Raw genomic sequence first — 57,671 nt, 5'->3', positions numbered from 1 at the left:
GACGTCGAAGCGCACATAAGGCGTATCGACGTTGGTCAGGCTTTGCAGGCTGACGCTGTAGGTGGCCGAGTCGCCGGGCTCGATGTTGCGCGGGCCGCCGACGCCGATGGCCGCGTCCACCTCGATCATGCGTTCGACCAGGTAGCGGTAGGGCTCGACGACGCGCGAGCCGTCGGGGTTGGTGACCATGACGTCGTAGATGCCCAGCGGCACATGGCGCAGGTCGAAGACGGCACGGATGTGGGTCGCGTCCAGCACCTGCCAGCGCTCGGGTTCGATCTCGAACTCACCCGGGCGGGCCAGCTTGACCAGCGCGCCCGCCGCGAAGCGGGCACCTTCAATGTCCATCGTCACCCAGCGGTGGTCGTCGTCGCCGACGCCGCCCTGGTCGGGCGTGACCTTGGTGATGGACAGCGGCAGCAGGTCGGCGCGCAGCGTCACCGGCGTGGCGTTGCCGCCCTGGCGGGAGCGCACGAGGATGTAGTAGTCGCCGGCCTTGGTGGTGGGCACCAGCAGCGTCTGGTCGGGCGAGACCGGGTTGCTGTAGGCCACGTCGAAGGCGCTGCCGGTGGGCACGTCGTTCCAGCGCACATAGACCTCGTTGGCGCCGGTGGCGGCCGTCGAGTCGAGCAGCACGCGCAGCGTCTCGCCAGCGCCGACGCTGACCTTGTAGACCTGCGTCTGACCGTTGGACAGCGTGGTGGACAGCGTCTGCGCCACGGTCAGCACCGGCACGGTGACGTTCAGCGTCGCGCCCGAGGCGGCACGGTTATTGGCCTCGCCGGGCGGCAGGTTCAGCCCGGTGTCGGTGTAGGTGATGCGGCCTTCAAAGACCTCGTTGTAGAGGTCGGGCCGCACGATGACGCGCCAGCCACCGTCCTTCAGTGCCGGCAGCTTGGCCGTCAGCTTGGCGGTGTACGTGCCGTTCTCACCGAGGTCGCCGACATGGGCGACCTTGCCGATCTGGATGTCGTTCAGGTCCCAGGCGTTGTCGGCGGACAGGTAGAGCGCATCGGTCCAGCGGCCATAGGCCGGGTTGATGGACGTGTTCTGGATCGTGAAGGTGATCTCGACCTCGTCACCCACCTTGGCGCTGGGCGGCACGATGACGTTGGTGACGACCAGATCCGCCGGCGGCGGCGTCTCGATGCGCATGGGCTGCACCGCCGCCCCGTTGTTGTTGTCGTCCTTGCCGAACTCCAGCACCTGGCCGGTCTCGCCACTGCCCCAGATGCGGGCCGGGTCGGTCACGACGAAGACGTAGTAGGGCCCTTCAAGGTCGCGCGGCGCGGTGTAGGTCAGGCTGCCCGTGTAGCTGCCGCCAGCGGCCAGGCCGCCGCCATGCTGCACATAGCCGAGGTAGCGGTCCTTGTTCAGGTCCAGAAAACGGTCCTTGGACAGGTAGACCATGTCGTACCAGTTGCCCTGGTCCGTCGGCGTCTTGCCGCCGAGGTTGTCGACCTTGTAGGCGACCGTGAAGTTCTGGCCGGCGATGACGGCGTCGGGCGCGGTGACGCTGGTGACCTGCAGGTCGGGCGGCGCGGCCAGCGTGATTGGCAGCGCGATCTGCGCGGTGTTGTTAGCCTCGTCCTTGAACTCCAGCACGCTGTTGGCGCCGCTCTCGGCGATGACCAGCAGGCCGCTGCGGATGGTGCTCGGCACCTGCGCGTAGAAGTCCTTGAAGACGCCGGTGTCGGCCTTGACGATGAGCTTGAAGTCGCCGCTGATGGACGTCGGGATCGCGAACGTGGCCGTCTGCGTGTAGCTCTCACCGGGCTTCAGGAAGCGCGGCTTGCCCACTGCGTCGGTCAGGTAGACCTGGCGGGCGCGCAGCAGCGTCTCGGCATAAGTGCTGCGGTCGACGAGGGGGTAGTCGCTCGGGTCCAGCGTCGCGTCGCGCGACAGGTAGACGCCGTCGAACCAGCCCGCCACGCGGGTGTCGCGCGTGCCGCGGTTGGTGACCGTCCAGGTCGCCGTGATGGTGTCGCCCGAGCCCGGGTTGGGGTTGTCGACCGTGATCGTGTCGATCTGCAGATCGGGCTCGCGATAGATGATGTCCAGCGTGCCCTGACCGAGGTTGTTGTCGCGCCGGGCGCCCTCGAAGACCGAGGTGGTGTAGTAGATGTCGCGGGTGTAGGCGTTGAAGTCGCTGTGCGGCGTGGTCGGCGCGAGGATCTCGTCCTGCGACTGGTAGCGCGGGTCGGCGCTTTCACCGCGCCCGATCTCGGGGGCCAGCGACTCGGGGTAGTGCTTGCCGTCCGCCATCACGTAGATGTAGTACTTGCCGTCGGTGCCCGGCGGCAGCGTGACGACGGCGCTGGCGGTGTAGCTCTCGCCGGCACCCAACGTCGTCGTGTTGCTGTGCACGACCGAGCCGATCTGCGTGGCGCGTGACGGGATGAAGGTCGGGTCCGGGCTGACCCAGATGTGGTCCAGCCAACCCTTGGTGCCGCTCCAGACGGCGGCGCCGAAGTTCTGCACCGTCCAGGTGACGGTGGTGTCCTCGCCGGAGTAGTTGGTCGGCAGCGTGGTGACGTTGGTGACGCGCAGGTCGGCCGGCGCGTTGGTCACGTTGGACGCGGCGCGGTTGACGTTGTTGTCCTCCGCGACCTCGGTCACGTCGTTGCGGCCGGTGTAGCCGTAGTTGGCATCGGTCTGCACGACCAGGTAGGCGCCGCTGACCGAGGGGCCGAGGTCGACCGTCTGGCTGACGCTGTAGGACTCGCCGTTGCCCAGCGCGCGCTGCTGCTTGAACTCGCCGAGCAGCCAGTAGACCTTGGCCTGCGTCGGATCGGGGTTGTCCATCAGCCAGACCTTGTCGGTCCAGGCGCCTTCGAAGGCGTCGGCGCGGTTCTTCACCGTGTAGCTGAAGGTGTAGCTGCCGGCGGCGGCCGCAGTGGTGGGTGCGATGACGCTGGTGACCTGCAGGTCGGGCGGCGTGATGCCCAGCACCTTCATCGGGCCGATGCCGTCCGCATCGCGGGACTTGTAGTTGTTGTTGTCGATCTGGGTCGGATCGTCGGGGTTGATGTTGCTGGAGAGCGTGTCCTCCAGCATCGCGTCGTAGGTGTCGCTCCAGACAGTGACGTAGTAGCGCGCCGACTGGATGTTGTCGGGGATCTGCACGTTGACCAGGCCGAGGTAGTCCTCGCCGATGGCCAGATGGCCGGTGTGCGTGACCTGGCCGATCTTGATGTCGCCCTTGCCCGGGTTGGGGCGGGTCTTGTCGACGGTCAGCCAGATGGTGTCGGTCCAGCTGTTGGTCGTCGCGGCGTCGCCGCGCGTCGTGGCCGAGCCCTTGTTCGTGACCTTGTAGCGCACCTCGATGTTGGCGCCGTGCACGGCCTGGTCGGGCGCGACGACGTCGCTGGTGACGAGGTCGGCGAACGGGATGGGATCGATGTGGATGCGCTCGGCACGCGTGTTGTTGCTGTCGCTGGGGTACTCGTCGATGCGGTTGCCGCCGTCGGCCGCGACGATGATGTAGACGTCGCCGCGGTAGCGGATGGGGATGTCGACGCCGTTGACGGTGGTCGTGTAGGGTTCGCCGCCCGGGCTCAGGGCCGAGCCGCTGTCGACGCGCGCCAGCAGCACGTCGTCGCCGCTGACGATGCCGTCCAGCGACAGGTAGACGTAGTCCTGCCACTGGCCCGAGGTGGCCTCAGGGCCGAAGTTGCCGACCGTGAACTTCAGGCCCAGGCTGGTGCCGGCCGTCACGCTGGCGGGCAGGTCGATGTCGGTGACGCGCAGGTCGGGTCTGTCGTTCAGGCTGACGACGATGGCGTCGGTGTCTGTCGTCGTGTTGTTGCTGCGGGCGTCGCCGTACTCGTAGACCTGCGGGCTGCCGCCGCTGCCGACCAGGCTGTTGGTGACGACGCGCAGGCGGTAGCCGCCTTCGATCTTGCTGGGCAGGCGGACCTGCTCGGTGCGCGCGTAGTTCTTGCCGGCGTCCAGGCCGCGGTCGTAGACGAAGTTGCCCAGCACGACGGTGGAGCCGTTGGGCGCCAGCAGCAGCACGGTGTCCTGCCACTGGCCGGCGGCGCGGGCGAGGCCTTGGTTCAGCACCGTCCAGCTGACGTCGACGAGGGCGCCTTCCTGCGCGGTGGCCGGCGCGTCCAGGCTCTCAACGATGAGGTCGGGTGAGTCGCTCAGCGTGACAGGCACGGCCAGCGAGTGGCCGGTGTTGTTGTCGCCGTAGATGAACTCGTAGGGGCCGCTGGTGGAGACGTTCAGGAACCAGTCGCCCGAGATGCCCTCGGGCAGGCGCACATTGATGCTGCGGTTGTAGGTGTCGCCCACGGCCATCTGGCCGAGGTGGCCGGCGTTGCCGAGATTGAAGGTCTGGCCGCTGCCGTCGGCGTTCTTGCTCAGCCAGACGCTGTCGCTCCAGCTCGTCGTATTGGTGATGCCGATGCCGCGGTTGGCGACGGTCCATTGCACCGTCAGGTCACGGCCGCTGTAGGCGGTGCTGGGCGTGCTGACGGCCTCGACGCGCATGTCCGCGTAGGCGATGGGCATCACGTCGGTGGCGTGGCCGGCGTCCTTGGTGTTGTTGGTCTCGCTGCCGTTTTCCCAGACGGCGCCGGTGGCATCCGACTTCACGAAGATGGTGCCGTGGCGGCTGAAGGCGGGGCCGAAGGCGTAGTTCAGATGCCCGTCGTAGCTGGCGCCCGAGGCCAGCGCGCCGTCGTGCTGGACGTTGGCCAGCACGATGTCGTCGCCGTCGCCGAGGATGGCGTTGGTGCTGTAGATGACGCGGTCGGTCCAGCTCGTCGCGCGGCCGGCGCCGGGGCCTTCGTTCTTGACGGTCCACTCCACGGTGATGCTGGCCGGGTCGTCGATGACCTGCGTGGGCGCGCTGACGCTGAGCACGGCCAGGTCGGCATAGGCGTCCTGGGCCACGTTGATGGCCAGGCTGTCCTGGTTGTTGCCCTCGTTCGTGGACTCGTTGTTGGCGGCGCCGGTGTCGGTCACGACGATGAGGCGCCATGAGCCCGACAGGTCGACCGGCAGCGTGAAGCTCCAGCTACCGTTGCTGCTGGCGCCTGCGGCCAGGCTGTCGATGAGCGGGCGCTCGCCAAGCAAGGTGTCGCCGGCGTCGATGCTGCCGTCCTTGGACAGGTAGACCTTCTCGCGGATGTTGGCGGCCGGCGCGCTGCCGATGTTGCGGGTGACCCAGTTCAGCGTGATGGCTTCGCCGCCCTTCAGCAGGCCGGTGGTGGCCAGGCTGCCGACGACGAGGTCGGGCGCGATGACGGCGATGGCGACCGGGGTGACGTTGTCGGCCTCGTTGGATTCGACGACGTAGTTGCCCTTGTCGGCCGCGATCTCCAGGCGCCAGTTGCCCGGCGGGATGGCGGGCACGGCGAGGTTCAAGTTCTGCACCAGCGTGCCGCCGGCGCCCAGGGTCTGGAAGGCCCAGGTGCTGGTGAGCACCTGCGTGGGCGCGAGGCCCAGCGTGTCGACGAGGCGGATCTCCTCACCGAAGAAGCCGCTGACGGCATCGTTGCCGGCGTTGCGCACCGTGTAGCTGAGCTGCACGGTCTGGCCGACGCGCCAGTTCGCGGGCACGCTGACGCCTTCGACCAACAGGTTGGGCTTGGGCTCGGCCTTGACCAAGGTCGCGTCGGTGGCAACGACGACGTTGTTGTCGGTGCGGCCCAGTTCATAGACCGCTGTGAAGGCGTCCGTCTTGACGATGAAGTAGCGCTGGCCGGCCGCGTCGCGCGGCACGGTGAAGTCCAGGCCGGCGGCGTAGCTGTCGTCCTTGGCCAGCGTGCCCACGCGGGTGACGGACCCGAGCAGCGTGGACTGCGCCGTCAGGGTGGGCGTGCTGCTGAGGTAGACCTGGTCGACCCAGCGGTTCACGTCGGTGCCGACGGTGCCCGAATTGCGGACGGACCACTCCACGCGCGCACTGCGGCCCGCAAAGACTTCGGCCGGCACGAGGGTCAGCGTCGGCACGAGGTCGGCGTAGGTCTGCGTGATGGTGATCGCCGCCGAGAGCTTGGCGTTGTCGGCGCGCGTGTCGGGCTCGTTGACCTTGGCGGTCGCGTCGCTGATGACGGCGATGCGGTAGGCGCCGTCGATGCGCGAGGGGATGCGCACGGTGGCGGTCTGGCTGTAGTCGCTGCCGGCCGCCAGGGCGCTGCCGCGCGGGATCTCGGCGAGCACCACGTCATCGCCGTTGCCGACGATGCTGTCGCGGCTCAGCACGATGCGGTCGACCCAGCCACCCGTCGCGGTGGCAGCGGCGCCGCCGTTGTTCTTGACGGTCCAGGCGACGCTGATGTCGGTGCCCGAGCTGGCGCTGGCGGGCACGTCGACCGCCGTGACGGCGAGGTCGGCATAGGTGCGCAGCGCGGCTGTGAAGCTCCAGGCCGCGTCGTTGTTGCTCTCGGCCGTGCCGTCGGCATTGGCCTCGAACAGGATGCCCGCGCCGGTGCTGCTGCGGTCGACGCTGACGGTCACGTCGAAGGTGCCGGCGCCCTTCAGGCCTTGCGGCAGCGCGAAGCCATAGCTGCGCTGGCGCACCTCGCCCGCAGCCAGCGGCAGGCTTGCTGCGCCGGTGAAGCTGACGAGGGTGTCCACGAGGATGGGCCCGGCGCTGCCGTCGGCGTTGCGCTGGCGGATGACGACGCGGTCCTGGTGCGTCAGGTTGGTGGCGACATGGCCCTGGTTGACGTCCTCCCAGCGCAGCGTCAGCACGTCACCGGACGTGGGTGTGCCCGAGTCCAGGCTGAGGTTGCGGGCGATCAGGTCGCTGCCGACGTTGACGTTGCGTTCCAGCTGGTTGTCGTTCTCCAGCGTGCCGGTGCTGTTGAACTCGGCGATCTCGTTGCCGGCGTCGACGATGACGCGCAGGCGGATGGCGCCGGCCGCGTTGGCGCCGCCGGGCCAGTTGAACGTGGCCGTACGGTTGACGCTGGCGCCGGGTGCGGCTTCAGCCGGCGTGCCGGTGCGCGTGACGCTGGCGATGACGACGCCGGTGGTCTGGTTCAGCACCTCGACGCGCTCGGTCCAGTTGCGGCCCGGCGGGACGGTGCCGGCGTTGCTGGTCGTCCAGCCGACGGTGACGGCGTCGCCGTTCTGCCAGTCGCCTGCGGGCGTGATGCTGAGGTTGCTGGCCGCCAGGTTGACGTAGTTGACGTACTCGGCCAGCGTGCTCGTGAAGGCGATCTGGCCGCGGTTGTTGGTCTCGGTAACGCCGCCTTCCTTCTGCGTGTTGCCGAAGTCGCTTTCGATGACGGCCAGCAGGCTGCCGGCGCCGGTCGGGCCGTCGGGCAGCTTGAGCGTGGCGGTGCGGGTGACAAAGGCGCCGGACGCGAGCGCACCCGATGTGGCCTCGACATAGGGCAGGAAGAACTCGGCCAGCACGTCGCCGCCGGCGGTGCGCAGCGTGACGCGGTCGGCAAAGTCGCCGATGGTGGCGGTGGGGCCCTGGTTGCGCGTCGTCCAGGTGACGGTGACCAGGCCGCCGGACAGGAACTGGCTGGCGCCGCCGGCCGGTGCGACCGACACACCCTGCACGACGAGGTCCATGCCGACGGCCTTGCCGACCTCGGCGACGAGGGCGTTCAGGTCCCAGGTCGTGCCGTCGTCGAACCTGACCTGCTGCAGCGGGTTGTAGCCGTTCTTCGGGTCGTTGCCGTAGAAGAAGTAGGAGACGGTGACCTTGTCGTCGCTGTTGGCCAGGCTGAGGCTGATGGCCGTGTACTGGGCCGTGCGGTAGTCGAAGACGCGGCGCACGATGACGTCCGCCGCAGCGATGCCGGCCTTGAACTGCAGCGTGTTGACCTTGCTGGTGTTGTGCGGGCTCTCCAGCAGCGTGTCCTGCCCATCACCGCGACCGAACAAATAGGTGTTGTTGCCGTTGCCGGGGTTGAGGGTGTCGTTGCCGGTGCCGCCGTCGAAGACGTCATTGCCGTCCTCACCGGTGAGGCTGTCGTCGCCCGCGCCGCCGTTGACGGCGTCGTTGCCCGAGCGCGCGCTGATGCTGTCGTTGCCGGCGCCGCCGTCCAGCGTTTCCGACGCGATGGTGCCGATGATGGTGTCGTTGGCCGGCGTGCCGGCCAGGGTGCGCGCGACGATGTCGGCCAGCGTCCAGACGGTGCCGTCGGCGAACTGGATCTTCTGCAGCGGGTTGTAGCCGCGGTTGGGGTCGTCGCTCTCGAAGAAGGCGTTGACGATGAGCTTGTCGCCGCCGTTGCCGTAGGCCACTTCCAGCGCGCGGTAAGTGCGGGCGCCCTCTTCCAGCGCGCGGCTGAGCTTCACGTCAGCCGGCGCGATGCCGGCCTTGAACAGCAGCGTGTTGGTCTTGCTGGTGTCGTAGTCGGTGTAGGCCAGCGTGTCGACGCCGTCGCCCAGGCCCAGCAGGATGGTGTTGCTGCCGTTGCCGAGGCTGAAGTAGTCGTTGCCGGTGCCGCCGTCCAGCGTGTCGGCACCGTCGCCGCCGTAGAGCAGGTCGTCGCCGTCGCCGCCTTCCAGCGTGTCGTTGCCGGTCTCGCCGGACAGGGTGTCGATGCCGGTGCCGCCGCGCAGCGTGTCGTTGCCGCTGCGGCCGGCAAGGGTGTCGCCGCCGGCGCCGCCGTCCAGCGTCTCGCCCGTGACCGTGCCGGTGAGGTAGTCGGCGCCATCCGTGCCGGCGTTCACGCGCGCAACGATGTCGGCCAGGCTCCAGACGGTGCCGTCGGCGAACTCGATGCGTTGCAGCGGGTTGTAGCCGCGGTTGGGGTCGTCACTCTCGAAGAAGGCGTTGACGATGAGGCGGTCGCCGCCGGCACCGTAGGCCACTTCAAGCGCGCGATAGACGCGGGCACCCTCTTCCAGAACACGGCTGAGCTTGACGTCGGCGGGCGCGATGCCGACCTTGAACAGCAAAGTGTTGGTCTTGCTGGTGTCGTAGTCGGTGTAGGCCAGCGTGTCGCTGCCGTCGCCCAGGCCCAGCGTGATGATGTTGTTGCCGGTGCCGACGCTGAAGTAGTCGTTGCCGGTGCCGCCGTCCAGCGTGTCGTTGCCGGTGCCGCCGTAGAGCAGGTCGTCACCGCCGCCGCCCTTGAGCGTGTCGTTGCCGGCGCCGCCGCTGAGGGTGTCGTTGCCGTCACCGCCGTCGATGGTCTCGGCCCAGGCGGTACCGCTGATCGTGTCGGCGCCAGCGGTGCTGGCCAGCACCATGGCCTGGATGTCGGTGATGCTCCAGACGGTGCCGTCGGCAAACTGGATCTTCTGCAGCGGGTTGTAGCCGCGGTTGGGGTCTTCGTTCTCGAAGAAGGCGTTGACGATGAGCTTGTCGCCGCCAGCACCGTAGGCCACTTCCAGCGCGCGGTAGCTGCGCGCGGCCTCTTCCAGCACGCGGCTGAGCTTGACGTCAGAGGGCGCGATGCCGGCCTTGAACAGCAGCGTGTTGGTCTTGCTGGTGTCGTAGTCGGTGTAGGCCAGCGTGTCGACGCCGTCGCCCAGGCCCAGCGTGATGGTGTTGTTGCCGGCGCCGACGCTGAAGTAGTCGTTGCCGGTGCCGCCGTCCAGCGTGTCGTTGCCGATCTCGCCGTAGAGCAGGTCGTCGCCCGCGCCGCCAAGAAGCGTGTCGTTGCCGCCGCGCGCACTGAGGTTGTCGTTGCCGTCGCCGCCGTCCAGCGTCTCGCCGAGGGTGGAGCCGGTCAGCGAGTCGTCGCCCACCGTGGGCAGGTTCATGCGGGCGAAGATCTGGCTGGCCGTCCAGATCGTGCCGTCGTCGAACTGCAGCTGCTGGACCGGGTTGTAGGCGGTGGTGGGGTTGTCGCTTTCCAGGAAGTAGTTGATGACCAGCTTGTCGGCCGTGCCCTGGATGCCGATCTGCAGGGCGCTGTAGCGGTTGGTCTGGCTGTCGACGAGGCGCTTGAGGACGAGGTCGGTCGTCAGGATGCCCGGCCCTAGGCGCACGACGTTGAGCCGGCTGCCGTTGGTGTCGCCGCTGTAGAGGATGGTGTCGACACCGTCACCGCGGTTGAACAGATAGGTGTTGTTGCCGGTGCCGCCGGCCAGGAAGTCGGTGCCGCCGCCGCCGGCGATCGTGTCGTTGCCGGCCAGGCCGTTGATGGTTTCGTTGGCGGCCGTGCCGGTCAGCGTGTCGGCCAGGTTGGTGCCGTTGATGGTCGTCGTCGCGGGCGGCGTCTCGATGCGCGCCGCGATGGCGGCCAGGTCCCAGGCCGTGCCATCGTCGAAGCGCAGCTGCTGGACGGGGTTGTAGACGCTGGCGCTGGTGCCGCCCTGGTAGAAGTAGTTGACGATCAGGCGGTCGTCGCTGCCGACGAGAGTGATCTCCAGCGATTCGTTGGCGCCGCCCTGGGTGCCGGTCACGCGGCGCAGCACGACATCGGCCGTCGTGATGCCGGCGCGGAACTGCACGGTGTTGAGCTTGCCCGCGGCCGCGTCGTACTGGGAGACGATGAGGTCCAGCCCGTCACCGCGGCCAAACAGATAGGTGTTGTTGCCGTAGCTGCCGTCCAGCGTGTCGTTGCCGGCGCCGCCGTCCAGCGTGTCGTTGCCGTTGCCGCCGTACAGCGCATCGGCGCCGTCGCCGCCGAGCAGTGTGTCGTTGCCGTCCAGGCCCTCGAGGCTGTCGTTGCCGCGTCCGCCGGTCAGCGTCTCGCCACCGGTGGTGCCGCGCAGCACGTCGTCGCCCGCCGTGCCCTGGCCCAGCGCCGCCAGGATGGCACCGATGTTCCAGATCGTGCCGTCGTCGAAGCGGATCTGCTGGACGGGGTTGTAGACGCTGGCCGGGTTGTCGCCCTGGAAGAAGTAGTTGATCAGCAGCCGGTCGGTCGTGCCGGCAATGACCAGTTCGATGCATTCGTTGCCATTGCCCTGGGTGCCGCCCACGCGGCGCAGCAGCACGTCACTGACCGCCACACCGGCCTTGAGCTGCACGGTGTTGAGCTTGCCGGCCGCCGCGTCGTATTGCGAGACGATGGTGTCCTGGCCGTCACCACGACCGAACAGATAGGTGTTGTTGCCGTAGCTGGCGTCCAGGTAGTCGTTGCCGGCGCCGCCGTCCAGCGTGTCGTTGCCGTTGCCGCCGTAGAGCGCGTCGTTGCCGTCGCCGCCGACCAGCGTGTCGTTGCCGTCAAGGCCTTCGAGACTGTCGTTGCCGCGCCCGCCGGTCAGCGTCTCGCCGCCGGTGGTGCCGCGCAGCACGTCGTCGCCCGCCGTGCCCTGGCCCAGCGCCGCCAGGATGGCGGCGATGTTCCAGGTCGTGCCGTCGTCGAAGCGGATCTGCTGGACGGGGTTGTAGACGCTGGCCGGGTTGTCGCCCTGGAAGAAGTAGTTGATCAGCAGCCGGTCCGTCGTGCCGGCAATGACCAATTCGATGCATTCGTTGGCATTGCCCTGCGTGCCGGTCACGCGGCGCACAAGCACGTCGCCCACGGCCACGCCGGCCTTGAACTGCACGGTGTTGAGCTTGCCGGCCGCCGCGTCGTACTGCGAAACGATGGTGTCCTGGCCGTCACCGCGGCCGAACAGGTAGGTGTTGTTGCCGTAGCTGGCGTCGAGATAGTCGTTGCCGGCGCCGCCGTCCAGCGTGTCGTTGCCGTTGCCGCCGTAGAGCGCGTCGTTGCCGTCGCCGCCGATCAGCGTGTCGTTGCCGTCCAGGCCCTCCAGGCTGTCGTTGCCACGGCCGCCGCTCAGCGTCTCGCCGCCAGTAGTGCCGCGCAGCACGTCATCGCCCGACGTGCCCTGGCCCAGGGCCGCCAGGATGGCGGCGATGTTCCAGGTCGTGCCGTCGTCGAAGCGGATCTGCTGGACGGGGTTGTAGACGCTGGCCGGGTTGTCGCCCTGGAAGAAGTAGTTGATCAGCAGCCGGTCGGTCGTGCCGGCAATGACCAGTTCGATGCATTCGTTGCCATTGCCCTGCGTGCCGGTCACGCGGCGCACAAGCACGTCGCCCACCGCCACGCCGGCCTTGAACTGCACGGTGTTGAGCTTGCCCGCCGCCGCGTCGTACTGCGAGACGATGGTGTCCTGGCCGTCACCGCGACCGAAGAGGTAGGTGTTGTTGCCGTAGCTGGCGTCCAGGTAGTCGCTGCCGGCGCCGCCGTCCAGCGTGTCGTTGCCGTTGCCGCCGTAGAGCGCGTCGTTGCCGTCGCCGCCCAGCAGGCGGTCGTTGCCGTCGTAGCCGCTGAGGAGGTCGTCGCCGCGCCCGCCGGTGAGGACGTCGACACCGGTGGTGCCGTGCAGGTTGTCGTTGGCCTCGGTGCCGGCGCTCATCAGCTCCAGCAGGCGGGCGATGTTCCAGACCGTGCCGTCGGCGAAGACGGCCTGCTGCAGCGAGTTGTAGACGTTGGCCGGGTCGTCGCCGTAGAAGAAGTAGTTGGCCGTGATGCGGTCGTTGCTGCCGACGATGGCCAGCTCCAAACCGTTCACGCCGCCGCTCTGGCTCTCGTAGACACGGCGCACCGTCACGTCGCCCGGCAGCACGTCGGCGCGGAACTGCAGGGTGTTGAGCTTGCCGGCTGCAGGGTCGTAGCGGCCGGTGATGCTGTCCTGGCCGTCACCGCGGCCGAAGACGTAGATGTTGTTGCCCGGGCCGCCGTCGAGGCTGTCGTTGCCGGCGCCGCCGACCAGCGTGTCGACGCCGTCCTCGCCGTACAGCGCGTCGTTGCCCTCGTCGCCGTAGATGACGTCGTTGCCGCCGCGGCCGGCCAGCGTGTCGTTGCCGGCGCCGCCGTGCATCTCGTTGGCCACGCTGGTGCCGGCGACGTTGTCATCCCCCGGGGTGCCGGCCAGCAGCGTGGCCAGGATGTAGGCGATGTCCCATTCGGTGCCGTCGTCGAAGCGGACCTTCTGCAGACCGTTGTAGTTGTTCGCCGGGTTGTCGGTGTAGAAGAAGCCGTTGACGGTGACCTTGTCCGTCGTGCCGGCGATGCTCAGCTCCAGCGCGTTGTTGTTGCCGCCGAAGTAGTTGTCGTAGGCCTGCCTGATGACGACATCGGCGGGCGCGACGCCGGCCTTGAACTGCAGCGTATTGACGCGCGTGGTGACGCCACCGTTGTGGTTGTAGTACAGCCGGTCCTGCCCGTCGCCGCGACCGAACAGCAAGGTGTTGCTGCCGGTGCCGGCACTGATCGTGTCGTTGCCGGCGCCGCCTTCCATGAGGTCGTCACCGTCGCCGCCATCCAGGCTGTCGTCGCCCGCGCCGCCATAGATTTGGTCGTTGCCTGCGCCGCCGCTGACCGAATCATTGCCGTCGCCGCCCTGCAGCAGGTCGACGCCGTTGCCACCGCCGACGCTGTCGTTGCCCGTGCCACCGGTGACGGTGTCGTCGCCGTCATCGCCGGAGAGGTTGTCGTTGCCGGGGCCGCCGTCGATGACGTCGTTGCCGGCCGCACCGGCTATTGCGTCGTTGCCCAGGCCGCCGTTGAAGACCTCGTCGGCAATCGTGCCGCGCACGTTGTCGTCACCATCGGTGAAGGTCTGTACCTTGGCCAGCAGCGCCGCGATGTCCCACTCGGTGCCGTCGTCGAAACGCACCTTCTGCAGGCCGTTGTAGCTGTTAGCCGGGTTGTCGGAGTAGAAGAAGGCGTTGACGCTGACCTTGTCGGTGGTGCCGGCGATGCTCAGCTCCAGCGCGTTGTTGTTGCCGCCGAAGTAGTTGTCGTAGGCCTGCCTGACGATCACGTCTGCCGGCAACACGCCGGCCTTGAACTGCAGCGTGTTGATGCGCGCCTGGCCGCCGTTGTGGTTGTAATAGAGCCGGTCCTGGCCGTCGCCGCGGCCGAACAGGAAGGTGTTGCTGCCGGTGCCGGCGTTGAAGCCGTCGTTGCCGGCCCCGCCGTCCAGCGTGTCGTCGCCGTCACCGCCGTCGAGGCTGTCGTCGCCTTCACCGCCCTGCAGCAAGTCCTTGCCGGCACCGCCGCTCAGGCTGTCGTTGCCCGTGCCACCGGTGATCGTGTCTTCGCCGTCTTCGCCCGCCAGGCTGTCATTGCCGGGGCCACCGTCGATGACGTCGTTGCCGCCCGCGCCGGAGATGCTGTCATTGCCCAGGCCGCCGCTGAAGGTCTCGTCGGCGTTGGTGCCGCGCCAGACGTCGTCGCCGTCGGTGCCGACGTAGAGCCGGGCCAGCATGGCCGTGATGTCCCATTCGGTGCCGTCGTCGAAGCGCACCTTCTGCAGGCCGTTGTAGGCGTTGGCCGGGTCGTCGTTGAGGAAGAAGGCGTTGACGCTGACCTTGTCGGTGGTGCCGGCGATGCTCAGCTCCAGCGCGCGGTTGCCGCCGAAGTAGTTGTCGTAGACCTGCCTGACGATCACGTCCGCCGGCAGCACGCCGGCCTTGAACTGCAGCGTGTTGATGCGCGCCTGGCCGCCGTTGTGGTTGTAGTACAGCCGGTCCTGGCCGTCGCCACGGCCGAACAGGAAGGTGTTGCTGCCAGCGCCGGCGTTCAGCGTGTCGTTGCCGGCACCGCCGTCCAGTGTGTCGTCACCGTCGCCGCCGTCCAGGCTGTCGTCGCCCTCGTTGCCGAAGAGCTGGTCGGCGCCGGCCTCGCCCACCAGGCTGTCGTTGCCGGTGCCGCCCGAGATGACGTCGTCGCCCGCAGCGCCATTGAGCGTGTCGTTGCCCGCGCCGCCGTTGAGCATGTCGGCGTCGCTGGTGCCGCGCAGGTTGTCGTCGCCGCTGGTGCCGGCGAACAGCATGTTGACGATGGCCGCCGCATCCCACTCGGTGCCGTCGGCAAAGCGCACACGCTGAGCGCCGTTGTAGGCGTTGGCCGGGTCGTCGTTGAGGAAGAAGGCGTTGACGGTGACCTTGTCGGCCGTGCCGGCGATGCTCAGCTCCAGCGCCCGGTTGCCGCCGAAGTAGTTGTCGTAGGCCTGCCGGATGACGATGTCGCCCGGCGCGATGCCGGCCTTGAAGACGATGACGTTGGTGCGCGACTGGCCGCCGTTGTGGTTGTAGTAGAGGCGGTCCTGGCCATCGCCACGGCCGAACACGAAGATGTTGCTGCCGGCACCGGCGTTCAGCGTGTCATTGCCCGCGCCGCCTTCGAGCGTGTCGTTGCCGTCGCCGCCGTCCAGGCTGTCGTCACCCTCGTTGCCGAAGAGCTGGTCGGCGCCGGCCTCACCGATCAGGCTGTCGTTGCCGATGCCACCCAAGATGACGTCGTCACCTGCAGCACCATTGAGCGTGTCGTTGCCGGCGCCGCCGGTCAGGGTGTCGGCCGCAGCGGTGCCGCGCAGGTTGTCATCGCCGGACGTGCCGGCCAGCAGCATCGTGACGATCTGGTTGGCCGTCCACTCGGTGCCGTCGGCGAAGCGCACCTTCTGGATGCCGGCGTAGGCGTTGGCCGGGTCATCGTTCAGGAAGAACGCATTGATCGTGACCTTGTCGGTCGTGCCGGCAATGCTGAGCTCCAGCGCGCGGTTGCCGCCGAAGTAGTTGTCGTAAGCCTGCTTGACGACGATGTCGCCCGGTGCGACGCCGGCCTTGAACTGAAGTGTGTTGGTGCGAACCTGGCCGCCGTTGTGGTTGTAGTACAGCCGGTCCGAGCCGTCGCCACGGCCGAACAGGAACGTGTTGCTGCCCAGGCCGCCATTGGTGGTGTCGTCGCCGCTGCCGCCGTCGAGGATGTCGTCGCCGTCGCTGCCTTCCAGGGTGTCGTTGCCCGCGCCGCCGTACAGCGTGTCCGTGCCACCGGCGCCGTTCAGGCTGTCGTTGCCGGCCGCGCCGTTCAACAGGTCGGCGCCCGCGCCACCGCTGAAGTTGTCATTGCCTGCCGTGCCCATGCCGAGCAGGAAGAGCAGCTGCGAGATGTCCCAGACCGTGCCGTCGGCGAAGGTGACCTTCTGCAGGCCGTTGAACTCGTTGGCCGGCGTGCCGCCGTACAGGAAGCCGTTGAATGAGATGACGTCGGCGGTGCCGTTGATGGTCAGCGCCAGCGCGACGGTGCCACCGGCCTGGGCGTCGACCGCGCGCGCGACGCTGACGTCGGMGGGCAGCACGCCGCTCTTGAACTGCAGCGTGTTGACCTTGCCAAGGTTGGGGTCCGAATAGGACTGCACCGTCGTCGGGCCGTCGCCGCGGCCGAAGAGGTAGAGGTTGTTGCCGACGCTGGGATAGAGGGTGCTGCCGGCGGAGGGCGAGACGACGGCAACGCTTTCGACGACGACCGACAGGGGCGTGTTGCCGCTGTAGAAGCTGCCGTTGTTGCCCACCACGAAGTCCAGGGTGGCTCCGCTCGCCATTTGCACCGGTGCGAACGAGAACACCGAGGCGTCGCTGGTGCTGGCGAACTGCTGCAGCGGCTGGAACAGATTGCCGTTGAGCACGACGCTGCCGCTCATGGAGCCGCTGTCGCCGGCGAAGAACTGGCCTGTCACCTTGTACAGCCCGTCGGCTGGCGCCGTGAAGCGCAGGATGGCGTAGTCGCCGTTGGCGGCCGGGCCCGGATGCAGGGAGATCTGACCGGGAGCGACACCGTATTGGGCGGCGCCGCCGGTGTTCTTCCACGCAGCAGGCGTGCCCGAGGGGACGTAGCCGGACTTGTTCCAGGCCGAGCCCGAGGTCACGTCGAAGGGCGTCAGGGCATAGGCGGCGCCGCCCACCGGGGAATAGCCATAGCGCCACACGCCGGCGGGATTGCTCGAGGTGCTGAACTCCGCAGTGGCGTTGTACGTGGCCCCAATGTCAGCCGCATCGGCCGCGTTCGCGCCCGCTGCCAGCGCCCGGCGCTGCGGGCCGGTCTCGATGAGGTCGGGCAGCTCGTCGGCGCTCCAGCGCGTGCCGTCGGCAAAGGCGACGGCCTGCACCGGATTGGCGGCGGTGAAGAAGCCGCGGATCTGCACGCGGTCGGCCGTGCCGCGCAGCGCCAGTTCCAGCGCGTCGGCCTGGCCGCTGGCGTCGTCCATGACGCGGCGCACCGCCACGTCGCTCGGCGCGATGCCGGCGCCCAACTGCAGCAGGCCGCTAGCGTCGTCGCCCGCCGCGCGCGCATCCACCCAGGCCGCGCCCTCGCCGCGCTCGAAGCCGTAGACCTTGGGCGCCGTCGCCTCGCTCTGGCTGGCCAGCAGGTGCACGGCCGGCAGCGCGTCCGCCGACAGCAGCAGCTTGGGCTCCAGCGTCTCGATCTTCCAGGGCTCGCTGCGGGGGGCCTCAACGCGTGCGGATGCGTTCTTGGAGGCGCGGCGCAGAGCGGCCGCAGCGCGAGCGCGCAGGGACTTGATCGACATGTCTGAAACCCTCGGGGAAAGTTGGCTCACCAACCCCGTTGTTTCATGCAGTTACAGGCAGCGGCACGCGCGCCTGATCCGGGGAAGGCCGGCGCGATTCTGGTCTTACAGGTGTGACGGATTTACGTTTCTTGACCTGCAAACGGGGGACTCAGCGCACCAAAAGCGACCGCACCCCCCTAGGTCTTGGGAGAGGCGCCTCCGCATGACAGCGCCGTCAGGCGCTGCCTAGATGCCGCGCGCCCGATCCGCCGCAAACTGCGCCCGCCAGGCCTCGAAGCGGCCCGCGTCCAGCGCGTCGCGCATCTCCTGCATCAGGTTCAGGTAGTAGTGCAGGTTGTGCACGCTGGTCAGCATGGGGCCCAGCATCTCGCCGCAGCGGTCCAGGTGGTGCAGGTAGGCGCGGCTGAAGCCCTTGCAGCATTCGCAACCGCAGGTTTCATCCACCGGCCTTTCGTCAGCCTTGTAACGCGCGTTGCGCAACCGCAGGTCGCCAAAGCGGGTGAACAGATGGCCGTTGCGCGCGTTGCGGGTGGGCATCACGCAATCGAACATGTCGATGCCCTGGGACACACCCTCGACCAGATCCTCCGGCGTGCCAACGCCCATCAGGTAGCGCGGCTTGTTGGCCGGCAGCTGGTGGCCGATGTGGCCCAGGATGCGCTGCATCTCGGCCTTGGGCTCGCCGACCGACAGGCCACCGATGGCATAGCCCGGCAAGTCCAGCTCGGCCAGGCCGGCCAGCGAAGCGTCGCGCAGGTTGGTGAACATGCCGCCCTGCACGATGCCGAACAGCGCGTTGGGGTTCTCCAGCCGGCCGAACTCGGTGATGCAGCGCTTGGCCCAGCGCAGGCTCAGCTCCATGGACTGCCTGGCCTCGCGCTCGGTCGTCAGCACGCCCTTGCTCTCGTAGGGCGTGCATTCGTCGAACTGCATGACGATGTCGCTGTTGAGCACCGTCTGGATCTGCATGCTGACCTCGGGGGTCAGGAAGAGCTTGTCGCCGTTGACGGGCGAGGCGAACTTGACGCCCTCCTCGCTGATCTTGCGCATGGCGCCCAGGCTCCAGACCTGGAAGCCGCCGCTGTCCGTCAGGATGGGCTTGTTCCAGCTCTCGAAGCGATGCAGGCCGCCGAACTGCGTGACGACGTCCAGGCCCGGCCGCATCCACAGGTGGAAGGTGTTGCCCAGGATGATCTGCGCACCCATCTCCTCCAGCGAGCGGGGCGTGACGCCCTTGACCGTGCCGTAGGTGCCCACGGGCATGAAGATGGGCGTCTGCACGACGCCGTGGTTGAGCGTGAGCGTGCCGCGACGGGCGCGGCCTTCGGTGGTGAGGAGATCGAACTTCAGCATGGGGGCGTGATTGTCGCAGCCGGGCCTAGACTCGACTGCATGCACTGGCGCATGTGGCTGACGGGTCTGCTGCTGGTCTGCACGGAAGTGTCGGCCTGCGGGCGCTATCGCGTGGCCTTCTACGAGTACGCCGCCCTCTACTACCGCGACAGCGACGGCCACTACCAGGGCATAGACAAGGACTTGATCGACGAGCTGGCCCGCCGCACCGGCTGCCGCTTCGACGCCGTGACCGAGTCGCGCGTGCGCATCTGGGCGCTGCTGGACCAGGGGCAGCTGGACCTGACCACCTCGGCCCTGCCGACCGCCGACCGCGAGCGCAGCTTCGAGATGCTGCCCTACGTGCAGTCGCGGCAGCTCACTGTCTTCCATCCCGGGGTGGAGCAGGTGCCGGCGACGCCCGCGGCCTTCAACGCCGACCCGCGCCTGCGGCTGCTGGTGGTGCGCAGCTATCGCTTCGTGCCGCCGCTGGAGGCCTGGATCGCCCAGCTGCGGGCCGACAAGCGCGTGGTGGAAGCGCCCGACCAGCCCAGCGCCTTGCGGGCGCTCAAGGCCGGGCGGGCCGAGGCCATGCTGATTGGCAGCAATTCGCTCGCGCTGGCACGCCGGCAGGACCCGGAGTTCGAACGCTTCGTGACCGCGTCCTATGCACCTAACGAGCCCTCGGTCGGGACACTGGCCCTGTCACGACAGCGCATCAGCCCGGCCGACCGCGGGCTGATCCGCCAGGCCCTGGCAGACATGCACCAGGACGGCAGCCTGGCCGCCATCCTGCGCCGGCACCTGGGGTCGGCGTCGCCTTAGCGCTGTCAAGCGCGCATTGCGCAGATGGCGGCGCGGATTCCGCGCAAGCAGGCTTGGCATTGATCTGCTGCTGACCCTATCCTCGCGCGCCCCCCGGCGCATCCAGTCAACCACCGCTCGCAGCCCATGCCCCGATACAACCTTCGCATCAATCAGCAGCGGCAAGCCGTCGAGGTGGCCGCCGACACGCCCTTGCTCTGGGTGCTTCGCGACCAGCTGAACCTCGTCGGCACGAAGTACGGCTGCGGCGTCGGCCAGTGCGGTGCCTGCACGGTCCACGTCAACGGCACGCCGCAGCGCAGTTGCCTGCTGCCCGTATCGGGCGCGGCGGGGCTGGACATCACCACCATCGAAGGCCTTGACGCCAAGGACCAGCACCCCTTGCAACGCGCCTGGCAAGAGCTGGACGTGCCGCAGTGCGGCTACTGCCAGGCCGGCCAGATCATGACGGCGGCGGCCCTGCTCAAGCAGACGCCCAAGCCCACCGACGCCGACATCGACGCGGCGCTGAACGGCCACCTGTGCCGCTGCGCCACCTATGTGCGCATCCGCGCCGGCGTGCACCGCGCCGCCGAGATCGCCCAGCAGGACCGCAAGGGGAAGAAGGCATGAGCCCGGTCACTTCACGTCGACAGCTTTTGCAGGGCGGCGGCGGCCTGCTGCTCGGCCTGTGGCTGCCCGGCACCTCAACAGCGGCGGGCGAAGCCGTCGGCAAGCCGGCGAGCCTGGCGAGCACGACGGAGTTCAAGCCCAACGCCTTCATCCGCATCGCTGGCACGGGCGCGGTGACGCTGATCTCCAAGCAACCCGAGATCGGCCAGGGCATCAAGACCTCCCTGCCCATGGTGCTGGCCGAGGAGCTGGACGTGCGCTGGCAGGACGTGCGCATCGAGCAGGGCGACCTCGACCCCGCCTACGGCAACCAGAGCGCCGGCGGCTCCACGTCCACGCCCAACAACTACACCGACTTCCAGCGCCTGGGCGCCACCGCGCGCCTGCTGCTGCTGCGCGCCGCCGCCGCGCAATGGAACGTGCCCGAGGCCGAACTGAGCACCGACGGCGGCCAGGTCGTGCATGCGGCGTCCAAGCGACGTGTGGGTTATGGCGCGCTGGTGCCGGCCGTGGCGCAGCTGCCCATGCCGAAGGCCGACGAGGTCAAGCTGAAGGACCCGAGCAAGTACAAGCTGCTCGGCACCCGCATCGGCGGCGTCGACAACCCGGCCGTCGTCACCGGCAAGCCGCTGTTCGGCATCGACGTGCGCCAGCCGGGGCAGCTCACCGCCGTGTTCGTCAAGTCGCCGGTCTTCGCCGGCAAGGTGCGAAGCGCCAACCTGGACGCCATCAAGGCGCTGCCCGGCGTGCGTGATGCCTTTGTCATCGAGGGCGGCACGGGTGACCTGCGCGGCCTGCTACCGGGCGTGGCCATCGTGGCCGACCACACCTGGGCCGCTTTCAGCGCCCGCAAGCAGTTGCGCGTGGAGTGGGACGAAGGCAAGTACGCCAAGGACAGCTGGCGCCAGTTCGTGCAGCAAGCCGATGCGCTGGGGACCCAGCCCGGCGCCGCCGCGCTGCGCCGCGATGGCGATGTGACGGCCGCGCTGCAAGGCGCCGCCAAGACCGTGACGGCGCGCTATGAATACCCGTTCATCTCCCACGCCAGCATCGAGCCGCAGAACTGCACCGCCTGGTGGCACGACGGCATCATGGAGATCTGGGCGCCGACGCAGAACCCGGGCGCCGGGGCGAACCTGGTGGCCAGCACGCTGGGCATTCCCAAAGAGCAGATCAAGCTGCACATCACGCGCAGCGGCGGCGGCTTCGGGCGGCGCCTGAGTTCCGACTACGTTGTCGAGGCGGCGGCCATCGCCAAGCGCGTGGCCGCGCCCGTGCAACTGGTGTGGACGCGCGAGGACGACCTGCAGCACGACCACTTCCGTGCCGGCGGCTTCCACTTCCTGCGCGGCGGCGTGGATGCGAATGGCCGCGTCACGGCCTGGCACGACCACTTCGTCACCTTCGCCAACCGCGTGGAGCGCGACGGCCGCAGCCAGCTGCAGCCCGGCAGCGGCGCGGCCCTGAGCGGCGACGAGTTCCCGGCCCGCTGGGTGCCCAACTGCCTGCTGGAGCAGACGCCCATCGAGTGCAACATCCCGATGGGCCCGTGGCGCGCGCCGGGCAGCAATGTGTTCGCCTGGGTCATCCACAGCTTCATCGACGAGCTGGCCCACGCAGCAGGGCGCGACCCGCTGCAGTTCCGCCTCGACCTGCTCGGCCAGGAAGACCTGAAAGCCCCCACCGAAGGGCGCGGCCAGCCGTATCACGTGGGCCGCATGCGCCGCGTGCTGCAGGAGGCCGCCAAGCGTGCGGGTTGGGGCGGCACGCCCTTGCCTAACCAAGTAAAAGGCCGCGGCCGCGGCATCGCCTTCCACTTCAGCCACCGCGGCTACATCGCCCAGGTGGCCGAGGTGACGGTCTCGCGCGACGGCGAACTCAAGGTGGACCGCGTCACGGTGGTCAGCGACATCGGCGGCCAGGTCGTCAACCTGAGCGGCGCCGAGAACCAGGTGCAGGGCTCGGTCATCGACGCCCTCGGCACGCTGCTGCACGCCCGGCTCGACATCGAGGACGGCCGCATCGTGCAGAGCAACTTCGGCGATTACCCGCTGATCCGCCTCGCCGAGTCGCCCACGCGCATCGACGTGCACTTCCTGAAGACCGAGTTCCCCGTCACCGGCCTGGGCGAACCGGCTTTCCCGCCGCTGGCGCCGGCCGTGTGCAACGCCATCTTCGCGGCGACGGGGCATCGGGTGAGGAAGCTGCCGTTGTCGGGGATGGATTTGCGTTGGGGGTGATGAGTCAGCTCGAAGGGCCAAGCAGTTCGCCGCGTGGCAGCTTCGCGGCGCCAGCATCGAAGGTGACGAAGCGCGTTCGCCCCAGCTGCGCTGCCCGCGCGTTGTGCAGACAATCGGCGAAGTCGGCGACGGGATGCTGGTTCCAGATGTAGAGCGCCTCTTCGGCGGTCGGCTCGTGCTCCAGGACGACGCCAACCGTTTCAAGCAGACCGGAGAACGTGGCGGCGATGGCGGTCTTGGCGAGGCGATAGCGGCTGCGCAGCACCCACTCGGTTTCGAGCATGACGCCGAGCGTGATGAGCAGTGGCTCGCCAGCGGTGTCGGCCTGTTCGACCAGGCGACTTGCGGCTTGGTACTGGGCTTCGTCGTCGCGCACCAGCAGGCGCACGAGGACGTTGGTGTCGATGGCGATGCTCACCGCCGCGTCAGTCGCGGAAGGGCTTCATCTCGTCCACGCTGACCGAGGGCTGGCCAGGGCGGGTCAGGCTGCCGGCGAGGTCGAGCAGGCGGCGGGTCTTGGCGCGCATGACGACGGTGCCGTCGCTGAGGGTCGTGAAAGTCAACTTGTCACCTGCTTCCAGGCCCAGGCGCTCGCGGATTTCCTTGGGGATGGTGGTCTGGCCCTTGGCGGTGAGGGTGGCTTCGGCCATGGCTATTCCTTTCGATTTTTCGAATCGTAAGGAGATTGGGGTGCTGCCGCAAGCGGGCAACCCAATAGCTGCCACTGGACTTAAAAGTTGAGCCCCGACCCTGATTTCTGCGCAGTGTCGAGTGTTGGCATCAGCGTTGTGGTGGGTAAGCCACGCCGAGCAGCGCAAGGCGCCTCAGTGGCATGGCGGCTGCGGTGTCAGGGACAAGCGTTGCCTCAAGCCTACGGTCGTGGCACAGAGCCGCTGCACCGCACCCAGTCGGACGGCGCCATGATCTGACTCCAGCGAAACGAGTCACTTTGCCAGTGGAGGATGGTGCCTTCGGTGGCAAGGTAGACGTCGCGTGGACGCGCCTGGCCATCTTCCAATCGTGATGGCGCCACGGCGAAGCCAGTCAGCAGGAATGGCCGGCTGTCCGGTGCGCCTTTCAGCGCGGGGCCACAGGGCGCGTCGCGCCACGAATTGGGTGTGCAGACACGGACAGATCCCGGCCGGAATTCCACTTTCAGGTTAGGGCCGGTGTCCTGGAGATCGTCTACCCCATCGCCGATTGCATGCTCATCGACATCGCCGCTGGCCAAGAGCCAGCCTTTGTCAGACCAGTTGGGCCTGCTAAGCGCGCCGACGTAGACAAAGGCCGTGCTCCGGCGCACTTCCAGAAGCAGGCCCTCCCATCTCATACGCCATGCCGACTGCCCGGTGCGCTGTTCGATCACCACGTTGCTGGCCGCTGCGACGTTCTGAAGCCGGTGACCTGCCGGCCCTCCGAATTCGCGATGGTCGAAAGCGTCCTTGGTATCAGGACTGGGCCCGGCGACGGTTTGCCATGTCTTGCCGCCGTCCCGGGTTCGTGCGGTGCCTCCGTCGCCTTGCACTTCAACAGTATGGGCATCCAAAAGGCGCAGGCTATGGAGACCGGGCCCCGAGCAGCTGTTGGATTGAGCGGGAATGGCGATGGCGCCGAGCAGGATTGACAGCACTGCATCGCGGCCTTGAGCGCGACGCCATGCGCTTTTAGCGGACGGGGGCACGTCCGCCCCGCAAACGCCCATACGACCGTCCTTGATGCGGTTCACTTCTTGTCCACCACGACGATCTCCCCCTCCGCCTTCCCGACCCCCCGAATCTCCGCCCGATACATATCCTCCGCAAACGTCGCCGGCACCACATACCGGCCCGGCGTCACCGCCCGCACCAGGTAGAACAGATCCAGCGGCTGCCCCAGCCGCGCCGCCGCCACAAACCGGTCGTCTCGGTACTCGGTGTGGACGATGCGTTCATTGGCATTCGCCTGCGCCACATTGACGCCCTCCACCGTGAACTCGCCCGCCTGGGGCCCCTGGCTCAAATTCAGGTTCTCGATCTCGAAGCCGGCCGGGATGCGGTCCACCACCAGGCCGTCCTTGATGGCTTGAGTGGCCTTCACGCGCAGGCGGACGATGAACATCTCGCCGGTCGTGAACTGCCGAGCCGTCACCGGCTTGCCATCGGTCGTGAACATCGCGCGCTCGACCGAGATGCGGTCGCTGCTCGGCGCCAGCGGCTTGACGGGGTAGCCCTGGGCCGTGACGTCGAGATACAGCGGCGCCGTGCCCTCGTTCTTCAGCGTCAGGCCGGACTTGAGCTGGGCCAGCTCGAAGCTCTGCTGGCCGGTGCCGCTGCCGGCCCAGGCGTCCGACTTGGCGCCGACGGCCAGCGTCGTCTTCCAGGCGTCGTCCTTGCCCGCGCCGTTGGTGGCGGCCTGCACGGCGAGGAAGAGGGCCAGGCGCTCCTGCGTGGAGTAGTAGTTGCGCTTGCCGAAGTCGTCGGCCAGGTCGAACAGCAGGTTCTCGCGCTTGTCGTGCTGCACCTTGTGGCGCAGCAGCAGCGCATAGGCCAGGGCCCGGTCGCGGATGCGGGAGCCGTAGTCGCCCAGCCACTGGCCCCAGACGCCGTCGTCGACCTGGTAGCCGTAGCCGCGCGTCATCGCGTCGTCCAGGGCGACCTTGGCACGGGCCTCGTCGCCCATGGCCTTCAGCGCCAGCGACAGGTGCACCAGCGGCAGCGGTGACAGCGCGTTCGCGCGGTATTGGTCGTGCAGCGTGCGCAGCGTGGCCAGCGGCGCCTTCTGCTCGCGGCCGAGGATGTAGCCGGCGTGCGCGGCCTCGGCAAAGCGCGAGTGGGCGACGCGCAGCAGCTCGGCGTCGCGGTAGTCGGCAATGGCGCCGGCGGGGTTGCGGCGCGGCTCCTTGGGCGGTATGGTCTGCTGGCCGGGGCTGCGCTGGAACTGCTCGGTCAGGTTCTCAAGCGACTTCTTGAGCTGCCCTTCCGGCACCGCAAAGCCGGCGTCCCGCGCGTCCTGCAAAAAGCCGGTGACGTAGGCGCTCAGCCAGCCTTCATACGGGTTGCTGGCCGCCCACAGGCCGTAGCCGCCGCGCGCCTGCTGCATACCGGCCAGGCGGGCAAAGGCGCCCTCCAGCCGCTTGGCGCGTTCCTCTCGCGGCACGGGGGTCAGGCCCCAGCGCTTGGCGGCCTCGTCGTCGATGAAAACCAGCGGGTAGGCGCTGGACGTTGTCTGCTCCAGGCAGCCGTAGGGGTACATCAGCAGGCCCTTGACCTGCTCCTTGATGTCGATTGGCGGCGTGTTGCTGACGCTCAAAGCCAGCGTGGCCGAGCCGCCCCAGTAGGCGTCGAGCAGCGCCTTGTCGATGACCTGTGTGCCGCCGGCGTCCAGGCGGATGCGGCGGCTCTCGCGCGTCAGCGGCGTAACGGGCTGGACTTGCAGCGCCGCCTCGCGCACCAGGCTGAGCGTGCCGGCGCTGACGGTCAGCTTGATCGGCGCCAGGCCGTAGGCGTCCAGCGCCTCGGCCTGGAAGCGCAGGATCTGGCGCTGCTTGTCGGCGAGCTTGATCGACGACGCCTCGCCGGTAATGCGCACGGGCCCCGTCGCGGACAAAGCGACCTTGACCTCCTGCGGTGACCCGCTGAGGTTGGTCACGTCCAGCGCGATGGTGGCCTTGTCGCCCGGCGCGATGAAGCGCGGCATGTTCAGCTCGGCCACCAGCGGCGCGGCGACGACCGTGTCCGCCTGCGTCGAGCCGTAGCTGTCGGCACTCGACACGACGGCCATCAGCCGCAGCGTGCCGTTGAAGTCCGGCAGCTTCACGCTGATCACGGCCTCGCCCTTGGCATCCAGCGCCACCGGGCCGCTGAACAGGTCCACCAGCAGCACCTTGCGCGGCATGCTCTGCGTGTCGCGCTTGCCGGCGTCGCCGCCGAAGCGCTGCTGGGCGACGTTGCCGTCCATCTTCTCGATGAGCCGGCCGTAGAGGTCCAGGATGTCGGCGCCGTAGCGGTGCTTGCCGAAGAAGAAGTCGGCCGGGTCGGGCGTCTTGAAGTTGGTGATGTTGAGGATGCCCACGTCGACGGCGGAGAGCGTCACGATGGCCTGCTTGCCGGCGAGCTGCGGCACCTTCACCTTGACCGGCAGCGTCGTGGACGGCACGGTCTTGGCCGGCGCCTCGATGGCCACCTTCAGCTTGCGGTCCTCCCGGTTCATCGGCAGGTGCACCAGGCCCAGCGCGCGGGCCGGCGTGACGCGGTCGCCCTCGCTGCCGGGGCGGAAGGCGGCGACGGTGACGTAGAGGTCCTGCCGCTGCCAGGCCGCATCGGCGCTGACGGGGATGTCGATGTCCGTGCCCGAGGCCTTCACGCCCACGCGCTTGCTCCACAGCACGCGGTCGCCCTCGACGGTGACGACGGCCTCGCCGTCATGCGGCGGTTTGATGCTGAGCTTGGCCGTGTCGCCCGGCTTGAAGGGCGAGCCCTTGAGCTGCAGCTGAACGCGGTCGGGGCGGTTGCCGATGTCGTCGGCGTCCTGCGCGCCGTAGCCGGCGTAGAAGCCGTAGCGCAGCGTCTGCTTCGTCTCCGGGTCCTCGATCTCCAGGCGGTAGCGGCCCCACTTCACCGGCAGGTTGACCGTGGTCTTGGCGGCCAGCTTCAGCGAGCGCGCCTCAACGAGTTCGTCCGTCGTGTTGAAGCCCGAGTGCCAGCCGCGGCCGTCGTCATAACGCCAATACCACTGGCGCTCCTCGTAGGTGAGCGTGAGCTTCAAGTCCTTGGCCGGCTTGAAGGCGCCGGTCGCATCCACGCGCACGACCTCGAAGCCGGCCAGGCCGCCCTCGGGCGCCACGTTGCGGTCGAACAGCGGGCGCACGGCGACCAGCGCGGGCGCCGGCCACCAGGTGCGCTCGATGCTGCGCACCACCGGCCGCCCGCCGCTCTCCAGCAGGCTGAAGGCGCCGCGCACGCGCATGGGCGAGTGGCGTTCGTCGAGCTTGGCCGTCAGGGCGACCTCGGCCTTGCCTTCGGCGTCCAGCTCCTGCTCGGGCGCGTCCTGGCGGGACCTGGCCTTGTCGTCGGCAAAGTCGCCGAACAGGAAGCCGGGCAGCTTCTGTCCCAGCGGGTTGGCCAGGCGCTCGGTGGAGACCGTCGCCTGCAGGCGGTTGCCCGCGGCCGGGGCGCCGTAGAGGTAGTCGCCCTGCACCTGCACGGGCAGGCTCACCTCGCCCGTGAGCGCCGCGTCGGGCGCGGTCAGCGTGAGCTTCATGCGCTCGGGCAGGAACTCCTCGACCTTGAAGGCCCACTGCGCGTCCGGCTGCTTGGCAGCGGGGTCGATGCGGGCCTGGACCGTCCAGCCGCCGGTGGGCGCGTCGGCCGGCAGCGCGATGGCCTGCTGGAAGTAGCCCTGGCCGGCCTTGTTCGGCTGCACCAGCTGCTCGACGAGCTTGCTGCCGTCGGGCTTCTTGATGGTCAGCGTCAGCGGCAGCAACTTGGCCGGCACGCGGCCATCGGCGTCGCGCGACAGCACGGAGACGTTGAAGTTCTCGCCCGGCCGGTAGAGGTCCCGGCCGGCGTAGACGAAGAGCTTGTTGCTGCGCGACGGATGGCCGGTGGCGTCGAACTCCGACAGGTCCAGCGCCGCATCGCGCAGCGACAGGATGGACATCTCGCTGCCCTTCTTCGCCAGCACGGCGCGGGCCTTGTCACTGCGGCCGGTGAAGACGGCATGGCCGTCGCCGTCCGTCTGCGCCTGGGCCAGCGCCTTGCCGGCTTCGTCGACGAGGCTCAGCTCGATGCCGCTCTGCGCCTTGCCGCTCTTCAGCGAAGTCGTGAACACGTCCAGCTGCGCGGCATGGCGGCGCAGGTGCAGGCCGATGTCGGTGACGTAGTAGTGCGTGACCTGGTAGTCCCAGCCGAAGCGGCCGGGCTGGCTCATGACGGCGATGTAGATGCCGGGCTCCTGCAGCGCCTTGATCTTCTCGACGGGCAGGAAGCTGACGTTGCGGCGGTTGGCGCGCTCGTCGGTCTTGAAGCGGGTGATGTAGACGCTGTCGGTCATGGCGCGCAGTTCGTCCAGCGCCCAGCCGCCCACGGTGCCCTTCAGGCGGCGCTGGTTGTCGCCATAACCGTCGTAGTAATACTCGCCGTCCTCGTCGGTGTTGCCGCGCGTGGGGCGGTCGCGCCGGCCGCCCACCTGCTCCAGGAAGGCGGGCAGCGATTCGGGCTTCACGCGCAGGAACTGCACGTCCACCTCGGGCGTGTTGATGCTGACGACGGGCAGGCCACCGTTCTGGCCTGCCGGCAGCACCAGGCCCTTGCTGGCGAAGTAGAAGCTCGGTGGCATGGCCTCGCTGGCGGCCTCGCAGGTCTGCGCGGCGGGCAGCTTGTTGCCCGAGTGCGAGGCCAGGCCCGCGTTCATCGTGATGCGGTAGGCGCGGTCCGGCGTGGCGAAGGGCAGGTAGAGCACGCGCGGGTTGTCGCCCAACACCCAGCGGGCGGCCAGCGGCTTGAAGCTCGCCGGGTCGGCCGGCGTGGCCTTGCTGTTGGGGTTGTCGGGGTCGGCTCGTCTGCCGGGCGTGCCTTCGGCGGCGGTCAGCAGCGCGCCGAAGTCCTGCCGGCGGTCCAGCGCCTGCGTGAACATGACGGCAATGGCCGGCGAGCCGTCCAGCAGCCGCGCCTTGCACTCGCTGAACGCAAAGGCCGCTTCCTCGGCGCCGATCTCGGCGCTGCTGGGCATGGCCGGCGCACGGTGGGTGGCCCACCAGCCGCCAGCCGCCGCTCCCACCACGACCACGGCCGCAATTGCGCCCTGAACAAGCTTGGATGCCATCCCGTTTCTCCGCTGAGTGCGCGGCGAGTGTAGGGAGGCTCAGCGGGGGATTCGGGGGGAGAAATTCCCCAAGTTGGGGAGGCGGTGCCCAGGCTGGTTCAGCGCTGGGGAACCTGCATGGTCAGCGGCGCGTCCACTCGGGTGCCCACGGGCTCGTCCAGCGTCAGCACGAAGCCCAGCACCGACACGATCAACGTGACGGCGAAGCGGAGGCGGGCAGACCTGAACATGAGTTCGATAGTGGGCCACGCAGCGCTCCAGCGCGCCCCCTAACTCACTGGTGAATGCTGACGGCGTGTTGGCAGCAGTCAACAGATGTGAGGTTAGTTACGTCTGCATGCGAGCCGGAACTGGCCCGGTGTGGCACCCGTGGCGGCCTTGACGTGCCGGCTGAGGTGGCTGGCACCCGCATAGCCGCAGGCGGCGGCGATGTCGGCCAGCGGCAGCGCGGTCTCACGCAGCAGCGCGCGGGCACGGTCCACGCGGCGCGCGGCCACCCAGTCGTGCACGGTGCAGCCCATGGAGGCGCGGAACATGCGGGCGAAGTGGAACTCGGACAGATTCGCTTGAGCGGCCAGCCGGGGCAGGCTGAGGTCGGCGTCGTCCAGATGGGCATCGACGAACTCCAGCACGCGTCGCCGTGCCGCGCTCGACAGACCACCACCAGCGGCGCGCTCGGCACGATCGCGCTGCCGGGGCTGAGCGGCCTGCAGTACGAGATGGTCCAGCGCCGCCTGGCTCAGCGAGTCGATGCGCAGGCGCTCTGCCGGGTCCAGCCAGTCCCTGGCAGAGACGCCTTGTGCCCAGGCGGCCAGCGTGGCGTCCTCGCCAAAGATGCGCTGCTCCAGCGTGATGGCGCGGGGCTCGGCGTCCAGCAGGCGCACGACGCGGTCGGCCCAGGCGTCGGCGGACAAATAGAGGTGCACGAAGCGCAGGGGCCCGGCCACGTTCCAGTGCGATTCGTGCTCGGCCGGCAGCACGCAGTGGCAGCCGGGATGGCCGGTCTCGCGCGGTGTCTCGATCAGGTGGGTTTGGCGCCCGCCTTGCAGGTAGACCGACAGCGTGTGGTGGCCCGGCCGCTGGTAGTCCATGCGGCCGCCGTCGTTGCGCCACTGCACCAGGCGCAGGCCGTCTGCCAGCGCCAGCTCGCGCTCGCGGCGGGCACGGGAGCGGCCCAGCACGTCGAAGACGGGCTGGTGCGCTGTCGAGCCGGCGGTGAGATCGGGCATGCCGCGATGCTACGGGCCGCGCCCTTTCCCGCGCCGTGGCAGGGTGGACGATGCGCAGGAATATGCAATCGCGCGGCCGGCCCGCGCGCCATGCTGGCGGCATGAATGCTTTTCTCTATGTGCTGGTCGTGCTCATCTGGGGCACGACATGGATCGCCTTGAAGTGGCAGCTGGGCTCGGTGCCCATCGCGCTGTCCATCGCCTACCGCTTCGGGCTGGCGGCGCTGGTGCTGTTCGCGTGGCTCATCTGGCGGCGCCAGCTCGTCCTGCCACGCGGCAAGGCGCTGGGCTGGGTGCTGGCGCAGGGGCTGTGCCTGTTCTGCCTGAACTTCGTGTGCTTCCTGAACGCCAGCCAGACGGTGGCCAGCGGCCTCGTCGCCGTGGTGTTCTCCAGCGCGGCGCTGTGGAATGCGCTGCTGGCGCGGGTCATCCATGGCCGGCAGATCGCGCCGCAGGTGTTGGCCGGCGGCGCGCTGGGGCTGGCCGGGCTGGTGCTGCTGTTCTGGCCCGAGATCAGCGGCGGGCATGCCACGGCGGCCGGCCTGGCCTGGGCGCTGGGTGGCACGCTGTGCTTCTCCACGGGCAATTTGCTGTCGGCGGCGCTGCAAGCCGAAGGGCTCAAGCCGGTGCAGACCAATGCCTGGGGCATGGCCGTGGGTACCGCCATCCTGACGGCTTATGCGCTGCTGGCCGGCCTACCCTTTGCGTTCGACGTGAGCACGCGCTACGTCGGCGCGCTGCTGTATCTCGCCATCCCCGGCTCGGTCATCGGCTTCACGGCCTATCTGACGCTGGTGGGGCGCCTCGGCCCGGAGCGCGCGGCCTACAGCACGGTGCTGTTCCCGGTCGTGGCGCTGAACGTGTCGGCCTGGGTGGAGGGCTATGTGTGGACGGCGCCGGCGCTGGTCGGCTTGCTGCTCGTGATGGCGGGCAACGTGCTCGTCTTCAGGCGGGGCGCTTCGAAGTCCACCGCTCCCACAACGCCACCGTCTCACCCACGAGCCCGCGTCTGAAGGCCAGCACGCAGACGATGAAGATCAGGCCGGTGACCAGGCTGACCGACTCGCCCAGGCTGTTGAACCATGCCACGCCGGTCAGCTCGCCCAGCCAGTTACCGAAGTCGCCGATCTTGTTCTCCAGCGCAATGATGACCAGCGCGCCCACCATGGGCCCGATGAGGGTGCCCATGCCGCCCACCAGCGTCATCAGGATGACAAGGCCGGAGGTCGTCCAGATCGCATCGGTCAGCGTCGCGAAGCCGAGCACCAGCGTCTTGGTGGAGCCCGCCAGGCCAGCCAGCGCGGCGGACAGCACGAAGGCCAGCAGCTTGAAGTGCGCCGTGTCATAGCCCAGGGACGTGGCGCGCGCCTCGTTCTCGCGGATGGAGGTCAGCACCTGGCCGAAGGGCGAGTGGACGATGCGGTAGATGAGCCAGAAGGCGGCAATGAAGAGGCCCAGCACGACGTAGAACAGCGTCAGGTCGCTGGCCAGATCCAGCCCCAGGAAGTGTCCGCGCGGCACGGACTGCAGGCCGTCTTCCCCGCCGGTGAAGGGCGTCTGCAGGAAGAAGAAATACAGCATCTGCGCCAGCGCCAGCGTGATCATCGAGAAGTAGATGCCCGAGCGGCGGATGGCCAGCAGGCCGAACAGCAGGCCCACGCCGGCCGCGCCGGCCATGCCGACGAGGATGCCGACCGGCGTCGGCAGGCCCCAGACCTTGAGCGCGTGGCCGGTCACATAGGCGGCGGTGCCCAGGAAGGCCGCATGGCCGAAGGACAGCAGGCCGGTGAAGCCCACCAACAGGTTGAAGGCGCAGGCGAACAGCGCGTAGCACAGCACCTTCATGACGAAGACGGGGTAGACGCCGAAGGCGGGCAGCAGCGCTATGGCGGCGAAGAGCGCGACGTAGCCGAGGAGCTTCTTGTTCATTTCTCTTTTCCGAACAAGCCAGCGGGCCGCACCAACAAGACGATGGCCATGACGACGAACACGACGGTGTTGGACGCCTCGGGGTAGAAGACCTTGGTCAGCCCCTCGACGATGCCCAGGCCCAGGCCGGTCAGGATGGAGCCGAGGATGGAACCCATGCCGCCGATGACGACGACGGCGAACACCACGATGATGAGGTTGCTGCCCATCAGCGCCGACACCTGCAGGATGGGTGCGGCCAGCACGCCCGCAAACGCGGCCAGCGCCACGCCGCCGGCATAGGTCAGCGTCACCATCAGCGGCACGTTGATGCCGAAGGCCTGCACGAGCTTGGGGTTCTCGGTGCCTGCGCGCAGCTTGGCACCCAGCGAGGTCTTCTCGATCAGCGCCCACACGGCGAAGCAGACGATGAGGGACGCGACGACGACCCAGGCCCGGTAGTTGGGCAGGATCATGAAGCCGAGGTTGGTGGCGCCCTGCAGCGCGTCGGGCACCTGGTAGGGCTGGCCCGACACGCCGTAGACCGAGCGGAACACGCCCTCGATGACGAGGGTGATGCCGAAGGTCAGCAGCAGGCCATAGAGGTGGTCCAGCTTGTAGAGCCACTGCAGCATCGTGCGTTCGATGACGATGCCGATGAGGCCGACGGCGAGCGGCGCGAGACCGAGCATGAACCAGTAGTTCAGGCCCAGGTATTCCAGCCCCATCCAGGCGAAGAAGGCCCCCATCATGTACAGCGCCCCATGGGCGAAGTTGATGATGTTGAGCATGCCGAAGATGACCGCCAGGCCCAGGGACAGCATCGCGTAGAACGAGCCGTTCACCAGGCCGAGCAGCAGCTGGCCCAGCAGGGCCGGCAGTGGAATACCGAAGAACTCAGTCATGGGGCGTCAGATTCAAAGGCAACCACAGAGGCACAGAGGCACGGAGGAAATACAAAAGAGTCAAAGGCTGTTCTCAGTGCCTCTGTGCCTCTGTGGTTGCATTTCCTCATGCCGCTCAGCCCATCACTTCTTGACCAACGGGCACTTCGAGTCCGCGAGCTTGGTGAAGGCCTCTTCGCCCGGGATGCGCGTGACGACCTTGTAGTAGTCCCAGGGCTCGGTCGACTCCTTGGCCGACTTCACCTGCATCAGGAACATGTCGTGGATGCCGCGGCCGTCTTCCTTGCGGATGGTGCCGGTGGTGTAGAAGTCCTTGATTGGCGTGTCCTTCATCTTGGCGATGACCTTGTCGGCGTCGTCGGTCTTGCCGGCGTCCACGGCCTTCAGGTAGTGGGTCACGGCCGAGTAGTCCGCCGCCTGCAGCGACGAGGGCATGCGCTTCATCTTGTCGAAGAAGCGGCGGCTCCAGGCGCGCGCCTCGGGGGTCTGGTTCCAGTACCAGSWGTCGGTCAGGTACATGCCTTCGGTCGTCTTCAGGCCCAGCGAGTGCACGTCGTTGATGAACATCAGCAGGCCGGCCAGCTTCATCGTCTTGGTGATGCCGAACTCGTTGGCCGCCTTGATGGTGTTGATGGTGTCGCCGCCGGCATTGGCCAGGCCCAGGATCTGCGCGCCCGAGCCTTGCGCCTGCAGCAGGAAGCTGGAGAAGTCGTTCGCGTTCAGCGGGTGCTTGACGCTGCCCTTGACCGTGCCGCCGTTCTTCTGCACGACAGTCGTCGTGTCGGCCTGCAGTGCAGCGCCGAAGGCGTAGTCGGCGGTCAGGAAGTACCAGTTCTTGCCGCCCGCCTTGGTCACCGCGCCACCGGTGCCGTTGGCCAGGGCCACCGTGTCGTAGGCGTAGTGGATGGTGTAGGGCGTGCAGTTGGCGTTGGTCAGCGCGGAGCTGCCGGCGCCGATGGCGATGAAGGGCTTCTTCTTCTCGGCCGCCACCGTGGCCATGGCCAGGTTGGCGCCGGAGTTGGTGCCGCCGATCAGCAGGTCCAGGCCCTGCGTGTCCATCCACTCACGGGCTTTTGCCGAGGCGACGTCGGCCTTGTTCTGGTGGTCCGCAAAGATGAACTCGACCTTCTTGCCGGCAGCCATGCCCTTGAGGTCGGCGATGGCCATCTTGATGGCCTCCACGCCGCCGGCGCCGTCGATGTCGGCATAGACGCTGGACATGTCGGTCAGGAAACCGATCTTGATGACGTCGCCCGAGATCTGAGCGTGTGCTGCAAAGCCGCAGGTGGCGAGGGCGGTAGCGATGAGGGTCTTCTTCATGGTTGTCTCCTGGGTGTGAGTCTTTGTGGGTTCAAACGCTGAGCAGCTCGTCCATGCGCGCCTGGTGGGCCGGCAGGTCGGCTGCGGGGAAAGACAGCACGACTTCGCCGTGCTCGATGACGATGAAGTGGTCGGCCAAGGGGGCGGCGAAGCGGAAGTTCTGCTCCACCATGACGATGGTTAAGCCCTGGCTCTTGAGCGTGCGGATCATGCGGGCCAGGGCCTGGACGATGACGGGGGCGAGGCCTTCGGAGATCTCGTCCAGCAAGAGGATGTCGGCGCCGGTGCGCAGGATGCGCGCCACGGCCAGCATCTGTTGCTCGCCGCCGGACAGGCGTGTGCCGGGGCTGTTCTTGCGCTCGGAGAGGTTGGGGAACATGGCGTAGATGTCGGCCTCGCTCATGACCTTGCCGCGCTTGGCTTTGAGCAGCGGCGGCAGGCGCAGGTTCTCTTCGGTCGACAGGCTCGCGAAGATGCCGCGCTCTTCGGGGCAGTAGCCGATGCCGAGGTTGGCGATGCGGTGTGTGGACAGGCCGATCGTTTCTTCGCCGTGGACCTTGATGGAGCCCTTTCTGGCTCCAGTCAGGCCCAGGATGGCGCGCAGCGTGGTGGTGCGGCCGGCGCCGTTGCGGCCGAGCAGGGTGATGACCTGGCCGGGCTGCACGGACAGGTTGATGCCGTGGAGGATGTGGCTTTCGCCGTACCAGGCATGGAGGTTTTGGATTTCGAGTGCTGGGGTGGCCATGGCTTTTGTCAGCTTGCTCGGTGAGGTAGGTTGCTCTTGCGGAGAGCGCGCGTGCCCGGTGCATTGCCGGGAGTCCGTCCCGGCGGCCGGGTAACTTTCTTCTGCGGGGCCAGAAGAAAGTCACCAAAGAAGAGGCCCTGAACCGCACACGAGCGCGAGGCCACCAAGAGCGGCGCGCGAAAACATCCACCGGCGTTGTGGGCAGACGCGAACCGCTGCGCTCTCGCTGCTGTCCTTGTGACGAGCGCCATGGCGCGCCCCTTCACGCCGCCTAACGCCGGCTGCACGCCGGGCTCACCAGGAATTGCCACGTCGCTGGGGCGACGCCACAGGGGTTGGGCGGGGCGGCGTTGGGGTTCGCTGCGCTCACCCCAACCTACAAGGCGCGAAGAGCCATCGCGTCGCCCGAGCGACGCTGACTTCGGCATTTCTCGTGAGCCCGGCGTGCAGCCGCGCGTTAGGCGGGCTGAAGCGGCTATGAGTGCCGCTGGTGACAAGGACAGCAGCGAGAGCGCAGCGGTTCGCGTCTGCCCATTCACCGACCGGCCGTTGCAGGGCGCAGCTCGTGCATGTGGTGCTGGTGTGCGGTTCAGGGCCTCTTCTTTGGTGACTTTCTTCTGGCCCCGCAGAAGAAAGTTACCCGGCCGCCGGGACGGACTCCCGGCAATGCAACGAGCAGACGCACTCTCCGCCAAGCGACCAATAGCAGCGCGCAACAACATCAATGCGCCCCCACCAATTCAGTCGCCTCGGTGCCCATGTACGCCTCCAACACCGCCGGATGCTTCGACACCTCAGCGTAGTCGCCCTCCGCCAGCACAGCCCCACGAGCCAACACCGTGATCCGGTCCGCAATGCTCGCCACGACCTTCATGTTGTGCTCCACCATCAACACCGTGCGCCCCTCGGCCACGCGCTTGATCAACGCAGTCACACGGTCCACATCCTCATGCCCCATGCCTTGCGTCGGCTCGTCCAGCAGCATCAACTGCGGCTCCATCGCCATCGTCGTGGCGATCTCCAGCGCACGCTTGCGGCCGTAAGGCAGGTCCGCCGCCTTCAAAGAAGCCATGTCCCGCAGATCCACCAGCTCCAACAGCGCCAGCACCTTGGCATCCAGCGTCTTCAACCCGGTCAAGCCACGCCAGAAATGGAAGCTCGTGCCGGTGAACCGCTGCAGGCCGATGCGCACGTTCTCCAGCACCGTCAGATGGGGGAACACGGCGGAGATCTGGAAAGACCGGATGACGCCACGTCGCGCGATCTGCGCCGAGGTTTCGCCGGTGATGTCGGTGCCCGCAAAGACGATGCGCCCGCGCGTGGGCGTCAGGAACTTGGTGAGCAGGTTGAAGCAGGTCGTCTTGCCCGCGCCGTTGGGCCCGAGCAGCGCGTGGATGTGGCCACGCTGCACTTGCAGATTCACGGAGTCCACGGCGGTGAAGCCCTTGAACTCCTTGGTCAGGTCCTGCGTCTCGAGGATGAATTCGCTCATGGACTTCCGGGGGTTGGCTGCGCGACTCTAGGCCTTCAAGCCTGACGCCGGCTTACGGGCATTCACGTAGGGGCCTGTTGAAGCGACGGGGATCAGTGCGAGAGGCTCTGCGCAGGCGCAGCCCTCTCCCTTCGGGTTGCCACTCAAAAGCCCGCGCGCGGCGTTGCGAAGCCTCGCTGGGGGCCTACCCCAGCTTCGTTTCGCGCCTTGCTCGCAGGCTTTTGACTGACAACGCATCTGATCCCCGTCGCCTCAACAGGCCCCCTGATCCGCGGAAAGAAAACGTTCGATCAAGCCGATCTGCTCCGGCGTGTTCAGCGCCGGCGCATGGCCGCAGCCGGGGATGACGGCCACCGCCGCACGCGGGCCGCGCTCGCGCATGGCCTGGGCGGTTTCGGCGGTCAGCAAAGTCGAGTCCTCGCCGCGCAGGCACAGCACCGGCAGGTCGAGCTGGTCCCACGCGCTCCACAGCTCGTAGTCATCGGGGTGATGCTCGAACTGCCGCACCAGGGCCGGGTCGTAATGCGGCGTCACGCGGCCATCGGGCAGGCGGCGCAGCGAGGTCTCGGTGAGATGGCGCCATTGCTGGTCGGAGAGAACACCAAAGCTCGCGTAGATCTCGCGGAAATAGGCATCCAGCTCGGTCACCGTCGCAAAGCTCGGCGGCTGGCCGGCATAGGCCTTGATGCGCGCGAGCGCCGAGGCCGCCAGCTCGGGGCCGTTGTCGTTCAGCACCAGGCGCCTGATACGGCCGCGCAGCCTTGTCGCCGCGCCCAGCGTACCGATGGCGCCGCCCATGGACGTGCCCACCCAATGCACCTTCTGCAGCCCCAGTTGATCCAGCAGCGCTTCGGCTTGTTCGACATAGAACTCCAGGCAGTATTCGCGCGCCGGGTCCACCGCCCATTGCGACAGGCCACGGCCCGGTGTGTCGGGGCAAACGACGTGCCACTTCGCGCTGAGGGCGGCAGCGAAGTCGTCGAAGTCGCGGCTGCTGCGTGCCAGGCCGTGCCAGGCGATGACGGTGGGCGCGTTGGCATCGCCCCAATCGGTGACGTGGACCTCGCGACCCAGGCAGTTGACGTAGCGCGATTTCATTTTTGGGTCCTTCCCCGCGTCCACGCCGCCAGCCGCAGCCGCCCGACGATGCCGCCGGGGAAGTGGTAGACCGCCAGCACGAACAGCAGGCCCAGCCACAGCAGCCAGCGGTCGGGCGAGACCAGCGTGCTCAGCACCGGCACGCCTTCGACGAGCGAGCCCGCGCCCTTGAGCAGCGCCTGCAGATAGTTCTGCGCGACGATGAAAAGCACGCTGCCGATGACGGCGCCGTAGACCGTGCCCATGCCGCCGATGACGACGATGAGCAGCAGGTCCAGCATGATTTCCATGCTCATCGCGGTTTCCGGGCCGGTGTAGCGCAGCCAGAGGGCCAGCAGGGCACCGCCGCAGCAGGCGAGCAGGGCCGCAATGACGTTGGCGCCGGTGCGATAGACGACTGTGCGATAGCCGATCGCCTCGGCCCGGAACTCGTTCTCGCGGATGGCCTGCAGCACGCGCCCGAAGGGCGAGTTGACGATGCGCAGCAGCAGCGCAATCAGCCCCAGCACGACGACGAAGAGCAGGTAGTAGGTCAGCAGCCGGCCGTCGAGCATGACGCCGAGGAGGGGCTCTTCCATGAACTCGGTCGACGGGCGCAGCACCTCGGGGAGCTGGAAATTCAGGCCGTCCTCGCCGCCAGTGAAGTCGCTCAGCTGGGAGCACAGTGTCATGAAGGCCGACGCCACGGCAAGCGTGATCATGGCGAAGAAGATCGCCTTCACGCGCAGGCTGGCCAGGCCCATGGCCAATGCGAGCACGGCACTCAGTGCAAGGGCTGCAGCAAAGCCGATGGCCAGCGAGCCCCAGTCCGCCCCCAGCCGCGCCGACGCGATGGCAATGCCGTAGGCGCCGATGCCGACGAACATCGTGTGCGCAAAGCTGACGATGCCGGTGTAGCCCAGCAGCAGGTCGTAGCTGGCCACGAGCAGGATGAACACGAGGATCTTGGCCGCGACGTTGAGCGCCTGCGTGCCGGGGAAGATGAACGGTGCACCGAGCAGGCCGATGAAGCAGGCGATGAGCATGCCGGCCAGGATGCGGCTGCGCGGCAGGTCGTGGGAGAGCAGCGAGCGGATCATTTGGCGCCCACCGGGTAGAGGCCTTGCGGGCGCCACAGCAGGATGGCCACCATCAGCCCGATGTTGGAGAACAGCGCCGCCTTCGGCGCGATGAAGCCGACGTAGTTGGCGACCAGGCCCACCAGCAGCGCGCCGATGAGGCAGCCCACGGTCGACCCCAGGCCGCCGATGATGATGACGATGAAGATCAGCAGGTTGACCTGCCCGCCGATCTGCGGCGTGACGCCCTGCTGCACCAGGCCCCACAGCACGCCGCCCAGGCCCGCGAGCGCGGAGCCGGCGACGAACACGCCGACGAAGAGCCGCTTGATGCGATAGCCCAGCGCCTCGACCATCTCGCGGTCCTGCACGCCGGCGCGGATCAGCAGACCAATCTTGGTGCGGTTCAGCACGAGCAGCAGCGTGATGAGGACGGTCAGGCCGATGAGCATGGACAGCACGCGGAACTTTTCGACGGCGACGTCGCCCATCAGGAAGATGCCGCGCAGGGCGTCGGGCATGGGCAGCGGGATGAGCTGGGCGCCCCAGGTCGCCTTGATCAGCTCCTCGCCAATGATCATGCCGCCCATGGTGATGAGGATCTGCTTCAGGTGCTGGCCGTAGACGGGTCTGACCAGCACTCGCTCGAAGACGACGCCGACGGCGGCGGCGATGGCCATGCCGGCTGTGCATGCTGCTGCGAGGGCGGCGAGGTTGCTTGCCACGTCGGGCGACGTGGCCCAGGGGGCGAGGGCTGCTAACACCGTGGTCGCAGTGAATGCACCGAGGGCGATGAAGACGCCGTGGCCGAAGTTGAGGACGTCCATCAGGCCGAACACTAGCGTCAGGCCGGAGGCGATGACGAAGATGATCAGGCCCATGGCGATTCCTGCCAGGGTAAGGTTGAGCCAGGTGCTGGGGCTGCCGGTTAGTGGGAGTGCTAGCAGCATGATTGCGGCCAGGAGTGCCAGCGGTCTTGGGTCGAGTTTCATGGGCTCGCTACTTCGCGTTGGATGCTTTTGCGGAGCGCGTGTCTGCCCGGTGCATTGCCGGGAGTCCGTCCCGGCGGCCGGGTAACTTTCTTCTGCGGGGCCAGAAGAAAGTCACCAAAGAAGAGGCCCTGAACCGCACACGACCGCGGCGCCGCGAAGAGCGGCGCGCGAAAACATCCACTGGCTTTGCGGGCAGACGCGACCCGCTGCGCTCTCGCTGCTGTCCTTGTGACGAGTGCCATGGCGCGCCACTTCATGCCGCCTAACGCCGGCTGCACGCCGGGCTCACCAGGAATACCGCGTCGCTGGGGCGACGCTACGGAGGTGCTGGCAGCGATCGCGTCGCCCGAGCGACGCTGCATTTGGTTTTCTCGTGAGCACGGCGTGCAGCCGCGCGTTAGGCGGGCAAGCGCTGCGATGGATGGTGCGGGTGACAAGGACAGCAGCGAGAGCGCAGCGGTTCGCGTCTGCCCACTCGCCGAATGGCCGTTGCACGGCGCAGCTCGTGCACATGGCGCTGGTGTGCGGTTCAGGGCCTCTTCTTTGGTGACTTTCTTCTGGCCCCGCAGAAGAAAGTTACCCGGCCGCCGGGACGGACTCCCGGCAATGCAGCGAGCAGGCACGCGCTGCCCAAGAGCAACCCACAAGCACGCGGAAGTCATTGATGCGCCCCCAACGACAACCCCAGCAACCGCTGCTGCAACTCCGCGTCCTCGATCAACTCTCGCATCGCCCCGTGATGCACAACCCGGCCGTCATCCATCACCGCAACCGAATCCCCCAACTCAGCCGCCACCCGAAAGTTCTGCTCCACCAGCAACACCGTCGTGGCCGACGTCTTCTTCAGCTCCCGCAACGCCGTGATCAGGTTGGCCACGATGGCCGGTGCCAGCCCCTTGCTTGGCTCGTCGATGACCAACAGCTCACGTGGCTCGATCATGGCCCGCGCAATCGCCAGCATCTGCTTCTGCCCGCCCGACAACTTGCCCGCCGGGTGCTGCCAGAAGATCTTCAGCGCGGGAAACAACCCGAACAGCCACTCCAGCCGTTTCGCATCGAGGTCGCCAATCCGCTTGGCCGAACGCGCCGCCAGGAGCAAGTTCTCCGCCACGCTCAGCTCGCCAAAGATGCCCATGGTCTCCGGCACATAGGCGATGCCACGCGACGCAATGTCGGGCGTGGCGAGCTTGGTGATGTCTTCGCCCTTGAAGCGCACCGAGCCCGCGCTCGCCGTCCACAGCCCCATCAGAGTCCGCAGCGTGCTCGTCTTGCCCGCGCCATTGCGGCCTAACAGCATCGTGACTTGACCGGCCGGCACATCGAGGTCCACGCCGTGGAGGATGTGATACGCCCCGACGTGCGTATGAACACCGCGCAACTCAAGCAGGTTCATGCAGCCACCCCGAGATAAGCCTCTTGCACGATGGGCGACGCAATCACCGTCGCCGGGTCGCCATCAGCCACCAACTTGCCCTGGTGCAGAACAATGATGCGGTCCGCCAGCTCGCGCACCACGTCCATCTTGTGCTCCACCAAAAGCAGCGTGTGCTTCTTCTCCACCTTCAGCGCGCGGATCAAGTCCAGCACGACAGGCACCTCGTCCACGCTCATGCCGGCCGTCGGCTCGTCGAACAGATAGACCTTGGGGTCCAGCGCGATCAGCATGGCCACTTCGAGCTTGCGCTGGTCGCCATGCGGCAGGCTGGCGGCGAGGTCATCGGCTCGCGAGCCGAGCCGCACACGGTCCAGAATGGCGCGCGCCTCGTCGATCAGTTCGCGATGCGACAGCCACACCGACAGCATCCGCAGCCCCTTGCCATGCCGTGCCTGCACCGCCAACCGCACGTTCTCCAGCACCGTCAGATGCGCGAATAACTGCGTCAGCTGAAAGGCCCGCCCGAGGCCGCGCCGCGTCCGCACCGGCGCCGGCAGCTTGGTCAGGTTCTCGCCATCCAGCCAGACCTCGCCGCTGCTCGCGGGCAGCTGGCCCGAGATCAGGTTGAAGTAGGTCGTCTTGCCCGCGCCGTTGGGGCCGACGATGGCCGTCAGCGTGCCGGGCTGGAAGGCGCACGACACGCCGTCGACGGCCACATGGCCACCGAAGCGGATCGTCAGGTTTTTGGTCTCAAGCATGAAGGCTGTTTCAGCGCGGAAAGCCAAATCGAGGCGTAGCGAGCGGGTGCTGAACTAGGCGCGGGGGGACCCATGAACCGGAACGTACTTCCTGTACGTGAGGATTCATGGGAGGACCCGCAACGACGTGCAGCGCCCGCGCAGTAGCCGAGCGATCAGCGCTTGTTGCGGATGGGGACCTGCATCTCTTCAGGCTTGATTTCCCTGACCAGCTCCGGCACACCCCACGGGAACGCCGGGTCCACCTTGATCTTGAAGTGATACATCGACTGCATCGCCTGGTGGTCCTCAGCGCGGAAGGTCATCCTGCCCTTGGGCGTCTCGAAGCTCATGCCCTCCATGGTCTTGATGAGCTTGTTGGTCGTCGTGTCGCCGCCGGTCTTCTTCAGCGCCTCCACCAGCGCAATCGCCGCGCTCATGCCACCGGCCGTGAAGAAGTCAGGCGGAGCCTTGAACTGCTTGTAGTGGTTGGCCACCAGCCACTCGTTGACCGGGTTCTTCGGGATGCCGAAGTAGTAATACGTCGCCCCCTCCATGCCCGGGAACTGCTTGTAGGCCGTCATGGCCGGCAGGATGTTGCCGCCCGTGCCCACGCCGATGCCGTAGCGCTTTTGCAGGTCCAGGGCCGCCAGCGCGCCGAAGGGCGGCGTGGCGCCGGCCCATACGACGGCGATGACCTTGGGGCCTGGCTTGTCCTTCAGCGCGTCCACCAGGCGCTGGATGCCGGCGGTGAAGTCGGTCGTCGCCGTGGGAAGGTATTCCTCATGGACGATCTTGGCCTTCTTCAGCGCCTCCTTGAAAGCCTTCACGCCGTCGCGGCCGAAGGCGTAGTCCTGGGCCAGCACGCCGATGTTCAGGCCCGCCACGTCGGCGGCCACAGCATTGCCAATCGCGTCCTGCGACGAGTTGCGGCCGGTGCGGAAGATGTACTTGTTCCACTTCTCGCCGGTGATGGAGTCGGCCACGGCGGGCTCCACCAGCAGGATCTTCTTGTACTCCTCAGCCACCGGCAGCATGGCCAGCGCCACGCCGCTGGACGACGGGCCGACGGCGATGTCGGCCTTGTCGTCGCCGTAGGCCGCGGCCAGCAGGCTCTTGCCCACGTCGGGCTTGCCCTGGTCGTCCTTCTCGATGACGACGAGCTTCTTGCCCGCCACGGTCATGGTGCCGCCGGTGGCGTAGTCCAGGCCCATCATGAAGCCGATCTGCGTCTGCTTGCCGTAGGCCTCCAGCGGGCCGGTCTTGCTGTAGACGTGGGCGATGCGGATTTCCTTGTCGGCAGCCAAGGCGAGGCCGGGGACGGTGACCGCGAGGGTGGCTGCGGCGAGGGCCAGGCGACGAGAAACGGGGCGCGTGGTGTGGCGCATGGGGCATGTCTCCAGAAGTTCGTCATGTCTGCTCTGTCGGCAGACGGTGTCTTCCCTTTTTGCAAGGGCCGTGCCCGGCGGGGAAGTGGGCGCCGGGGCGGTTTTCGTCGGGGTTGTCCCGAGGTTTTTGGCCGTTAGGGACCGGGAGAGTGTCCGAAATTCAGGCGTTGTCCGAAAGCTGGACTTCCAGGTCCGGCCAGCGCGACAGTCTTTCGTACAGCGACGCTCGGGAAATCTGCAGCAACCTCGCCGCAGCCATGCGATTGCCGCCGGTTGCCCTGAGCGCGCGCGCGATCGCATCGCGTTCCAGGGCTTCGATCAGTTCGGGCAGGGGGGCAACCGCCTGCGATGTCATCGCCGCCAAGGCGTTGGGTTGCGGCGCCCGGGCAACAGCAACCGTTGCCGGCCCCGCCGACCCGCCCTTAAAACTCGCCGCCGTCAGCTGCATGTCGTCGCTCATCAGGCTGACCTGCTCCAGCGTGTTCCTCAGCTCGCGGATGTTGCCGGGCCAGGCCTGCTGCATCAGCCATTCGATGGCGTCGGGGCTGAGCAGCTTTTGCGGCATGCCGCTGCGGCGGGCGATGTCTTCGCCCAGGGCCTCGGCCAGCGCCTCGATGTCGTCCAGCCGCTCCCTCAAAGCCGGCACGCGGATGGGCAGCACATTCAAGCGGTAATACAGGTCGGCGCGGAACTGGCCGGTAGCGACCATGCTCGCCAGATCGCGGCTGGTGGCGGCGATCACTCTCACGTCGACGCGCAGCACCGTGTTGCTGCCAAGAGGCTCCACCTCCTGCTCCTGCAAGACGCGCAGCAGCTTGCTCTGCAGCGCCAGCGGCATGTCGCCGATCTCGTCCAGGAACAGCGTGCCGCCGTCGGCCAGCTTGAACTTGCCGTCGCGGCCCTTGCGGTCGGCGCCGGTGTAGGCGCCCGGGGCGACACCGAAGAACTCGGCCTCCAGCAGCGTCTCGGGCACGGCGGCGATGTTGACGCCCACCAGCGGCCGGTGCGCGCGGCGCGACGCGGAGTGGATGGCGTGGGCCATCAGCTCCTTGCCGGTGCCGGTCTCACCCAGCAACAACACTGTTGAGTCGGTCTGCGCCACGCGACGCGCCTGACGCTTGACCTCCAGCGCCGCCGGGCTCGCGCCGATGAAGCTGGCAATCGTGTACTTGGGCCGGCGCTGCGCGGCGAGCTGGCGGCGCGTGTCCTCCAGCTCCTGCTGCAGCCGGCCGAACTTCTGGATCAGCGGCTGCATCGTCGTCTCGGGGTGGTCAAGCAGCACCAGGCCCAAAGCGCCGATGACCTCACCCGCGTCGTTGCGCAGCGGCAGGCGGCTGACGAGGAAGGTGCCGGCCTTGTTGGTCAGCAGGTCCACCAGCACCGGCTTGCCGGTCTCCAGCACCTGCAGCATCTGCGTGTTGGGCACCACGTCTTCCACGCGCTTGCCGACGAACTCGTGCTCGTCGGTGAACCCCAGCGCCGGCAGGAAGCGCTTGTAGCCATCGCTGATCCAGACGACACGGTGGTCGCGGTCCACCACCATCATTCCTTCGGTCGAGCGCGCCAGCACGTCGAACATGGACTGCGCGGCCAGGCGCAGCAGCCCGTCGACATCCTGGGGGATGCCGGTGGGTGTCTGAGTTTTGGACAGTGGCATGGCCGGCGCAATGTACCGCGCCGGCCTATTCGGCGGGCCGAGACCGATGCCGCTCGGTCTCGCCGTCAGGTCCGTGTTCAGAACTTGTACGTCCCGCCGACGGTGACCGTGCGCGGCGCGCCGTAATAGGCGTTCAGCACCCCCAGGCCGGCGATGTTGTACCCATCGGTCTTGTAGGCCTTGTTGGCCAGGTTGGCGCCCTGCAGGAAGAAGCTCAACTTGGCGTCCTTCTCCCAGATCAGCCCGGCGTTGACCAGCGTGTAGGCCTCCTGCGCCAGCGACTCCGACAGGTCGGTCGTCGGGTAGACCTTGGTGCGGTGCGTCACGCCGATGCGCGAGCGCAGCGTGCCGATGGAGAGCCTGGCGGTGTGCTCGATGTTCAGCCCGGCCTGGTACTTGGGCGTGTTGGTGAACTTCTTCTGGTCGGCCACGTTGACGCCGCGATCGATGTACTCGTCGTACTGGGCGTCCAGGTAGGCGAGGTGGCCGCTGAGGCGCCAGTCGGCCGTGGGCATCCACAGGAACTCGACCTCGCCGCCCTTGAGCGTGGCCTTGCCGGCGTTGGTGAAGTCGCCAAAGAAACCGGGCGTGCCGTTGGGCAGGGTGTAGCTGGTGAACACCGACAGCTGCACGTTCTTGTACTTGTTGTGGAAGAGCGCCGTGTTCAGCTCCAGCCGGCCGCCGTCGAGGACCATCTTGGCGCCGACCTCCAGAGAATCCAGCTTCTCGTCCTCGAAGGGCTTGCCCGATGACGGAAACGAAACGGTATTGGCGCGGATGTTGTAGCCACCGCTCTTGAAGCCGCGCGAGGCGGTCGTGTAGAGCTTGACGGCCTGGCTGGCGCGGTACTCGAGCGACAGGCGCGGCGAGGTGTTCTTCACCGCACGCGTCTGGTCGAAGTTGGCCGGCACGGCGATGGGCGCGCCGCTGAACTGGTCGTTGGCGAAGGCCTGGTTCAGCACGACGGCGCGCTTGCTTTCGTCCGTGTAGCGCAGCCCGGTGCTGATGGAGAACTGCGGGCCCAGGCGCCAGCTCCAGTCCGCAAAGATCGCCTTGCCCTCGGTGTAGACGAGACCGTTGGTGGTGCCGAAGCTGGCATTGAAGAAGTTGTTGCGCACCGTGCCGCCGGCGCGGCCGTCGAAGTAGTAGGCGCCGATGACGCCCGAGCTGTTGGCCCCCTCGTAGATGGCCTGCAGCTCGTGGCTTTGCGAGCTGTCGTGGTACTCGGCGCGCACGTCCGCAATCTTGTTGGGCAGGCCGTCGAAGTCGATGGACGTGTTGGTGTCAGACGCCCGGTGGGCCAGGATGTACTTCAGGCTCCAGTCATTGCTGACGCCCCAATTGAGCGTCAGCGACTCTCCCTCGCTGGTGGTGCGATTGGCATTGGGCATGCCGCTGGCGATGTCGAAGCGGCTCGCCATAGGCGGCGTCTTGGCGGGGTCGAAGGGGCTCACGTTCAGGCGCTGGAAGCCGCGCATGTGCGAGGCGTCCACGGTGCGGTCCACCGACACCTGGGCGTTGAAGCTCGAGCCGGTCGGGAACCAGCCGGCCGACAGGCGGCCGCTCGTCGTGTTCTGGTCGCTCACCGCGCTGCCGTCGGTCAGGTTCCTGCCGTAGCCACCGCGGTTGAGGCTGGCGCCGGCCACGCGCAGGCGCAGCTGGCCGTCGGCCAGCGCCGTGCCCACGCCGCCCTTGGCCGTGACCTGGCCGTAGCTGCCCATGGCCAGCGTCACCGCGCCCTCGGTCTTTTGCGGCAGAGGCTTGGAGACGTACTTCACCGCGCCGCCCACCGTGTTCTTGCCGTACAGCGTGCCCTGCGGGCCACGCAGGATTTCCACGCGCTGCACGTCGTAGACATCCAGCAGCGCGCCCTGCGGCCGGGCGATGTAGACGTCGTCGAAATAGATGCCGACGCCAGGGTCCACGCCCCAGAGCGGGTCCGCCTGGCCCACGCCGCGGATGAAGGTCGTCAGCGTCGTGTTGCTGCCGCGCGCCGCGTAGATGGTCAGGTTGGGCACCTGGCCTTGCAGGTCGCCCAGGTCCTTGATGGCCAGCTTGTCGAGCTGATCTGCGGTCAGCGCCGTCACGGCCACCGGCACGTCCTGCAGTGACTCCTCGCGCTTGCGGGCCGTGATCTTGACGGTCTCCAGCGTGGCGGTGGTTTCGGCGGGCACGGTCTGCGCGGCGGCCGGCAGCGCGATGCAGGTGCCAAGGCCGCAGAGGATGGCGAAATGCAGCGGCTGGATGCGGAAAAGCGCCGGTAGGCGTCGGGGCATGTCTTGTCTCCTGATAGGTCTTGTGGTGCCAGGTGACAAAGCGCAAAAGCCATGCCCGAGCCAACTTGGGGCAAACCCCGCGCAAACCCTTGCGGGTTGACCCGCGTTTTGGCCGTTTCAGGCGCGGGCACTGTCCGGATTCCAGCCGTTCACTCGCGGTCGGCCTGTCCAGTTCGCAGACAACAGCCCTGGGGGCTGCGGGGCTGTCGGGCCGCCGATATGCTGCGCCGCTTCGCTTCCCCACCCCCCGGAGACTCACGATGATCAAACGCCTGCTGCCCGCCGCCCTGGCCACTGCCCTTGCCCTGGCCTGCATGGCCCCGGCCTTTGCCGCCGGCCCGCAGCTCAAGGGCCAGGCGCCGGGCTGGTACCGCCTGCAGCTGGGCGATTTCGAAATCACCGCCCTCTTCGACGGCACGCTGGACCTGCCCGTCGACAAGCTGCTGCAACAGCCCGCGCCCAACACGGTCAAGGCCCTGCAGCACGCCTACCTCGGCCTGCCGCTGGAGACCTCCGTCAACGCCTATCTGATCAACACCGGCAGCAAGATCGTGCTGGTGGACACGGGCGCCTCCGGCCTCTTCGGCCCGACGCTGGGCCGCATGCTGGCCAACCTGAAAGCCGCCGGCTACAGCCCGGAACAGGTCGACGAGATCGTCATCACCCATATGCACGGCGACCACATCGGCGGCACGGGCGCCGACGGCAAGGCCAACTTTCCGAACGCGACGCTGCGCGTGGACAAGCGCGATGCCGATTTCTGGCTGGCACCCGAGCAGGTTGCCAAGGGCGACGGTGCCAAGGCCATCGCCGCCAACGTCAAGGCCTATGCCGACGCGGGCCGCTTCAAGCCCTTTGAGGGCAGCGCTGCTGGCGTGGAGATCGTCCCCGGCGTCAAGGCTTTCCCGGCCTATGGCCACACGCCCGGCCACAGCAATTACGTGGCCGAAAGCAAGGGCCAGAAGATCGTCTTCTGGGGCGACCTGATGCACGTCGCTGCTGTGCAGTTCCCAGAGCCGGCGGTGACGATGAGCTTCGACTCCGATCCCAAGGCCGCCGCGCCTGCTCGCGAGAAGGCCTACGCCGCTGCGGCCAAGGACGGTTATTACGTCGCCGTGACCCACGTGTCATTCCCGGGCATTGGCAAGCTGCGCGTCGATGGCAAGGGCTATGACTGGCTGCCGGTGAACTACTCCGCCAATCGTTGAGGCGGGCCCGCCGCGACAGGTTCAGTCGACCGCGCGCAGAAGCCGGCGGGAGAGCAGGGTGCGCAGGTCGCGGCGCGCATCGCAGACGATGTGGACGTAGATAACGTCCGTCGTGACCTCGTAGATGATCCGGTTCATGCCCGAGATCAACTGGCGGTACTGCTCCAGGCCAAGGTCTGCCAATTCCTCGGGGACGGCGCCACCAAGGGGAAAGGTCTTGAGCGTGCCGAGCGACGCCTTGAGCTTGGCCTTCGTGTCCAGCCAGGTCTCGACGCCGAACTTCTTCGCCACGTAACGGCGAATGATCTTGAGGTCTTCTTCTGCGCCAGCGAGGAAGACGACCCTCATGCCCCGTCGGCCGCGTCCAGATCGGCAAACACGTCGTCGGCATCGCGAAAGCGACCCTGCTCCATGTCTCGCTTGCCCAGGGCCAGCAGCTTGAGCAGCGCCATCGTCTCCTGTTGCCGTTCGTAGGAGTCCACGTCCATGACCACCAGCTTGGCCTCGCCGTTCTGAGTGATCAGCATCGGCTCGCCGGTCTCGGAAATGGTCTTGACGATTTCTGCCGCGTGGCTCTTGAGATGGCTGATGGGTTTGACCTGCGTGGAAAACTTCATGGCGGGCCTCCGCAAACCAGAGGACCGAATATAGACCGAATTCAGTCTTTCAGCTCGTTGGCGGCGTGCAGCCGGCGCAGCTCGGCCGGTGACGCGGCGCCGCTGCAGAACAGCGCCATGCGCAGTTCCTGCTCCTGCTGCGCCATCCAGTCGTCCAGCGCGGCGTCGCCCCACAGCGCGGCCTGGATGGCGGGCCTGGCGTAGCCGACACGCTCGGCGCCCAGTGCGATCAGCTTGGCGGCGTCCAGCCCCGAGCGCACGCCGCCGCTGGCCCAGGTTTCGATCTCGGGCACCAGCCGCTGCGCCGCGCGGACCGAGGCGACCGTCGATTCGCCCCAGCCGGCAAACGTGCTGGCCACCTGAGCCTGCAGGCTGTCCTGCGGCGCGCGGCCGCCTTCGATGCGGCCCCAATGCGTGCCACCCAGGCCGCCCACGTCCAGCGCGCCAAGGCCCAGGCCGGGCAGCTTGGCCAGCGTGCGCGCCGAGAACCCGCAACCGGTTTCCTTCAGCAGCACGGGCACATCCAGGCCTTCGCACACGGCGCGCAGGGCCGCCAGGCCGCCGCGGAACTGCGGTGCGCCGGCCGGCTGCAGGCATTCCTGCAAGGCATTGAGATGCACGGCCAACGCCTGGGCCTGGGCCGACTGCATCAGCCGGCGCAGCAGCGCCAGCGGCGTGGCCACCACCTGGCTCAGGCTGAGGCTGCCGATCAGCAGGAGTTCGGGCGCGGCGTCACGCAGGCGCTGCCACTGGCTCACGGCAGCGGCCAGGTCGGCCGGGCCGCCGGGCTGGCGGTGTTGCGAGCTCAGGCCCATGGCCCAGCCACGGCGGGCGCAGGCGCGGGCCAGACGGCGGTTCAGTTCGACGGCCTCCGGGTGGCCGGCGTTCAGGCCGACGACATGGAAGGGCGTGGCCGTGGGCTGACCAAAGGCGCGGGCGTCCAGGCGGATGTCCTCGAAGTCCAGCTCCGGCAGCGCGTCGTGCGCCAGGTGCACGGCGTCCAGCCCCGACAGGCCCGTGGCCTCGTGCTCCGGCGCCAGCGTCTGGCGCAGCAGCTCATGCCAGCAGGGCTCAACGGCAGCCGGCTGCAGCGTGGCGGGCGTCGCGGGGGTGAGGCGGTCGAGCGTCTGGATGTCCATGGGAGTCTCCTGCTGAATCTGGAGGCGGCGCATCGATGCACCTGCCGAGACCGCCATGGTCTGCCGCGCAGGTTGCAAGCCGGCTTCACGGAGCCGGCCGTTTGTTTCAATGGTTTCAGCGGGGCTGTGGTGCCCTGTTCCTGAGCATGCGGGCGATGGTCACGAGGTTCACCGCCGCCACCACCACCTCCAGCGCCGTGCCGCCGATGGAGCCGGCGATGACGTTGTTGGCGATCCACAGCCCCGTGCCGCAGAGCATCAGCAGCCGCATGGGCACGCCGGTCAGCGTGAACAGGGCGATGGTGCCCAGGCAGGAGGCGGTCAGCGGCAGCCAGTCGCTGGGCTTCTCAGCCAGGCCCAAGCCGAAGCCGATGTTGGCCGACACCATCAGCACCGCCACCCACACCGAGCGCGTGTGCAGGGACAGCACCGAGCGCAGCATGGACAGCAGCGAACTCGCCACCGCCGTCGGGTTGCCCAGCAGCGCAAAGTGGATGACGTAGGCAAGGCACTCGCCGGTCATGAACCACTTGAAGCGGCGGTCGTCGGTCTGCAGGAAGCAGGCGACGCCGAGCACGAAGGCGGCGTAGCCGAAGAGTTGGGCGGGGGAGAACCAGTCGGGCATCGCCGGGATTGTCCAGCCCGCCCGGCTCAGGTGCCCATCAGCTCACCGATGGGTTTGAGTTCGTCCACGCGGTCGCACACCGCCTTCACGCTGGCCAGGATGGGCACGCCCAGCAGCAAACCCCACAGGCCCCACAGCCAGCCGAAGGCCAGCACGCCGATGAACACGGTGACCGCGTTCATGCGGCTGCTGCGGCTGCTGAGCCAGGGCATCAACAGGTTGCCGGACAGCGTGTGCACGCCCAGTGAGATGCCGGCCACCAGCAGCACCATGTCGACGGTACCGAACTGGACGAAGCTCAACAGGCCCGAGCTGACTGTGAGCACCGTGGCGCCGACGTAGGGGATGAAGTCCAGCACGAAGGCCGTGGCGCCCCAGACGGCAGCATGCTCCATGCCGACCAGCGAGAAGGTCAGCCAGATGGTCAGGCCCACCGCCGCACTGGTGATCACCTGCACCACCAGATAGCGCTGCACCTGCGCGCCGATCTCGTCCAGCGTCTGGACCGTCAGTCGGCGCTTGGCGAAGGTCGGGCCGGCGAGGTGCACCAGCTTGCGCCGGAAATGGTTGCCGGACGCGAGCAGGAAGAAGGCGATGAACACCACCACGACCGCTTGGCCCAGCGAGGCCAGCAGGCCCAGCGTGCCGGTCCAGAGGTAGTCATGCAGGTTGAAGCGCGGGCGCTCGATGACCACGCGCGTGGCGCCGCGCGGGCCTGCCAAAGGTGGCCCCCCGGCGTCGGCGGCCTGTTCCAGGTGCGTGGCCGCCTTCTGCACTTGCGCCAGCGCGCCAGTGCTGCCGGGGCGGTTGGCCGCCACGGCGGCGCGCACCTTGGCTGCGGCTACGGGCAGTGATTCCATGAGCTTGCTGGCGTCGTCAGCCAGCGAATAGACCGTCCATCCCATGCTGCCCACCAGACCCAGCAGCAGCAGCGCCGCCGCCAGGGCGCGCGGCAACCGCAGGCGCTCCAGGCGGTCAGTCAGCGGCGCGAGCGCGTGGCTCAGCATCACGCCCAGCAGCACCGGCACGATCACTGCGCTGGCCCAGTGCAGCGTGTACACCACGGCCAGAAGCGCCAGCACGGCAAGCGCGGTGCTGCGCACGGAGATCGGCATGTGCGGACGCAGCGGCTCACTGGTGGGCGGGCTGAGCAACGCCTCGGCAGGGGCGTCGGGCAAGGGATTGACAGGCGAGAGGTCCATGCACGAGCGTACCGCCGCGCTCGCATGGCCGGCTGTCAGCGCACGCCGACAGCGCACAGGTGCGGCGGCCGACAGACCACTGCCGCCAGGGTCTCGACGCTGCTGCCATGCGCCTCTTCCTCCGCCAGTTCTCACGCCAGATCGCCCGGCTGCTGCATGACCCCTGGGGCTTTGTGTGGCATACGCTGAAAGCCTTCCGCGCCAATCAGGGCCTGCTGCTGGCCGGCGCAGTCGCCTATTACGCGCTGCTGTCCATCGTGCCGCTGCTGATCCTGAGCGTGATCGCCCTGTCGCACTGGGTGGACCAGGCGCAACTGCTGGCGACGGTGGGCCGCTACCTGGAGTGGCTGATGCCGGGGCAGTCCGCCGCCGTGGTGGCCGAGCTGGCGCGTTTTCTAGCCCACCGCGACGTGATGGGCTGGGTGCTGCTCGTCAGCATGCTGTTCTTCAGTTCATTGGCGTTCTCGGTGCTGGAGAGCGCCATGCAGGGCATCTTCCACCACCGCCGCAAGCTCAAGCCACGCCACGCGCTGATCTCGGCGCTCATCCCCTACCTCTACATCCTGTCCTTGAGCGTCGGCCTGCTGCTGGTGACGCTGGTGGCAGGCAGCTTCCAGGCGCTGGGGCAGCGCGAGGTGGAGTTCCTCGGCTACTCGTGGTCGCTGCACGGCGTGTCGGGCGTCATGCTCTACCTGCTCGGCTTCGCTGGCGAGGTGTTCGTGCTTGCGTCGGTCTACATGGTCATGCCGGGCGGGCGGCCGTCGCTGCCGCTGGCGCTGATCGGCGCGCTCGCGGCGGCACTGCTGTGGGAGGTGTCGCGGCATGTGCTGGTCTGGTACTTCGGCACGCTGTCGCAGATCGGCACCGTCTACGGCTCGCTGACGACGGCCATCGCAGTGCTGCTGAGCCTGGAGATTGCGGCCACGCTGCTGCTGTTCGGCGCCCAGGTGATCGCGGAGTTCGAGCGCCTGGATGACGCTTGATGATGTTTGAAACTCAACAGTTCACTGTTGAATTCTCAGCAGACTGTTGACGGATGAACAGCACTTGCAAGTGGTGTGGTGACAGGCCCACCGAGCCCGTTTTCATAGGAGAAACGGCCTCGTTCTGAGGCCCTGGGGACAGCCGGCACAGCGCTTGCGATGAGAGCACCTGACATGACAGGTCAGGCCCCGCTCGCATCCGATGAACTCCCTCGCCTTCGCTGACGCAGCACTGCACCACGGCCCCGCCGCCGTACGGCTGTACAGCCGCATCCGCGAGGACATCCGGGCCCGCATCGTCAGCGGTGCCTGGCAGCCGCATGACCGCCTGCCGTCCGAGAGCGAGCTGATGGGCCTGTATGGCGTCAGCCGCATCACCGTGCGCCAGGCCTTGAGCGATCTGCAGAAGGAGCGCGTCATCTTCAAGGTGGCGGGCAAGGGCAGCTTCGTGTCTGCGCCCAAGCCCTTCCAGGAACTGGGCCGGCTGCAGGGCTTCGCCGAAGCCATGGGTGCGCTGGGCCACGACACCTACAACCGCCTGCTGTCCGTGGCCACGGTGCCCGCAACCGAGGAAGTCGCCCAGCGCCTGCAGCTCAGCGCAGGCGACCTCGTCACCGAGATCCACCGCGTACGCCACGTCGGCGCGCAGCCTGTGTCGCTGGACCTGACCTGGCTGCCGCTCGCACTCGGCCAGCGCGTCGCCCGCGAGGACCTCGCCGTGCGCGACATCTTCGGCATCCTGGAAGCCGACTGCGCCGCGCCGCTCGGCCATGCCGACCTGGTCATGGACGCCCGGCTGGCCAGCGCCGACCAGGCCGCGCTGCTGGGCGTCGAGCCCGGCGCGCCGCTGCTGCACATCGAACGCCTCACCCACGGCCGCGACGGCCGGCCGCTCGACTACGAGCACCTGTACTGCCGCGCCGACAACTTCCAGTACCGGCTGCGCCTGCAACGCAGCCCCTCATCCGATCTCGTCTGACATGAACCTCATAGAAACCGAAGTCGACGTCCTCGTCATCGGCGGCGGCACCGCCGGCCCGATGGCGGCCGTCAAGGCCAAGCAGGCCAACCCTCAGCTTCGCGTGCTGCTGCTGGAGAAGGCCAACGTCAAGCGCAGCGGCGCCATCAGCATGGGCATGGACGGCCTGAACAACGCCGTGCTGCCCGGCCACGCCACGCCCGAGCAGTACGTGCGCGAGATCACCGTGGCCAACGATGGGATCGTCAACCAGAAGGCCGTCATGGCCTACGCCGCCAACAGCCATGCGATGGTCGAGGAGCTGGACCGCTGGGGCGTCAAGTTCGAGAAGGACGAGACCGGTGACTACGCGGTCAAGAAGGTCCACCACATGGGCAGTTATGTGCTGCCGATGCCGGAAGGCCACGACATCAAGAAGGTGCTCTACCGCCAGCTCAAGCGCACGCGGGTCGAGGTCACCAACCGCCTCGTCGCCACGCGCCTCTTGACGCACGAGGGCCGCATTGCAGGCGCGATGGCCTTCGACTGCCGCACGGCCGACTTCCACGTCATCCGCGCCAAGTCCGTCGTGCTGAGCTGCGGCGCCGCCGGGCGCCTCGGTCTGCCGGCCAGCGGCTATCTCTTCGGCACCTACGAGAACCCGACCAACGCGGGCGACGGCTATTCCATGGCCTATCACGCGGGGGCGGAGCTGTCGGGCATCGAGTGCTTCCAGATCAACCCGCTGATCAAGGACTACAACGGCCCCGCCTGCGCCTACGTGACCGGCCCCTTCGGCGGCTACACAACCAACGCCCAGGGCCAGCGCTTCATCGAGTGCGACTACTGGTCGGGCCAGATGATGTGGGAGTTCTACCGCGAGCTGCAGGGCGGCAACGGCCCGGTGTTCCTGAAGCTGGACCACCTCGCCGAAGAAACGATCCAGGAAATCGAGACCATCCTGCACACCAACGAGCGGCCCAGCCGCGGCCGCTTCCACGCCGGCCGCGGCACGGACTACCGAGAGCGCATGGTGGAGATGCACATCTCCGAGATCGGCCTGTGCAGCGGCCACTCAGCCTCGGGCGTGTGGGTCAACGAGCATGCGCAAACCACGGTGGCCGGGCTGCATGCCGCCGGCGACATGGCGAGCGTGCCGCACAACTACATGCTGGGCGCCTTCGTCTACGGCAAGCTCGCCGGCGAGAGCAGCGCGGCGTACTGCGCGGCGAACGACTTCGCGCCGGTCGACGCCGGCCAGGTCGAGGCCGAGCGCGCCCGCGTGCAATCGCCCCTGCTGAGGCAAAACGGCCTGCCGCCCAGCCAGGTCGAATTCAAGCTGCGCCGCATGGTCAACGACTACCTGCAGCCGCCCAAGGTCACCAAGAAGATGGAGATCGGCCTGGAGCGCTTCGAGGGCATCCGCGAGGACCTCGACCAGCTGCAGGCCCGCGACCCGCACGAGCTGATGCGGGCGATGGAAGTGCACTTCATCCGCGACTGCGCGGAGATGGCCGCACGCGCGTCGCTGTTCCGCACGGAGAGCCGCTGGGGCCTGTACCACGCGCGGGTCGACTACCCGGAACGCAACGACGCGGACTGGTTCGTCCACGCGCAACTGCACAAGGACGCCGATGGCCGCATGGCCTGCTTCAAGCGTGCCATCGAGCCCTACATCGTGCCCATCGCTCAGGCCGACAGCTCGGCCTACGCACGGCTGCGCATTCCCGCTGAACCCGTGCCCGCCTGAAGGATCAGCCCATGACTACCGCCATGACCACCCCCATCCGCCCGCAGGCGTTGACGCCCAGCCAGGTGCCCGTCACCGTCGACGCCGACAAGTGCATCGCCCACAAGGGCTGCACCGTCTGCGTGGACGTCTGCCCGCTCGACGTGCTGGCCATCGATCTCAGCAAGGGCACGGCCTACATGAAGTTCGACGAGTGCTGGTACTGCATGCCTTGCGAGAAGGACTGCCCCACCGGCGCGGTCCACGTCGAGATCCCCTACCTCCTCCGTTGAACTGACATGAAGAAGCTGACTCTCCTCGCCCTGTCTCTTGCGCTGGCTGCCGGCGCCCATGCCGAGACCATCCGCGTCGCCATCGGCACGCAGGACACGACGATCAACTGCGCCACCGGCGGCCTGTTGATCCGCGAACTCAAGCTGCTGGAGAAGTACCTGCCCAAGGACGGCAAATACAAGGGTGTCACCTACGACATCCAATGGAAGAACTTCACCTCCGGCGCGCCGCTGACCAACGAGATGGTCGCCGACAAGCTGGACATCGGCTCCATGGCCGACTTTCCCGGCTCCAACAATGGCGCGGCCTTCCTGAAGGCCGGCAAGCAGAGCCTGTTCCTGACCGTGCTCTCCGGCAGCACGCTGGGCAGCGGCAACGGCATCGTGGTCCCGAAGCAGTCGACCCTCACGTCGCTGTCCGAGTTGAAGGGCCGCACGATCTCCGTGCCCTTCGCGTCCACCGCCCACGGCATGCTGCTGCGGGCCATCGCCTCGCAGGGCTGGGACCCGCAGAAGGACGTCAACATCATCACGCAGGCGCCCGAGGTGGCCGGCCCCGCGCTGCAGGCCAACAAGATCGAGGCGCATGCCGACTTCGTGCCCTTTGCGGAGCTGTTCGAGCACCGCGGCATTGCCCGCAAGATCTATGACGGCGCGCAGGCGAATGCGCCCACGTATCACGGCTCGCTGGTGGCGGGCGACTACGCGAAGAAGTACCCGGAGATCGTCGTTGCGTTCCTGCGTGCTGCTCTGGAAGCGGATCGGCTGATGGCTGCCGAACCGGAGAAGTACAGCGAGCTGATTGAGAAGGTCACCGGCATCGAGGCCGCGGTGAACTACCTCTACCACGGGCCTCTCGGCCTGCAGACGCGCGACAACACCTGGAAGCCGGAGTACCGCAAGGCGCTGGCGACGTCCATCGAGACGCTGAAGCTGATGGGGCGTGAGTCGCCATTGAAGGCGGAGACCTTCGTGGACGACCAGTACATCCGCGCAGCGTTCAAGGCCTCGGGGTTGGACTACGAGGCCAGGTTGAAGAACTACGACAAGCTGGGGTTGAAGGCATCCGATGCCGTGACAGGCAAGCCGATTGTTGATTTCCAGCGGGTGGCTGGGATCTGGTTGGTGGGCGAGCCGAAGGTGCGGCATTACGCGTCGATTGAAGGTGCGTTGGCGGACCTGCGCAAGCTGGAGGGCGAGGGCAAGAAGGCACGCGGCGTGTATGTGCATGACCTGGTGCATCGCATCAAGCTGCTAGCGCCGAACTCGTGGTTCGTCGCCGATGGCAAGGGGCAGTTGAGTGCGTTTTTGCAGAAGGATGCTGCTGACGCTTATGCGGCTGCGGTGAAGGGCAAGGCGTTGGACTTTGCTGGCGCGCAGGCGGCGGCGAAGGTTCGCTGAGCGTCGGGGTTGCGATGAACAGCTTTGGCTTTGTGGCTAGGCCCAGCCGGGGGTTCGTCCCGGCGGCCGACCTACTTTTTGCGCCGCCAAAAAGTAGGCAAAAAGCTCTCCCCTGCGAAACCGCCCGGCGGAGCCGGGTGCCCTGCGATTCTCGAAACCCGGGGCCGCACCCAACTCACTTCGCTACGCTCCGTTCAAACAAAGGGGTGCGAAGTCAGAGCTTGAGGCTCGCTGCGCTCGCGCCCCGGGTTTCTGCGCTTCTCGGCGGTTTAGAAGGGGAGGTTCCCGGAACAGCCAACAGCCAAACCCCGAAGCCGTTCGGTG

At 67.7% G+C, this 57,671-nt stretch carries 36 protein-coding genes (1 of these 36 running past the window's edge); 10 read left to right on the top strand and 26 right to left on the bottom strand.

All coding sequences use genetic code 11. The features are described 5' to 3' along the window. Both ACXRVZ_RS04425 and tgt read right to left on the bottom strand, forming a co-directional pair. Window positions 1-17,199, bottom strand: partial view of a calcium-binding protein gene (locus ACXRVZ_RS04425; protein ID WP_458232204.1) — the start only. The gene continues 19,677 nt to the left of window position 1, outside the view; the window shows 17,199 of its 36,876 coding nt (coding positions 1-17,199); it begins with the start codon at window positions 17,197-17,199; its stop codon lies beyond the left edge, outside the window. Window positions 17,200-17,427: 228 nt separating this feature from the next. Then, complete coding sequence (tgt, locus tag ACXRVZ_RS04420; RefSeq protein ID WP_457418143.1) at window positions 17,428-18,555, bottom strand: tRNA guanosine(34) transglycosylase Tgt; 1,128 nt, start codon at window positions 18,553-18,555, stop codon at window positions 17,428-17,430. 39 nt (window positions 18,556-18,594) lie between these two features. Here tgt and ACXRVZ_RS04415 point away from each other — a divergent pair, with 39 nt between their 5' ends. The 3 genes from ACXRVZ_RS04415 to ACXRVZ_RS04405 all read left to right on the top strand — a co-directional run bounded on the left by ACXRVZ_RS04415 (window position 18,595) and on the right by ACXRVZ_RS04405 (window position 22,211). Next, window positions 18,595-19,359 (top strand): substrate-binding periplasmic protein, encoded by a 765-nt coding sequence (locus ACXRVZ_RS04415; protein WP_457418141.1) that lies wholly within the window; start codon window positions 18,595-18,597, stop codon window positions 19,357-19,359. A gap of 126 nt (window positions 19,360-19,485) precedes the next feature. Next, complete coding sequence (locus ACXRVZ_RS04410) at window positions 19,486-19,971, top strand: (2Fe-2S)-binding protein (protein ID WP_457418139.1); 486 nt, start codon at window positions 19,486-19,488, stop codon at window positions 19,969-19,971. Next, on the top strand, window positions 19,968-22,211 hold the full coding sequence (locus tag ACXRVZ_RS04405; protein WP_457418137.1) for a molybdopterin cofactor-binding domain-containing protein: 2,244 nt from the start codon (window positions 19,968-19,970) through the stop codon (window positions 22,209-22,211). Before ACXRVZ_RS04410 ends, ACXRVZ_RS04405 begins: the two co-directional genes overlap by 4 nt. Before the next feature lie 4 nt (window positions 22,212-22,215). On the opposite strand, the gene ACXRVZ_RS04400 is transcribed toward ACXRVZ_RS04405, so the two are convergent. The 6 genes from ACXRVZ_RS04400 to ACXRVZ_RS04375 all read right to left on the bottom strand — a co-directional run bounded on the left by ACXRVZ_RS04400 (window position 22,216) and on the right by ACXRVZ_RS04375 (window position 30,241). Beyond that, window positions 22,216-22,629, bottom strand: coding sequence for a PIN domain-containing protein (locus ACXRVZ_RS04400; protein ID WP_457418135.1), 414 nt, complete (start codon window positions 22,627-22,629; stop codon window positions 22,216-22,218). Window positions 22,630-22,636: 7 nt separating this feature from the next. Next, complete coding sequence (locus ACXRVZ_RS04395; protein WP_457418133.1) at window positions 22,637-22,861, bottom strand: AbrB/MazE/SpoVT family DNA-binding domain-containing protein; 225 nt, start codon at window positions 22,859-22,861, stop codon at window positions 22,637-22,639. A 221-nt stretch (window positions 22,862-23,082) separates the two neighbouring features. Next, the gene (locus tag ACXRVZ_RS04390) at window positions 23,083-23,937 is read right to left on the bottom strand and encodes a hypothetical protein (RefSeq protein ID WP_457418131.1); all 855 of its coding nucleotides are present in this window, start codon (window positions 23,935-23,937) and stop codon (window positions 23,083-23,085) included. Continuing rightward, window positions 23,934-29,012, bottom strand: coding sequence for an alpha-2-macroglobulin family protein (locus tag ACXRVZ_RS04385; protein ID WP_457418129.1), 5,079 nt, complete (start codon window positions 29,010-29,012; stop codon window positions 23,934-23,936). The genes ACXRVZ_RS04390 and ACXRVZ_RS04385 overlap by 4 nt, the downstream gene beginning before the upstream one ends. Window positions 29,013-29,110: 98 nt before the next feature. Next, window positions 29,111-29,242, bottom strand: coding sequence for a hypothetical protein (locus tag ACXRVZ_RS04380; protein ID WP_457418127.1), 132 nt, complete (start codon window positions 29,240-29,242; stop codon window positions 29,111-29,113). 93 nt (window positions 29,243-29,335) lie between these two features. Then, complete coding sequence (locus ACXRVZ_RS04375; RefSeq protein WP_457418125.1) at window positions 29,336-30,241, bottom strand: helix-turn-helix domain-containing protein; 906 nt, start codon at window positions 30,239-30,241, stop codon at window positions 29,336-29,338. Window positions 30,242-30,342: 101 nt separating this feature from the next. Here ACXRVZ_RS04375 and ACXRVZ_RS04370 point away from each other — a divergent pair, with 101 nt between their 5' ends. Beyond that, window positions 30,343-31,254 carry a DMT family transporter gene (locus ACXRVZ_RS04370; protein ID WP_457418123.1) on the top strand — a complete coding sequence of 304 codons (912 nt, stop codon included), beginning with the start codon at window positions 30,343-30,345 and terminating at the stop codon, window positions 31,252-31,254. Here ACXRVZ_RS04370 and ACXRVZ_RS04365 read toward each other — a convergent pair. The 13 genes from ACXRVZ_RS04365 to ACXRVZ_RS04305 form a co-directional block, all read right to left on the bottom strand. After that, entirely contained in the window at window positions 31,187-32,170 is a 984-nt protein-coding gene (locus ACXRVZ_RS04365) for a branched-chain amino acid ABC transporter permease (RefSeq protein WP_457418121.1), read from the bottom strand. The two genes, ACXRVZ_RS04370 and ACXRVZ_RS04365, sit on opposite strands and share 68 nt — an antisense overlap. Next, entirely contained in the window at window positions 32,167-33,054 is an 888-nt protein-coding gene (locus tag ACXRVZ_RS04360) for a branched-chain amino acid ABC transporter permease (protein ID WP_457418119.1), read from the bottom strand. The genes ACXRVZ_RS04365 and ACXRVZ_RS04360 overlap by 4 nt, the downstream gene beginning before the upstream one ends. 123 nt (window positions 33,055-33,177) lie before the next feature. Beyond that, window positions 33,178-34,374 carry an ABC transporter substrate-binding protein gene (locus ACXRVZ_RS04355; RefSeq protein ID WP_458232203.1) on the bottom strand — a complete coding sequence of 399 codons (1,197 nt, stop codon included), beginning with the start codon at window positions 34,372-34,374 and terminating at the stop codon, window positions 33,178-33,180. Window positions 34,375-34,405: 31 nt separating this feature from the next. Next, complete coding sequence (locus ACXRVZ_RS04350) at window positions 34,406-35,119, bottom strand: ABC transporter ATP-binding protein (protein ID WP_457418115.1); 714 nt, start codon at window positions 35,117-35,119, stop codon at window positions 34,406-34,408. A gap of 721 nt (window positions 35,120-35,840) precedes the next feature. After that, complete coding sequence (locus ACXRVZ_RS04345) at window positions 35,841-36,611, bottom strand: ABC transporter ATP-binding protein (protein WP_457418113.1); 771 nt, start codon at window positions 36,609-36,611, stop codon at window positions 35,841-35,843. Window positions 36,612-36,863: 252 nt separating this feature from the next. After that, a complete protein-coding gene (locus ACXRVZ_RS04340; protein WP_457418111.1) occupies window positions 36,864-37,709 on the bottom strand; it encodes an alpha/beta fold hydrolase in 846 nt (281 codons plus the stop codon). Further along, window positions 37,706-38,788 carry a branched-chain amino acid ABC transporter permease gene (locus tag ACXRVZ_RS04335; protein ID WP_457418109.1) on the bottom strand — a complete coding sequence of 361 codons (1,083 nt, stop codon included), beginning with the start codon at window positions 38,786-38,788 and terminating at the stop codon, window positions 37,706-37,708. Before ACXRVZ_RS04335 ends, ACXRVZ_RS04340 begins: the two co-directional genes overlap by 4 nt. Then, window positions 38,785-39,759 carry a branched-chain amino acid ABC transporter permease gene (locus tag ACXRVZ_RS04330; protein WP_457418107.1) on the bottom strand — a complete coding sequence of 325 codons (975 nt, stop codon included), beginning with the start codon at window positions 39,757-39,759 and terminating at the stop codon, window positions 38,785-38,787. Before ACXRVZ_RS04330 ends, ACXRVZ_RS04335 begins: the two co-directional genes overlap by 4 nt. A gap of 658 nt (window positions 39,760-40,417) precedes the next feature. Then, on the bottom strand, window positions 40,418-41,152 hold the full coding sequence (locus ACXRVZ_RS04325) for an ABC transporter ATP-binding protein (RefSeq protein ID WP_457418105.1): 735 nt from the start codon (window positions 41,150-41,152) through the stop codon (window positions 40,418-40,420). After that, on the bottom strand, window positions 41,149-41,892 hold the full coding sequence (locus ACXRVZ_RS04320) for an ABC transporter ATP-binding protein (RefSeq protein ID WP_458232202.1): 744 nt from the start codon (window positions 41,890-41,892) through the stop codon (window positions 41,149-41,151). Before ACXRVZ_RS04320 ends, ACXRVZ_RS04325 begins: the two co-directional genes overlap by 4 nt. Before the next feature lie 155 nt (window positions 41,893-42,047). Continuing rightward, window positions 42,048-43,259, bottom strand: coding sequence for a substrate-binding domain-containing protein (locus tag ACXRVZ_RS04315; protein ID WP_457418101.1), 1,212 nt, complete (start codon window positions 43,257-43,259; stop codon window positions 42,048-42,050). A 160-nt stretch (window positions 43,260-43,419) separates the two neighbouring features. After that, window positions 43,420-44,916, bottom strand: coding sequence for a sigma-54 interaction domain-containing protein (locus tag ACXRVZ_RS04310; protein ID WP_457418099.1), 1,497 nt, complete (start codon window positions 44,914-44,916; stop codon window positions 43,420-43,422). A 77-nt stretch (window positions 44,917-44,993) separates the two neighbouring features. Next, entirely contained in the window at window positions 44,994-47,192 is a 2,199-nt protein-coding gene (locus ACXRVZ_RS04305; RefSeq protein WP_457418097.1) for a TonB-dependent receptor, read from the bottom strand. A 260-nt stretch (window positions 47,193-47,452) separates the two neighbouring features. Here ACXRVZ_RS04305 and ACXRVZ_RS04300 point away from each other — a divergent pair, with 260 nt between their 5' ends. Beyond that, window positions 47,453-48,400: an MBL fold metallo-hydrolase gene (locus ACXRVZ_RS04300; RefSeq protein WP_457418095.1), complete on the top strand. Its 948-nt coding sequence runs from the start codon at window positions 47,453-47,455 to the stop codon at window positions 48,398-48,400. A 21-nt stretch (window positions 48,401-48,421) separates the two neighbouring features. Here the strand turns inward: ACXRVZ_RS04300 and ACXRVZ_RS04295 are convergent, their stop codons facing one another. The 5 genes from ACXRVZ_RS04295 to ACXRVZ_RS04275 all read right to left on the bottom strand — a co-directional run bounded on the left by ACXRVZ_RS04295 (window position 48,422) and on the right by ACXRVZ_RS04275 (window position 51,983). Beyond that, window positions 48,422-48,748 (bottom strand): type II toxin-antitoxin system RelE/ParE family toxin, encoded by a 327-nt coding sequence (locus ACXRVZ_RS04295; RefSeq protein ID WP_457418093.1) that lies wholly within the window; start codon window positions 48,746-48,748, stop codon window positions 48,422-48,424. Beyond that, window positions 48,745-49,017, bottom strand: coding sequence for a type II toxin-antitoxin system Phd/YefM family antitoxin (locus ACXRVZ_RS04290; protein WP_457418091.1), 273 nt, complete (start codon window positions 49,015-49,017; stop codon window positions 48,745-48,747). Before ACXRVZ_RS04290 ends, ACXRVZ_RS04295 begins: the two co-directional genes overlap by 4 nt. 41 nt (window positions 49,018-49,058) lie before the next feature. Next, on the bottom strand, window positions 49,059-50,156 hold the full coding sequence (locus ACXRVZ_RS04285) for an alpha-hydroxy-acid oxidizing protein (RefSeq protein ID WP_457418089.1): 1,098 nt from the start codon (window positions 50,154-50,156) through the stop codon (window positions 49,059-49,061). Between the two features lie 115 nt (window positions 50,157-50,271). Continuing rightward, a complete protein-coding gene (locus ACXRVZ_RS04280; RefSeq protein WP_457418087.1) occupies window positions 50,272-50,781 on the bottom strand; it encodes a YgjV family protein in 510 nt (169 codons plus the stop codon). Window positions 50,782-50,807: 26 nt separating this feature from the next. Further along, window positions 50,808-51,983: an AI-2E family transporter gene (locus ACXRVZ_RS04275; RefSeq protein ID WP_457418085.1), complete on the bottom strand. Its 1,176-nt coding sequence runs from the start codon at window positions 51,981-51,983 to the stop codon at window positions 50,808-50,810. Between the two features lie 107 nt (window positions 51,984-52,090). On the opposite strand from ACXRVZ_RS04275, the gene ACXRVZ_RS04270 reads away from it, so the two are divergent. The 5 genes from ACXRVZ_RS04270 to ACXRVZ_RS04250 all read left to right on the top strand — a co-directional run bounded on the left by ACXRVZ_RS04270 (window position 52,091) and on the right by ACXRVZ_RS04250 (window position 57,347). Next, on the top strand, window positions 52,091-52,966 hold the full coding sequence (locus ACXRVZ_RS04270; protein WP_457418083.1) for a YihY/virulence factor BrkB family protein: 876 nt from the start codon (window positions 52,091-52,093) through the stop codon (window positions 52,964-52,966). 202 nt (window positions 52,967-53,168) lie between these two features. Continuing rightward, a complete protein-coding gene (locus ACXRVZ_RS04265; RefSeq protein WP_457418081.1) occupies window positions 53,169-53,945 on the top strand; it encodes a GntR family transcriptional regulator in 777 nt (258 codons plus the stop codon). Window position 53,946: 1 nt separating this feature from the next. Continuing rightward, window positions 53,947-55,674: a fumarate reductase/succinate dehydrogenase flavoprotein subunit gene (locus tag ACXRVZ_RS04260; protein WP_457418079.1), complete on the top strand. Its 1,728-nt coding sequence runs from the start codon at window positions 53,947-53,949 to the stop codon at window positions 55,672-55,674. Between the two features lie 11 nt (window positions 55,675-55,685). Further along, entirely contained in the window at window positions 55,686-55,946 is a 261-nt protein-coding gene (locus ACXRVZ_RS04255) for a 4Fe-4S dicluster domain-containing protein (protein WP_458232201.1), read from the top strand. A gap of 6 nt (window positions 55,947-55,952) precedes the next feature. Further along, complete coding sequence (locus tag ACXRVZ_RS04250) at window positions 55,953-57,347, top strand: ABC transporter substrate-binding protein (RefSeq protein ID WP_457418077.1); 1,395 nt, start codon at window positions 55,953-55,955, stop codon at window positions 57,345-57,347. The last annotated feature ends 324 nt before the right edge of the window (window positions 57,348-57,671 follow it).

Source organism: Roseateles sp. P5_E8, from assembly GCF_054177665.1.
The sequence above is the reverse complement of the archived record's forward strand: the minus strand, read 5'-3'. Positions and strand labels throughout refer to the sequence as shown.

What these genes read in the sequence shown, in the direction of transcription:
- tgt (WP_457418143.1), bottom strand. Translation starts at nt 18,555, where the DNA reads ATGCTGAAGTTCGATCTCCTCACCACCGAAGGCCGCGCCCGTCGCGGC.
- ACXRVZ_RS04415 (WP_457418141.1), top strand. Translation starts at nt 18,595, where the DNA reads ATGCACTGGCGCATGTGGCTGACGGGTCTGCTGCTGGTCTGCACGGAA.
- ACXRVZ_RS04410 (WP_457418139.1), top strand. Translation starts at nt 19,486, where the DNA reads ATGCCCCGATACAACCTTCGCATCAATCAGCAGCGGCAAGCCGTCGAG.
- ACXRVZ_RS04405 (WP_457418137.1), top strand. Translation starts at nt 19,968, where the DNA reads ATGAGCCCGGTCACTTCACGTCGACAGCTTTTGCAGGGCGGCGGCGGC.
- ACXRVZ_RS04395 (WP_457418133.1), bottom strand. Translation starts at nt 22,861, where the DNA reads ATGGCCGAAGCCACCCTCACCGCCAAGGGCCAGACCACCATCCCCAAG.
- ACXRVZ_RS04385 (WP_457418129.1), bottom strand. Translation starts at nt 29,012, where the DNA reads ATGGCATCCAAGCTTGTTCAGGGCGCAATTGCGGCCGTGGTCGTGGTG.
- ACXRVZ_RS04380 (WP_457418127.1), bottom strand. Translation starts at nt 29,242, where the DNA reads ATGTTCAGGTCTGCCCGCCTCCGCTTCGCCGTCACGTTGATCGTGTCG.
- ACXRVZ_RS04375 (WP_457418125.1), bottom strand. Translation starts at nt 30,241, where the DNA reads ATGCCCGATCTCACCGCCGGCTCGACAGCGCACCAGCCCGTCTTCGAC.
- ACXRVZ_RS04370 (WP_457418123.1), top strand. Translation starts at nt 30,343, where the DNA reads ATGAATGCTTTTCTCTATGTGCTGGTCGTGCTCATCTGGGGCACGACA.
- ACXRVZ_RS04365 (WP_457418121.1), bottom strand. Translation starts at nt 32,170, where the DNA reads ATGAACAAGAAGCTCCTCGGCTACGTCGCGCTCTTCGCCGCCATAGCG.
- ACXRVZ_RS04360 (WP_457418119.1), bottom strand. Translation starts at nt 33,054, where the DNA reads ATGACTGAGTTCTTCGGTATTCCACTGCCGGCCCTGCTGGGCCAGCTG.
- ACXRVZ_RS04350 (WP_457418115.1), bottom strand. Translation starts at nt 35,119, where the DNA reads ATGGCCACCCCAGCACTCGAAATCCAAAACCTCCATGCCTGGTACGGC.
- ACXRVZ_RS04345 (WP_457418113.1), bottom strand. Translation starts at nt 36,611, where the DNA reads ATGAGCGAATTCATCCTCGAGACGCAGGACCTGACCAAGGAGTTCAAG.
- ACXRVZ_RS04340 (WP_457418111.1), bottom strand. Translation starts at nt 37,709, where the DNA reads ATGAAATCGCGCTACGTCAACTGCCTGGGTCGCGAGGTCCACGTCACC.
- ACXRVZ_RS04335 (WP_457418109.1), bottom strand. Translation starts at nt 38,788, where the DNA reads ATGATCCGCTCGCTGCTCTCCCACGACCTGCCGCGCAGCCGCATCCTG.
- ACXRVZ_RS04330 (WP_457418107.1), bottom strand. Translation starts at nt 39,759, where the DNA reads ATGAAACTCGACCCAAGACCGCTGGCACTCCTGGCCGCAATCATGCTG.
- ACXRVZ_RS04325 (WP_457418105.1), bottom strand. Translation starts at nt 41,152, where the DNA reads ATGAACCTGCTTGAGTTGCGCGGTGTTCATACGCACGTCGGGGCGTAT.
- ACXRVZ_RS04320 (WP_458232202.1), bottom strand. Translation starts at nt 41,892, where the DNA reads ATGCTTGAGACCAAAAACCTGACGATCCGCTTCGGTGGCCATGTGGCC.
- ACXRVZ_RS04315 (WP_457418101.1), bottom strand. Translation starts at nt 43,259, where the DNA reads ATGCGCCACACCACGCGCCCCGTTTCTCGTCGCCTGGCCCTCGCCGCA.
- ACXRVZ_RS04310 (WP_457418099.1), bottom strand. Translation starts at nt 44,916, where the DNA reads ATGCCACTGTCCAAAACTCAGACACCCACCGGCATCCCCCAGGATGTC.
- ACXRVZ_RS04305 (WP_457418097.1), bottom strand. Translation starts at nt 47,192, where the DNA reads ATGCCCCGACGCCTACCGGCGCTTTTCCGCATCCAGCCGCTGCATTTC.
- ACXRVZ_RS04300 (WP_457418095.1), top strand. Translation starts at nt 47,453, where the DNA reads ATGATCAAACGCCTGCTGCCCGCCGCCCTGGCCACTGCCCTTGCCCTG.
- ACXRVZ_RS04295 (WP_457418093.1), bottom strand. Translation starts at nt 48,748, where the DNA reads ATGAGGGTCGTCTTCCTCGCTGGCGCAGAAGAAGACCTCAAGATCATT.
- ACXRVZ_RS04290 (WP_457418091.1), bottom strand. Translation starts at nt 49,017, where the DNA reads ATGAAGTTTTCCACGCAGGTCAAACCCATCAGCCATCTCAAGAGCCAC.
- ACXRVZ_RS04285 (WP_457418089.1), bottom strand. Translation starts at nt 50,156, where the DNA reads ATGGACATCCAGACGCTCGACCGCCTCACCCCCGCGACGCCCGCCACG.
- ACXRVZ_RS04280 (WP_457418087.1), bottom strand. Translation starts at nt 50,781, where the DNA reads ATGCCCGACTGGTTCTCCCCCGCCCAACTCTTCGGCTACGCCGCCTTC.
- ACXRVZ_RS04275 (WP_457418085.1), bottom strand. Translation starts at nt 51,983, where the DNA reads ATGGACCTCTCGCCTGTCAATCCCTTGCCCGACGCCCCTGCCGAGGCG.
- ACXRVZ_RS04270 (WP_457418083.1), top strand. Translation starts at nt 52,091, where the DNA reads ATGCGCCTCTTCCTCCGCCAGTTCTCACGCCAGATCGCCCGGCTGCTG.
- ACXRVZ_RS04265 (WP_457418081.1), top strand. Translation starts at nt 53,169, where the DNA reads ATGAACTCCCTCGCCTTCGCTGACGCAGCACTGCACCACGGCCCCGCC.
- ACXRVZ_RS04260 (WP_457418079.1), top strand. Translation starts at nt 53,947, where the DNA reads ATGAACCTCATAGAAACCGAAGTCGACGTCCTCGTCATCGGCGGCGGC.
- ACXRVZ_RS04255 (WP_458232201.1), top strand. Translation starts at nt 55,686, where the DNA reads ATGACTACCGCCATGACCACCCCCATCCGCCCGCAGGCGTTGACGCCC.
- ACXRVZ_RS04250 (WP_457418077.1), top strand. Translation starts at nt 55,953, where the DNA reads ATGAAGAAGCTGACTCTCCTCGCCCTGTCTCTTGCGCTGGCTGCCGGC.